Source organism: Robiginitalea myxolifaciens (assembly GCF_900115205.1).
GTDB lineage: Bacteria > Bacteroidota > Bacteroidia > Flavobacteriales > Flavobacteriaceae > Robiginitalea > Robiginitalea myxolifaciens.
This window is the reverse complement of sequence record NZ_FOYQ01000002.1, coordinates 919,644-977,314: the sequence shown is the minus strand read 5'-3', so window position 1 is coordinate 977,314 and position 57,671 is coordinate 919,644. Positions and strand designations below refer to the sequence as shown.

Annotated in this window: 47 protein-coding genes and 1 tRNA gene (2 of these 48 cut by a window edge); 22 read left to right on the top strand and 26 right to left on the bottom strand. The window is 47.2% G+C overall.

What is annotated here, in order from left to right:
• On the bottom strand, positions 1 to 1,288 hold the 5' end (the start) of the coding sequence (locus tag BM318_RS12370) for an AsmA-like C-terminal region-containing protein (protein WP_092982898.1). The gene continues 1,922 nt to the left of window position 1, outside the view; only the first 1,288 of its 3,210 coding nucleotides appear in the window; its start codon is at positions 1,286 to 1,288; its stop codon lies off the left edge, out of view.
• Positions 1,289 to 1,489: 201 nt separating this feature from the next.
• Here BM318_RS12370 and BM318_RS12365 point away from each other — a divergent pair, with 201 nt between their 5' ends.
• Both BM318_RS12365 and BM318_RS12360 read left to right on the top strand, forming a co-directional pair.
• The gene (locus BM318_RS12365) at positions 1,490 to 1,957 is read left to right on the top strand and encodes a (2Fe-2S)-binding protein (RefSeq protein ID WP_092982897.1); all 468 of its coding nucleotides are present in this window, start codon (positions 1,490 to 1,492) and stop codon (positions 1,955 to 1,957) included.
• Between the two features lie 10 nt (positions 1,958 to 1,967).
• On the top strand, positions 1,968 to 4,232 hold the full coding sequence (locus BM318_RS12360) for a xanthine dehydrogenase family protein molybdopterin-binding subunit (protein WP_092982896.1): 2,265 nt from the start codon (positions 1,968 to 1,970) through the stop codon (positions 4,230 to 4,232).
• A 250-nt stretch (positions 4,233 to 4,482) separates the two neighbouring features.
• Here BM318_RS12360 and BM318_RS12355 read toward each other — a convergent pair whose 3' ends face one another.
• From BM318_RS12355 to BM318_RS12340, 4 genes are all read right to left on the bottom strand, one after another.
• Positions 4,483 to 6,456, bottom strand: coding sequence for a c-type cytochrome (locus BM318_RS12355; protein ID WP_092982895.1), 1,974 nt, complete (start codon positions 6,454 to 6,456; stop codon positions 4,483 to 4,485).
• Between the two features lie 20 nt (positions 6,457 to 6,476).
• Positions 6,477 to 8,378 carry a 3-keto-alpha-glucoside-1,2-lyase-like domain-containing protein gene (locus BM318_RS12350; RefSeq protein ID WP_092982894.1) on the bottom strand — a complete coding sequence of 634 codons (1,902 nt, stop codon included), beginning with the start codon at positions 8,376 to 8,378 and terminating at the stop codon, positions 6,477 to 6,479.
• A 132-nt stretch (positions 8,379 to 8,510) separates the two neighbouring features.
• On the bottom strand, positions 8,511 to 8,660 hold the full coding sequence (locus tag BM318_RS12345; RefSeq protein ID WP_092982893.1) for a PspC domain-containing protein: 150 nt from the start codon (positions 8,658 to 8,660) through the stop codon (positions 8,511 to 8,513).
• Between the two features lie 268 nt (positions 8,661 to 8,928).
• Positions 8,929 to 10,434 carry a SulP family inorganic anion transporter gene (locus tag BM318_RS12340; RefSeq protein WP_092982892.1) on the bottom strand — a complete coding sequence of 502 codons (1,506 nt, stop codon included), beginning with the start codon at positions 10,432 to 10,434 and terminating at the stop codon, positions 8,929 to 8,931.
• Between the two features lie 106 nt (positions 10,435 to 10,540).
• On the opposite strand from BM318_RS12340, the gene BM318_RS12335 reads away from it, so the two are divergent.
• Both BM318_RS12335 and BM318_RS12330 read left to right on the top strand, forming a co-directional pair.
• Positions 10,541 to 10,975, top strand: a complete 435-nt coding sequence (locus BM318_RS12335; protein WP_092982891.1) for a DUF2147 domain-containing protein — start codon at positions 10,541 to 10,543, stop codon at positions 10,973 to 10,975.
• 4 nt (positions 10,976 to 10,979) lie between these two features.
• Positions 10,980 to 12,041 carry a DUF6268 family outer membrane beta-barrel protein gene (locus BM318_RS12330; protein WP_143099975.1) on the top strand — a complete coding sequence of 354 codons (1,062 nt, stop codon included), beginning with the start codon at positions 10,980 to 10,982 and terminating at the stop codon, positions 12,039 to 12,041.
• Positions 12,042 to 12,071: 30 nt separating this feature from the next.
• On the opposite strand, the gene BM318_RS12325 is transcribed toward BM318_RS12330, so the two are convergent.
• Entirely contained in the window at positions 12,072 to 13,622 is a 1,551-nt protein-coding gene (locus tag BM318_RS12325; RefSeq protein ID WP_092982889.1) for an aryl-sulfate sulfotransferase, read from the bottom strand.
• A gap of 63 nt (positions 13,623 to 13,685) precedes the next feature.
• Positions 13,686 to 15,341, bottom strand: coding sequence for a cyclic nucleotide-binding domain-containing thioredoxin-disulfide reductase (locus BM318_RS12320; protein WP_092982888.1), 1,656 nt, complete (start codon positions 15,339 to 15,341; stop codon positions 13,686 to 13,688).
• A 194-nt stretch (positions 15,342 to 15,535) separates the two neighbouring features.
• Between BM318_RS12320 and BM318_RS12315 the strand changes: the two genes are divergently transcribed.
• Together BM318_RS12315 and BM318_RS12310 are read left to right on the top strand one after the other, a co-directional pair.
• Entirely contained in the window at positions 15,536 to 16,630 is a 1,095-nt protein-coding gene (locus tag BM318_RS12315; protein WP_092982887.1) for an alkene reductase, read from the top strand.
• A gap of 35 nt (positions 16,631 to 16,665) precedes the next feature.
• Complete coding sequence (locus tag BM318_RS12310) at positions 16,666 to 18,441, top strand: arylsulfatase (protein ID WP_092982886.1); 1,776 nt, start codon at positions 16,666 to 16,668, stop codon at positions 18,439 to 18,441.
• 28 nt (positions 18,442 to 18,469) lie between these two features.
• Here the strand turns inward: BM318_RS12310 and BM318_RS12305 are convergent, their stop codons facing one another.
• Positions 18,470 to 19,360, bottom strand: coding sequence for a DUF5694 domain-containing protein (locus BM318_RS12305; protein WP_245759830.1), 891 nt, complete (start codon positions 19,358 to 19,360; stop codon positions 18,470 to 18,472).
• A gap of 283 nt (positions 19,361 to 19,643) precedes the next feature.
• On the opposite strand from BM318_RS12305, the gene BM318_RS12300 reads away from it, so the two are divergent.
• Complete coding sequence (locus BM318_RS12300) at positions 19,644 to 19,997, top strand: hypothetical protein (RefSeq protein WP_092982885.1); 354 nt, start codon at positions 19,644 to 19,646, stop codon at positions 19,995 to 19,997.
• A gap of 93 nt (positions 19,998 to 20,090) precedes the next feature.
• Here the strand turns inward: BM318_RS12300 and BM318_RS12295 are convergent, their stop codons facing one another.
• Positions 20,091 to 20,441: a VOC family protein gene (locus BM318_RS12295; RefSeq protein ID WP_092982884.1), complete on the bottom strand. Its 351-nt coding sequence runs from the start codon at positions 20,439 to 20,441 to the stop codon at positions 20,091 to 20,093.
• 5 nt (positions 20,442 to 20,446) lie between these two features.
• Entirely contained in the window at positions 20,447 to 20,980 is a 534-nt protein-coding gene (locus BM318_RS12290) for a VOC family protein (RefSeq protein WP_245759829.1), read from the bottom strand.
• 200 nt (positions 20,981 to 21,180) lie between these two features.
• Here BM318_RS12290 and BM318_RS12285 point away from each other — a divergent pair, with 200 nt between their 5' ends.
• From BM318_RS12285 to BM318_RS12270, 4 genes are all read left to right on the top strand, one after another.
• Positions 21,181 to 23,298: a glycoside hydrolase family 97 protein gene (locus tag BM318_RS12285; RefSeq protein WP_092982882.1), complete on the top strand. Its 2,118-nt coding sequence runs from the start codon at positions 21,181 to 21,183 to the stop codon at positions 23,296 to 23,298.
• 23 nt (positions 23,299 to 23,321) lie between these two features.
• Positions 23,322 to 24,308 (top strand): AraC family transcriptional regulator, encoded by a 987-nt coding sequence (locus tag BM318_RS12280; RefSeq protein WP_092982881.1) that lies wholly within the window; start codon positions 23,322 to 23,324, stop codon positions 24,306 to 24,308.
• 102 nt (positions 24,309 to 24,410) lie between these two features.
• Positions 24,411 to 24,914 carry an anthrone oxygenase family protein gene (locus BM318_RS12275; protein ID WP_092982880.1) on the top strand — a complete coding sequence of 168 codons (504 nt, stop codon included), beginning with the start codon at positions 24,411 to 24,413 and terminating at the stop codon, positions 24,912 to 24,914.
• A gap of 33 nt (positions 24,915 to 24,947) precedes the next feature.
• Positions 24,948 to 25,790 (top strand): NmrA family NAD(P)-binding protein, encoded by an 843-nt coding sequence (locus tag BM318_RS12270; RefSeq protein WP_092982879.1) that lies wholly within the window; start codon positions 24,948 to 24,950, stop codon positions 25,788 to 25,790.
• Positions 25,791 to 25,912: 122 nt separating this feature from the next.
• On the opposite strand, the gene BM318_RS12265 is transcribed toward BM318_RS12270, so the two are convergent.
• The 6 genes from BM318_RS12265 to BM318_RS12240 are packed head-to-tail and all read right to left on the bottom strand — an operon-like array spanning position 25,913 to position 33,122.
• Entirely contained in the window at positions 25,913 to 27,463 is a 1,551-nt protein-coding gene (locus BM318_RS12265; RefSeq protein WP_143099974.1) for a formylglycine-generating enzyme family protein, read from the bottom strand.
• A complete protein-coding gene (locus BM318_RS12260) occupies positions 27,460 to 28,062 on the bottom strand; it encodes a toxin-antitoxin system YwqK family antitoxin (protein ID WP_092982878.1) in 603 nt (200 codons plus the stop codon). Before BM318_RS12260 ends, BM318_RS12265 begins: the two co-directional genes overlap by 4 nt.
• Before the next feature lie 48 nt (positions 28,063 to 28,110).
• Positions 28,111 to 30,813 (bottom strand): FtsX-like permease family protein, encoded by a 2,703-nt coding sequence (locus tag BM318_RS12255; protein ID WP_092982877.1) that lies wholly within the window; start codon positions 30,811 to 30,813, stop codon positions 28,111 to 28,113.
• On the bottom strand, positions 30,810 to 31,175 hold the full coding sequence (locus BM318_RS12250) for a PadR family transcriptional regulator (protein ID WP_092982876.1): 366 nt from the start codon (positions 31,173 to 31,175) through the stop codon (positions 30,810 to 30,812). Before BM318_RS12250 ends, BM318_RS12255 begins: the two co-directional genes overlap by 4 nt.
• Position 31,176: 1 nt before the next feature.
• A complete protein-coding gene (locus tag BM318_RS12245; protein WP_218155000.1) occupies positions 31,177 to 31,878 on the bottom strand; it encodes an ABC transporter ATP-binding protein in 702 nt (233 codons plus the stop codon).
• Positions 31,875 to 33,122 carry an efflux RND transporter periplasmic adaptor subunit gene (locus tag BM318_RS12240; RefSeq protein WP_092982875.1) on the bottom strand — a complete coding sequence of 416 codons (1,248 nt, stop codon included), beginning with the start codon at positions 33,120 to 33,122 and terminating at the stop codon, positions 31,875 to 31,877. The genes BM318_RS12245 and BM318_RS12240 overlap by 4 nt, the downstream gene beginning before the upstream one ends.
• A 295-nt stretch (positions 33,123 to 33,417) precedes the next feature.
• Between BM318_RS12240 and BM318_RS12235 the strand changes: the two genes are divergently transcribed.
• Both BM318_RS12235 and BM318_RS12230 read left to right on the top strand, forming a co-directional pair.
• Entirely contained in the window at positions 33,418 to 34,533 is a 1,116-nt protein-coding gene (locus tag BM318_RS12235) for a helix-turn-helix domain-containing protein (protein WP_092982874.1), read from the top strand.
• A 106-nt stretch (positions 34,534 to 34,639) separates the two neighbouring features.
• Positions 34,640 to 35,812 (top strand): serine hydrolase domain-containing protein, encoded by a 1,173-nt coding sequence (locus BM318_RS12230; RefSeq protein ID WP_092982873.1) that lies wholly within the window; start codon positions 34,640 to 34,642, stop codon positions 35,810 to 35,812.
• A 185-nt stretch (positions 35,813 to 35,997) separates the two neighbouring features.
• Here BM318_RS12230 and BM318_RS12225 read toward each other — a convergent pair.
• A tRNA-Arg gene (locus BM318_RS12225) sits at positions 35,998 to 36,071 on the bottom strand.
• A 75-nt stretch (positions 36,072 to 36,146) separates the two neighbouring features.
• Here BM318_RS12225 and BM318_RS12220 point away from each other — a divergent pair.
• On the top strand, positions 36,147 to 36,659 hold the full coding sequence (locus BM318_RS12220; RefSeq protein WP_092982872.1) for an adenine phosphoribosyltransferase: 513 nt from the start codon (positions 36,147 to 36,149) through the stop codon (positions 36,657 to 36,659).
• Here the strand turns inward: BM318_RS12220 and BM318_RS12215 are convergent.
• The 3 genes from BM318_RS12215 to BM318_RS12205 form a co-directional block, all read right to left on the bottom strand.
• Positions 36,656 to 36,811 carry an SsrA-binding protein gene (locus BM318_RS12215; RefSeq protein ID WP_092982871.1) on the bottom strand — a complete coding sequence of 52 codons (156 nt, stop codon included), beginning with the start codon at positions 36,809 to 36,811 and terminating at the stop codon, positions 36,656 to 36,658. The two genes, BM318_RS12220 and BM318_RS12215, sit on opposite strands and share 4 nt — an antisense overlap.
• Positions 36,812 to 37,283: 472 nt before the next feature.
• Positions 37,284 to 39,230: a M56 family metallopeptidase gene (locus tag BM318_RS12210; protein ID WP_092982870.1), complete on the bottom strand. Its 1,947-nt coding sequence runs from the start codon at positions 39,228 to 39,230 to the stop codon at positions 37,284 to 37,286.
• The gene (locus tag BM318_RS12205; protein ID WP_092982869.1) at positions 39,230 to 39,595 is read right to left on the bottom strand and encodes a BlaI/MecI/CopY family transcriptional regulator; all 366 of its coding nucleotides are present in this window, start codon (positions 39,593 to 39,595) and stop codon (positions 39,230 to 39,232) included. The genes BM318_RS12210 and BM318_RS12205 overlap by 1 nt, the downstream gene beginning before the upstream one ends.
• Before the next feature lie 279 nt (positions 39,596 to 39,874).
• Between BM318_RS12205 and BM318_RS12200 the strand changes: the two genes are divergently transcribed.
• Positions 39,875 to 40,843 carry a calcium/sodium antiporter gene (locus tag BM318_RS12200; protein ID WP_092982868.1) on the top strand — a complete coding sequence of 323 codons (969 nt, stop codon included), beginning with the start codon at positions 39,875 to 39,877 and terminating at the stop codon, positions 40,841 to 40,843.
• 107 nt (positions 40,844 to 40,950) lie between these two features.
• On the opposite strand, the gene BM318_RS12195 is transcribed toward BM318_RS12200, so the two are convergent.
• Entirely contained in the window at positions 40,951 to 41,964 is a 1,014-nt protein-coding gene (locus tag BM318_RS12195; protein WP_092982867.1) for a glutamine synthetase beta-grasp domain-containing protein, read from the bottom strand.
• Between the two features lie 215 nt (positions 41,965 to 42,179).
• Here BM318_RS12195 and BM318_RS12190 point away from each other — a divergent pair, with 215 nt between their 5' ends.
• The 6 genes from BM318_RS12190 to pyrF all read left to right on the top strand — a co-directional run bounded on the left by BM318_RS12190 (position 42,180) and on the right by pyrF (position 49,089).
• Positions 42,180 to 44,366, top strand: coding sequence for a glutamine synthetase III family protein (locus BM318_RS12190; RefSeq protein ID WP_092982866.1), 2,187 nt, complete (start codon positions 42,180 to 42,182; stop codon positions 44,364 to 44,366).
• Between the two features lie 83 nt (positions 44,367 to 44,449).
• The gene (locus tag BM318_RS12185; protein WP_092982865.1) at positions 44,450 to 45,628 is read left to right on the top strand and encodes an AIR synthase related protein; all 1,179 of its coding nucleotides are present in this window, start codon (positions 44,450 to 44,452) and stop codon (positions 45,626 to 45,628) included.
• Positions 45,629 to 45,710: 82 nt separating this feature from the next.
• A complete protein-coding gene (locus tag BM318_RS12180; RefSeq protein WP_092982864.1) occupies positions 45,711 to 46,139 on the top strand; it encodes a QcrA and Rieske domain-containing protein in 429 nt (142 codons plus the stop codon).
• Positions 46,140 to 46,256: 117 nt separating this feature from the next.
• Entirely contained in the window at positions 46,257 to 47,111 is an 855-nt protein-coding gene (locus BM318_RS12175) for an FAD:protein FMN transferase (protein WP_092982863.1), read from the top strand.
• A 69-nt stretch (positions 47,112 to 47,180) separates the two neighbouring features.
• A complete protein-coding gene (gene prfA, locus BM318_RS12170; protein WP_092982862.1) occupies positions 47,181 to 48,257 on the top strand; it encodes a peptide chain release factor 1 in 1,077 nt (358 codons plus the stop codon).
• A gap of 16 nt (positions 48,258 to 48,273) precedes the next feature.
• The gene (gene pyrF / locus BM318_RS12165) at positions 48,274 to 49,089 is read left to right on the top strand and encodes an orotidine-5'-phosphate decarboxylase (RefSeq protein ID WP_092982861.1); all 816 of its coding nucleotides are present in this window, start codon (positions 48,274 to 48,276) and stop codon (positions 49,087 to 49,089) included.
• 4 nt (positions 49,090 to 49,093) lie between these two features.
• Here the strand turns inward: pyrF and BM318_RS12160 are convergent, their stop codons facing one another.
• A complete protein-coding gene (locus tag BM318_RS12160) occupies positions 49,094 to 49,288 on the bottom strand; it encodes a hypothetical protein (protein ID WP_092982860.1) in 195 nt (64 codons plus the stop codon).
• Positions 49,289 to 49,486: 198 nt separating this feature from the next.
• Here BM318_RS12160 and BM318_RS12155 point away from each other — a divergent pair, with 198 nt between their 5' ends.
• Positions 49,487 to 50,020, top strand: a complete 534-nt coding sequence (locus tag BM318_RS12155; RefSeq protein WP_245759828.1) for a hypothetical protein — start codon at positions 49,487 to 49,489, stop codon at positions 50,018 to 50,020.
• A gap of 312 nt (positions 50,021 to 50,332) precedes the next feature.
• Here BM318_RS12155 and BM318_RS12150 read toward each other — a convergent pair whose 3' ends face one another.
• The 4 genes from BM318_RS12150 to purU all read right to left on the bottom strand — a co-directional run.
• Positions 50,333 to 51,742, bottom strand: a complete 1,410-nt coding sequence (locus BM318_RS12150; RefSeq protein ID WP_177218310.1) for a RagB/SusD family nutrient uptake outer membrane protein — start codon at positions 51,740 to 51,742, stop codon at positions 50,333 to 50,335.
• A 35-nt stretch (positions 51,743 to 51,777) separates the two neighbouring features.
• Positions 51,778 to 54,795, bottom strand: coding sequence for a SusC/RagA family TonB-linked outer membrane protein (locus BM318_RS12145; RefSeq protein WP_143099973.1), 3,018 nt, complete (start codon positions 54,793 to 54,795; stop codon positions 51,778 to 51,780).
• Between the two features lie 199 nt (positions 54,796 to 54,994).
• Positions 54,995 to 56,578, bottom strand: coding sequence for a helix-turn-helix domain-containing protein (locus BM318_RS12140; RefSeq protein ID WP_245759827.1), 1,584 nt, complete (start codon positions 56,576 to 56,578; stop codon positions 54,995 to 54,997).
• A 324-nt stretch (positions 56,579 to 56,902) separates the two neighbouring features.
• Positions 56,903 to 57,671 carry the 3' portion of a formyltetrahydrofolate deformylase gene (gene purU / locus BM318_RS12135; protein WP_092982856.1) on the bottom strand. The gene runs 104 nt beyond the window's last position, so the window shows 769 of its 873 coding nt (coding positions 105–873); its start codon lies beyond the right edge, outside the window — the gene reads right to left on this strand; its stop codon occupies positions 56,903 to 56,905.

The window sequence follows — 57,671 nt, the reverse complement described above, 5'->3', positions numbered from 1 at the left end:
AGGCTTTTTCAGGATGATCGATATCGACGATATCGTGAAAATTCATCTTCAGGGTTATTTGGCCCGTAACATCTTCAACCTGCTCTACCTCAAAAAACTCCGCGATAAAATCCAGGTTAAAGTTGGCGTTGACTTTCATGTCTACCTCAGGGGATTCAAAATTCTTGACAAACAGGGAGCCTGTGAATTCCCCATTTTCCAGAGATGCGGTCATGTCGGTGAGCGAGAATTCCATGGTGCTCATATCCCGGTTTTCGCCATTGCTGAAATGGCCCTTAAAGCCCATTTCATCAATTCTCTTGGCGCGTGCCGTATTTTCCAGGAAGGCTTCGGAAGCTCCAAATTCAGCATTGATGGCCGGGCTGTTTCCCTTATTCGAGGAGCCTACAATTTGGGCGTTGAAATAGATTTCTCCTGCATTACGGTATTTCTCCAGGAAGGGAATTACATCGGCAGGTGCAAAGGCCACCAGCATATCAAAATTGGGCTTGGTACCTTTTATGGCCAGGTCCAGATACATGTCTCGTTGGGTGTCCAGAAAGCCTTCTAATTCAAAATCCCCGTTTTCCAGTACAATTCCCGAGGGTTCAATGCTTAAAACCCCCGATGCTTCATTGAAAACCAGATCGGTGTGAATCTCAAAGTGCTTCTTGCGAAAGAAAGTAGTATCTCCCGCTTTGATAACGTTCAATTCCAGTTCGGTATCGATATGCCCAGAGATAATACTGTCGGTTTGGCGAAAACCGCCTTTGGCTGCGTAGATGAATTTTTCCACATCGGTTCCCGAGGCTTCATCCAGGGTATGGATATCCAGATTCCGCAATACAATCTTTTTCAAATGGATATTCGTTGTGGAAGAATCGGTTGAAGCGCCGCTGCTCAGGGCGTTCTGAATATTGGTGGTGTTGTTTTCATGGATAACGATATTGAGCACCCCATCCTCCACCAAAAGCGAGCGAATATCCATGGTTCCCCCAAGGACATCCCAGAGGTTGAAACCCACATAGATGTCTTTAACATCCATCAGAATCGCTGCATCCCTGGCCTTGGTTTCAAAGACCTGCACGTCGTAAATCTTAATAGAGAGATCCGGGAAGTTCCCGAAGAGGGATAAATCGCTATTCCCTACGGCGATGCGCCCCTGATATGTCTCATTGAGTTTCGCAACCTCTGCTTGAATAATTTCTGCTTGATTCCCCTGTATATAAAGCAAAGCACCACCCAGCAGAACCAGGGGAAGGGCAATGAGTATCCCTATGAATCGTTTCCAACGTTTTTGTATTCTCAAGGCGAGTGCTTATGAATTGGGAAATCCCGTATTAATGAGTAACGAATTGATGTTCGGTAGTATTGTTTGATTGCCAAATTCAAAGGGGTTTCCGCAGGTGGAATTTTCAGGCGCCCCGAAGCGTCTTTAGATCGATTCCAAATTAGTTCGGACCGCAATGACGGTTCCGTTATTTCGTAACTTGGAAAGAATCTTTTCATTATGGCCAATTACACTTTACGAATCAACGGAGAAAAGCATGAGGTAGATGTAGATCCGGCTACTCCGATGCTCTGGGTCCTGCGGGACTCCCTGAACATGGTAGGAACAAAATTCGGTTGCGGGATCGCCCAATGCGGCGCCTGTACCATTCACCTGGGCGAAAATGCCACAAGGTCCTGCCAACTTCCTGTATCAGCAGTAGGCGACCAGGAAATCACTACAATCGAAGGGCTTTCCGAGCACGGCGACCATCCGGTACAACAAGCCTGGTTGGAAGTAGATGTTCCCCAATGCGGCTATTGCCAGGCGGGGCAAATCATGAGCGCTTCCGCCTTATTGAAGAAAAATCCGAATCCCACGGATGCGGATATCGACCAGGCGATGAATGGCAATATTTGCCGCTGCGGAACTTATGTTCGTATTAAGCAAGCAATAAAGACTGCTGCCGAGACAGCTCAAAACGCATAAAACCACCACCATGACACTAGTAAAAACTCAAATTGGCCGGCGCGCCTTTATCCGCAATACCAGTTTAGCGGGGGGAGGGCTTGTACTTGGCTTCAGTTGGCTGAACTCCTGTAAGCCGGAGCAGGCCAAGACCATTGCCGTAATGGAAATGCCCAAGGAATGGTTCGAGATGAACGCATTCCTGAAAATTGGTGATAATGGGGTGGTAACCATCATGTCGCCGAACCCTGAAATTGGACAAAATGTGAAGACTTCCATGCCTATGATCGTGGCCGAAGAACTCGATGTAGACTGGAACGACGTGATTGTAGAGCAGGCAGCCCTGAATACCGAAAACTTTAGCTGGCAGGTTGCCGGGGGAAGCCGATCTATCGCCAACGGATGGCCTGCACTGCGCATGGCAGGCGCCACAGCCCGTGCCATGTTGGTAGGAGCTGCCGCTGAGGCCTGGCAGGTACCCGCTTTAGAAATCACAACCTCTGAAGGGGTAATCAGCCATGAGGCTTCTGGTAATTCCGCTGGTTATGGCGAAATGGCCGCCGCCGCCGCAAAGATGGAGGTCCCGGAAGAGGTGGCCCTGAAAGAGCCTTCGCAGTTCAAAATCATCGGAACGTCTCGTAAAAATGTAGACGGTAAGAATATCGTAACGGGTAAGCCGCTCTTTGGCATTGACGTACAACGCGAAGGAATGCTGATTGCAACTCCTGTACACCCGCCAGCATTTGGCATGAAGCTCAAATCCTTCGATGCCGAAGAAGTTAAGGCCATGCCGGGTATCCGGGATGTGTTTTCCATAAAGCTTTACGATGAGGATTATGCCCGTGGTCCTTTTGACCACACGGCTTTTAACGAACTGGTTATTGTGCTGGGGGAAAGTACCTGGCAGGTTTTCCAGGCCAAAAAGGCCCTTAAGGTAGAATGGGAGCCAACAGCGGACCAAAGTTATTCTATGAGCCTCTTTGGAAATCCCATGACCATTAACCATCCGGCAGGATCGGAGAACTCCGAAACCCATTGGGAAGAGATGGAAGCCCTGAATGCTAAAAAGGGCAATGTCGTTCGACGGGATGGAAATCCGGAAGCGGCCTTCGCCAAGGCAGCCAAGGTTATTGAAAGCACCTATAGTTGTCCGTTCCTGGCGCACAACACCATGGAACCCATGAATTTCTTCGCTAATGTTACGGAGAATCATGCGGAGCTTCTCGGACCGACTCAGACTCCGGAATGGATGGAAACTGCAGTGGCTGCGCGCCTTGGGCTGGACAAAGAAAATGTGGATATCATGATGACCCGAATGGGAGGTGGTTTTGGCCGTCGACTCTATGGTCACTTTATGGTGGAAGCAGCAGCCATTTCCCAGAAAGTAGGCGCACCGGTTAAATTGGTCTACACCCGGGAGGACGACATGTCCCAGGGTACCTACCGGCCGGCGTATCTCGCTACCTATCGCGCTGCTCTGGACGAAGAAGGAAACCTTACGGCTTTCCACATTCGGGCAGGGGGAATACCGGAAAGTCCACTATTTGCCAATCGCTTCCCCGCGGGAGCCATCGACAATTACCTGGCCGAAGACTGGACGGTGGAAACGAATATTACCACCGGAGCTTTCCGCGCCCCGCGCTCCAATTTTATCGCGGGCGCCGAGCAGGCCTTCCTCGATGAAATTGCTGAGGCCGCAGGAAAGGATCCGATTGAATTCCGCCTGGAATTACTCAAACGAGCCCAGGAGAATCCGGTTGGGGAGAACAACGACTACGAAGCGCTTCGCTATGCCGGGGTATTGGAATTGGTCCGAGAGAAGTCCGGATGGAATGGCGCCGAACACGAAGGCAAGCATCGCGGCGTAAGTGCCTATTTCTGCCACCAGAGTTATGTGGCCCAGGTCCTGGACCTCACTATGGATGGGGATAAACCTGTTGTGGATCGCGTATGTACCGCCATTGATTGTGGTATCGTGATTAACCCGGATGCAGCTACCAACCTGGCACAGGGTGGGGCAGTAGATGGAATTGGCCACGCGATGTACAGCCAGCTCACCTTCAAGGACGGGGCACCGGAGCAGACCAACTTTGATCGTTATCGCTTAATCCGACACAGTGAGGCTCCTAAGAAAATAGATGTCCACTTTGTGGAGAACGAAATCGATCCTACCGGAATGGGGGAACCTCCGTTTCCGCCTGTTATGGGAGCTTTGGCTAATGCCATTTACAAAGCTACTGGGCGCAGACGCTATCATCAGCCGTTTATTACCGACAGACCGGAGATAGTAGGATAATTCTAAACCCATGAACCCTGAATTTCTTAAGCTCAAACCTTTCGGTTAGTAGGCTTTTAAACTTCAGGGTTCATGGTTTTTCTTTATCCTTCCTAATAGCGTATGGGGCTCTTAGATAGTCTAGCTGACCTTTGCATATCAAAAAGGGATATTGAGATATTTTTTTAGACAAGTACCTCTGAAAAGTTTATGAACCTACAAAACATTTGTTTTGAGTTCGAAACTTCAGAGGTACTTGTTTAATCTAAATCTAATAGTCCCGTAAGGTATTGATCCAAGCTGCGATCTTAAGAGCTTCGTCCCTGGGGACGTTGGGCATAGGCGCCATAGGTGTAGCGTATTCCGGCCAGTTCTTGGGCTGCGGATTGTAGATGAGTTCCACAATCTTTTCATCGGTATAGCGCCGTTTGGCAATGTCTTTGTACGAGGGACCTACCAGCTTCTTTTCTGTGGTATGGCACGCAATACAGGTGTTCTTTTGCAGTAGGGGTTCTACCTCCGCAAAAGTCACCTTACCCGCCGTTCCCGAACTACTTTTTGCGCTGGAGGTCGCTGAACTGCTTCCGGATCCGGAGGAGCGCTTCCGAACAGTTGCGACTTTTCGTCGCTTCTTGGCGGTAAGCGCACTGGAAGGAAGCTTTTCCCCCTCAGGAATCTGATTCAGGGTGTAATAAAAAGTCGGGTGGAGGAGGGGGTGACCTTCCTCGGCATCCCGAATACCATTTAAGGTGATCTCATGTACATAATAAGGGCGCAGGCCATCGTAAACCAGGCGCAGCTTTAATCCGTCTGCACTCAGCTGAATTCCTTTGGGAGTTAGTTGTTCCACATTAGTCTGCGGGCTTCCGTAAACGGGATGGTATTTGTACACATAACTCTTTCCGCTGTAGGAATCCAGATATTCGGCCGGATCTACGGCTATGGGTTTTGTAAACTCCAATTCAAAACCATCGGGTCGTGCACTTACCGTCTTGATTTCAAATGGCAACTTGCCGGTCCAGGTTACATATTCCAAACCATCATTGGTGGTTCCTGCTGAACCCCATCCGCGATTCGTTTCCCCGACAAAAAGGTTTCCGGCTGCATCGAAATCCATTCGCATGACCCCGGATTGAAAGCCGCTGCGGAAGTCTATGGCAGCGCCCTGATATTCCCCTTTTACCTTTTCCAGGATAACCCGCATAATTTTGCTCTGTCCCTGGTCCCCAATTAGGAGCTGGCCGGTGAAGGGCCCGAATTTTCCGCCGGTCTTATCCTCCTTAATCTCGGAGTTTGAGATTCCCATAAGCCCGTGTGGTAAAACCACCGCCGGAATCTGTAGTTCGGTAAAATCCTCCTGCACCTCGTATTCAAAATCTGGATCTTCCTCATTCTCAATATTCTCCGGTTTAATGTAGCTGCCATTGATCTGTTCTTGTCGCTTGTCGATCCGGGCATAGAATTCCTCCTCGCTCAATTTCACAGGAGATTCCGGGAGATCGGTCCAGGCCAATCCTGCCGGATGGCCCGTGAAAGCACCCTTAGGGACGTGCCATAGCCCGCCGGAACCCTTCCAGTCGCCCTGGTTATCAGTGTAGAAGAATTCTCCGTCGTACATTCCATATCCGGCCGGAGATCGCATCCCCGTTGCCCAGGGTTCCATGGAGCCATCTTCAGAGATCTTTAGGGTCCACCCGCGCCAGGGCACTTCGCTTACCCCGCGCCACCATTCGGCATCCGTAAAGCTTACATTGGTAGTAACAAAGAAGTCTCCATTTTCATCGATTACCGGCCCGTACGAATATTCGTGATAATGGCTGGTAAGGGGCCAGTCACAAATGGTCTGGTATACGTCGGCAATTTCGTCTCCATCCGTATCCTGCAATTTGGTTAGTTCCCCGCGCTGTACCACATAGATGTCGTTATTTTTTCTGGCTATTCCCAAAGGCTCATGCAACCCGGAGGCGAACTTCTTGAAATTCGGATTGCGGTTACCGGCCATGGTCGGGTTTTCAATCAACCAGACATCACCCCGTCGGGTACATACCATCAGCTTTCCCGTAGGTAAGGCCAGGACACCTCCACCTTCAAGCTGAATACCCTCTGGGATAGGCACCGTAGTAATGCGATAGTACTCATCTTCCACCGGGGCTGGCTTCGTCAGCGACTCGGGAGCGCTTTGCTGAGCGTTTAGACTGCAAATTCCAAGCAGTAAAGCCCAAAGAAATCCCTGAAAATTTCCCATGTTTGGATTGTTTCTTCTGCTTACCATATCGTTTTGAATTTCAGGGTTTCACCGGTTACGGCTACCATTAGTTCTTGTTTACCATCGATTTCGCGGATGGTCGGTTGTTGGTTGGAATGCATTTCCAGATAAAAGTCGTCATTCACTTTAAAGCTGCCATCCGGCAACTCTTCAATACTTCCCTCAGCCAACTTATAGTAATACCCACTGAGGCCATTTTCAGAAAATTCAATGGTGCTCAGCAAACTTTTACCCTGATCGGCTGGCACTATGCTACGCTCCATACCCACACTGCCGTAAGTACTCAGGAACACGGGTAATTTGGTTTCGGGATCAATGCGGTACCCCTTTGATTTGAATCCTTCGGGCAGGGTATGCCCGGGGAAGGCAGTAGCCATATCCGAGAGCTCAGCCAGTGGCTGGTTCAGGAATGTCCACACTGTGGCGCCATTGGGCCGGAAAGAACCGTTACCACGGCTGTGCCACATTGGCGTAGCATCCAGGAATTCACCTCGCCACATACCAACCAGGTTTCCCGATTCCAGATCGTAGACATAGTGCACTCCTTGTGGGGTACCAACCCCAATGGTATGGGAAAGTTTTTCCCGGCTATTGTTGAAGAAAACAAATCCGCGAAGCAATCTGGGCTCGTTTTCGACATTCACATGTATAGGAGAAACCAGATTCCCAACGGTTGGATTGGAATCAAAGGTGTTGAAGATAGCGGCTCTGGTCGAAGCAGTTCCTACCTGGAAGCCCAGGATTGCCCGATGCCAGGGAGCACCTTTCATGTTATCTATTCGAATCTGGTGAGGACCGGCAGTAAGTTCCTTTCGGGCGTTCATCCAGCCCCTGCGATCTGTTGCATAGGCCTGTTCCACAACTTCTCCGTCTATTTCCAGGCGTGCCCCACCGGTATAAGGCACCATAAGCATATAATTGTCTTCCTCAGGGATTTCCAGCGTCCCGGTATAAACTGCCCAATAATCATTATCGGCTCCCACGGTCGTGATATCAATCTCACTGACGCTGACAGGGTCCGAAAGCTCATTTTCCGGCAATCCTGCAGCCAAATCCAGAGGACCCAGGTAGGTCTGGCGTTTGAGATTGGTAAGCGTTACCTCAGAGGGTTTTAGGCGCTGGATGCGCAGGTTCCGGAAGGCTACCGGCCCATGATCCCCCTGGATCATCAGCGGTCCCAGCGCAGCCTCTTCGTTCGAGATTGCTCCGCCGGTAGGCAGCGGAACTTCTACATTCTGGTGGATCAGGACCCCGTTCAAGGCTACCGTGGCAAATTTGGCATTGGAAATTTTGTTGCCGGCCTCGTCGAATTTGGGCGCTTCGAAATCAATATAGAGATCCTGCCACAGTCCGGGCGCTTTTGCCGGATTGGATATCGGGGCAATTCCCGCAAAGGCTTTAGAAGGTTCGGTTTCCCAGTTGCGATAGATCCCCCCGATATCGCCGAATTTAGGGGTCTCCACGCCCCAGCTATCCAGGAGCTGTAATTCGTATCGTCCCTGTAGGTATATGCCGGAGTTCGATCCTTTAGGCATCATAACCTGGAGGATAAGCCGGACGTCTCCATGCTCCCAGGTAGTGAGCAGATTGTCTTTCTGACTGTCGTTGGGATCGTTTAACAAGATGCCGGTTCCCGCTTCATAGCTTACTGCCTTGGGTGTGGGAGTCTGGTCTTTATTTCGGCGTCGCCGCTTTTTCTTGCTGCTTTCTGCTGAGGCTTGCTCCTGATGGATGTCGAGATTGCGGTCTACAAGCACTTCTCCAACGATCTTCCAGTTTCCTGCCTGCTCGGCGAAACCGGTCATATCGGTAAGGGGAAGTTCCTCTTGAGCCAGCGAAAGCAAAGGGAGGGTGAAGCAGGCCATCAAAAGGCCCAACTTTCGGATTCGTTTAGATGTCATGGATATGAGTAAAATGAATATCAACTACTAAATGTAGCGGTTTTTCGTATATCGCAGGTCCTTTTCAGAGGAATAAGGGTTTCGGCACCGTGTCAGTACCTATAGTTCCGAAAAAGGGCAGAATTTCCCGAACTAGTTGGAGAACATTTTTACCAACCAAAGGATCAGATAAAGCCCGAGACCGACGCCAAAAACAAGAACCCCGACCACAAAGGCTATACGTATCCCAGTTACATTCCAACCGAGTTTCTGGCTTAGCCATTCCGATACACCTAAAATCATAGCACTACTATTTGTATCCGAAAATACTAAAAAATTTGCAGCGCCATTGCCGTACCCAAGCGAGTCTAAATGAATCGATAAAGGCCTTAGTTTAGGTTATAGAGCTCGAAAATACCTGGGTAATTTGGTAATATGATTCTCGAATCGTCAGGGAATGACTTAAGACTGATTTCAGGCTTCGGCAAGTACAGGAAAACTCCGGATATTCCCTGTTACCCTTGAAGGATTTCTAACTACTCCCGGCTGCTTCTGTGGCCGGGATTTTGGCTTATTCCGATGCCGCTATCACGTTTACGTTGATCATTTTGTCGGCTTTAAGGAGTCGCTTGTGACTGCCGCTGGAGAGATTGGTGATATAGACTTTCTTGCCGGCATTCTGATAGCGTTCGGTAAGTTTATTTACCGCTTCAATGGCAGACATGTCTACGATCCGGCTTTCCCGAAAATCGATGATAACCTCCTCGGGATCGCCCTGGATGTCGAACTTCTCATTGAACATTTTTATGGATCCAAAGAAGAGCGGTCCGTATATCTCGTAGTGTTTAATCCCTTTTTCGTCTATGCGTTTGCGGGCACGGATGCGCTTGGCATTGTCCCAGGCAAATACCAGTGCGGCTACGATTACCCCGATGAGTACGGCCAGGGCCAGGTTGTGGAGAAAGATAGTTACCAGCATAACCACGACCATAACGATGATATCCGAAATGGGGTATTTATTCAGAATACGAACACTCACCCATTCAAAGGTCCCGATAGCTACCATAATCATAAGCCCGGTCAGGGCCGCCATGGGAAGCCGTTCAATCAGGGAAGCCCCGAACATAATAAACATCAGCAGTGCCACGGAGGCAACAATTCCCGAGAGGCGCGCCCGGGCCCCGTTGGAAATATTAATCAAGCTTTGTCCGATCATGGCACATCCTCCCATGCCGGAGAATAATCCCGACAGCAGGTTCGCAATACCCTGTGCCGTAGCCTCCTTGTTGGTGCGTCCCCGGGTCTCGGTAATCTCATCGATCAGTTCCAGGGTAAGCAAACTTTCAATTAAACCCACCGCAGCAATGATTGCCGCATAAGGGGCAATGAGTTGCAGGGTTTCCAATGTCCAGGGAATCTCTGGCAGGTGGAAAGGAGGAAATCCACCCTGTATTGAGGCCAGGTCGCCAACGGTTTTGGTATCAATCCCAAAGGCCACCACGATTCCGAAAATCGTCAGGATTGCCGCAAGGGAAGCGGGAAATGCTTTGGTTAGCCGGGGCAGTCCCCAGATGATGAACATGGTCAGCAGGGTAAGCCCGCCGAAAATATAGAGGGATTGTCCGGTAAGCCAGCTTCCTGCGTCGTCCTTAAAGTAGTCGAGTTGGGAAAGGAAGATGATAATTGCCAGTCCATTTACAAAACCATAGACTACGGGCAGGGGTACTAATCGCATCAGTTTTCCCAGTCGAAGTACACCAGCCAGGATTTGGATGAGCCCCGCCAGGATTACGGTAGCAAAAATATATTCCACCCCATGGCTTGCGGCAAGGGATACCAGGACTACGGCTACCGCACCGGTTGCTCCGGAGATCATTCCCGGTCTTCCCCCAAGGATCGAAGTCACCAACCCCATCATAAATGCGGCATAAAGGCCTGTTAAGGGCGAGAGGCCAGCAATAAGGGCAAAGGCTACCGCCTCAGGTACCAAGGCAATGGCAACGGTAAGTCCGGAGAGGATTTCCGTACGATAGTGTACGGTTTGTGAAAAGTCGAATAAACGTAGATACTGCTTCAACGGCTGCAATTAAAAAGGCGCGAAGGTAGGGGTAATTACCCGAACTCCAAACCTTTGGCAATATTCCGTAATTTAGGGGCAGCCCGAATCAAAAAAGAAATAAGCTATGAAAAGTTACAAGAAGTTATTCCTGTTGCTCGCCTTTGCATTGTTATCCTCTCCGGCTTTTTCCCAGAAGGCCGACGATATTCTGGGTATCTGGATGCCTAGCGAGGGCACATCCTATATCCAAATTTTCAAGGCTAAGGATTCCGGCAAGTACAATGGCCGGATTGTTTGGCTTAAAGAACCCAACGACGAAAGTGGCAATCCTAAAACGGATCCCAACGGGGATGAAATCCTTAGAATGGTCAATCTAAAGGACTTTGTTTTCGAGGAAGACGAATGGACGGACGGCACGATTTACGATCCGAAATCCGGAAATTTATACTACTGTACCATCGAGATGGTGAAAAAGGACAAACTCGAAGTACGCGGCTCCATTGATCCCTTTGGTTTGGTGGGCCGAACCGATGTTTGGGTACGTATGAAAACCAAGTAAGGCCATGCTCAGGAAATTGCTTTTATGCTCCTTGTTCTTATGGGCCTGTGGCTTTACGCTTAAGGCACAGGAGGAAGATTCGGAAGAGGAAATCATTGATTTTGACAACCTGGTACCCGCCGAAGAGGTTAAGGCATTCGCTTCTCCCCGCATTATAAACGGCGGTCCGCAAAACCTGTTTTCCATAGCTTATGATTTTCAAGGGGCTCACGATTTGCAGGCGGGAGGAATACCGGGATTTCCAGGTACACCTGCCCAGGATATCGAGGTCAGCGCCATTCAAGAATTTCGGATCGATGCCCAGTATCCGGTATTATCGAAAAACAGCATTACGGTAAATCTGCAATTCAATTACCTGCGCACCCGATTTGGATATGGGGAAGACGTACTGCTGACAAACCCGTTATTACAGACTTTAGACGAGAATGGCCTGACCAGCACCTCGCTGGCCGCTGTGGTATTTAAGCCTTTGGATATTGATAATTTCATGATTTTCCAGGCTGGGGCTTCCCTCAATGGGGATTACACCCTGGGCGATATGCAGTCCTTGTCGCATACCCGGTTCTTTGCGGCCGTAATTTATGGGTGGAAGCCCAATGATCGTAAAATGTGGGGATTGGGAATAACGCGTTCCTACATCGGGGGTCCCCTGAATTATTTTCCCGTAATCTATTACCAGTACAGCTCTGAGAATGGACGGTGGGGCCTGGACGTACTATTGCCTTCCCGCTTTAATTACAAGCGCAACTTTAGCCGAAAGAGCATTTTATCCCTGGGCTGGAATCTGCAGGGGAACAGCTACCGACTCAATGCCCTGGTCAATGAGGCTGAAAATCGGGAGCCTGAATTACGCCGGTCCGAATTGCGTTTCCGGGCAATTTTTGATCAGGCTATTACTAATACTATCTGGCTTTCGGCCCAGGCTGGAATGCGCTATGCCTGGGACTTCAATGTCGACAACGGGGATTTCTATCGAAGCATTTTCAATGACGATCCATACTTGTTCGAAAACGACATGAGCAGCGCGTTTTTTGCGCAGATTGGTTTGCGCTGGGTAAGCCCATAGCACTTCCAGAATTGGATTTCAGACCCAGTTTTAGAACACATCCACCCGAAGCACGTTGTGGAAACTGATATTAAAGATGGAATTGGGCGGAGTGATTGTTGCTTCAAAAATCACATTACGGCTATCGTAGTCGACCTCTATGACCTTTCCTCCTGGAGTACCGCCCTGAACGGCTGAGCCTGGAGTAAAGAGTACGGAATTCTTATCTTCCAGAAAACTCACTTTGGAGACGATACGCGCATAGGTTTCGGCACCGCGCTCCTTGCCGTAGCTCCAGACTTGCTTAATGGTTTTATTCACCTCATCAATTTCATATTCCACGGCACGGGAATAGGGCCCGGCATCTACGTAATTCCGATTGTCCCCATTGTCGAATACCATTAGGTTGCCATTGGGCAGCAGGATAGGGGAGTGCTGGTACCAGGACCATTCAAAATCGGGATGGTTTGTGGTGCCATCCAGTACATCGGGGTCCGTGATGGGATTGTCGTCTGCATCCAGGGGAGTCAGGAGGAATTGCGCCAAGGGAGTTCCGTCTCCACTGGTATTCCATTCCCGGTGCGGCGCCAAAATATAACTTACTTCATTATTCTGGTTGAGTTTTACGATTCCCTGCGTACGCCCGGATACGATGATTTCGTTATCTGTGCTGCTGTACTCGACCGAATTTGCATGGAACCAGTCAAAGTCAAGGTCGGCCAGATCCGTTGGCCATGCCCTTCGCGTATTATCGAGCGAATTATTCAAATCCCAGCGATTCAGGAACGATCCCGAATTGCGATCGATCTCCACGATAACGTCCTCGACGGTGGTTTTGGCCGCATCGTTAATGGTAACCAGCAGGTTTCCGTCGGGTTTTTCGATTACATGGTGGTGGAAACCATTGCCTTGTAATCCCCATGAATCCACAATTCTTCCAAAGAGGTCCGATTCAAAGATGCGACCAGAGGTCCCATCACCAAAAAGCAAATTGCCGTTTTGCAGTACGGTCATGCCATTGTCATAAAACAACTGGCTAATGCTGGGGTGGCTGGAAAAATCCAGGTACCAGCGAATATCTCCAAACTGATCAAAAATAAAGGGTCGTTGGGGTCGAAATTCGGTAGCAAAACCGAAGTAATTAACCAGGTTTAGCTCCAGCTCGTTCGCGCTGGAAGGCGTGTCGATATCAATATCCGGCATATCGCCAATCAGGGGTGCCGTTTGCACCGCAATGATCTGTGACTCCAGGGTATTTCCCGAATTATCCAGTAATGCTACTTCCAATTGATTTTCGTAATTCGCGTAGAGTCCAAAAATGTCCATGCTAATATCCGTTGCCGCTCCGGAGGAATTGAAGACCACGTTTGAGGCGCTACCCCGCCGTCCCTGAACGGTGACCTGCACCGAAACTGCACTTGTGGTTTCCAGGTTAAGGATTGCTGAGAGGGGCGCATAGCCGGATGGGTTGAGGTTTACCTCCACAGATTCGATCAGATCCGAATCGATTTCAGGTCCTGGAGGTGGGGGCGAATCATCCTCAGAACACGATACGATCAGGAAAAGACATAGCAGGGCAAGGGAAAGAATCCGTGATTTCATAGCATTTTTTTTACAAAATACACTTTAATAAGGGGAATTGAAAGTGTGGCCCAGAAAGCTGGTCTATTGTTCGGGCGCGACTGCCTCCATCCGTTTTTCTGCCAAATACTGGTGCACCTGGCTTATGGCCATTGATCCTTCTCCAACCGCTGAGGCAACCCGTTTTACGGAACCCTTACGCACATCTCCCACAGCAAAGAAACCAGGGACTGAGGTCTCCAGGGATTGTGGTTTCCGCATGTTGTAAATACTGCATTGGGTGAGGGATTGCTCCAGTACATCGGCCCCGGTGAAAATGAAACCCTTTTCGTCGGTGGCAACTACCCCGTTGAGCCAATCCGTACAAGGCTGGGCCCCGATGAAGGTAAACAAGTTCGAAATTCCAATTTCCTGTTCTTCCCCGTTGTGGTCCAATACAACGGATTCCAGGTGGTGGCTTCCTTTTAGGCCAACCACATGGGTTTCCTTGTGGAGAGTAATATTGGGACTAGCCAGAATGCGCTTCACCAAATATTCACTCATTTTAGCTCCGAGGTCGTCGCCGCGGATAATGATGTGGACTTCTTTGGCATGATTGGCTAGAAAAAGGGCTGCCTGCCCTGCGGAATTCCCGCCGCCTACCACGCCCACAAGCTCGTTTTTGCAAGAAGCTGCATTCATACCCGTTGCCGAGTAGTACACCCCACTGCCTTCGAAAGCTTCAATATTATCAATTGGAAGCTGCCGGTAATTCGCACCTGTTGCCGCAATTACAACACGGGCTTTGATTTGTTTTTCGTTGGTGGCGCAAAGGGTAAAAACGTCCCCATCGTATTCGATATACTTGGCCCGGTGCGGTATGGAAATGTGACAGCCAAATTTTTGTGCCTGGATGTAGGCTTTATTCGCCAGGTCATTGCCGGAGATTCCGGTTGGAAAGCCCAGGTAATTCTCAATTTTAGAACTCTTGCCAGCCTGCCCTCCCGGGGCATTCCCATCGATGGTGACCACTGATAATCCCTCTGAAGCAGCATAGACGCTTGCCGCCAGACCGGCCGGCCCTGCTCCGATTACCAGAACGTCATAATAGGAATCTTCGAAATCCATAAGTACACCTGCCTGTCTGGCCAATTCCGGCACACTGGGTTGACGGCAAATCTCTCCGGCTGGATTGAGCAGAATCGGTAATTCGTCCATGGCAACCCCAAAACTATCCAGCAGGTGTTGCGCCTCCTCGGAACGGTCAATATCCAGAAAGGTGTGCCAGATATGGTTCTTCTCCATGAAATCCCGAAGCTCATAGGTTGCCTTTGAGGAATCGGAACCGATGAGTTTTATCCCCCCGGTAAATTCCTGCAACATGGTCTCTTGCCGCTGCAGGAAGGCCCCGAGCAAGATATCGCTGAGGTCGCTGTGCACCGCGATTAATTCCCGAAGCTTTTCCGGACGAATGCGCAACAGGGTAGTTCCCTTTGAGGCATAGCCATTAAACTGGGCTCTGCGGGTAGAAAGCATGCTGTTGTCTCCCGAAAATTCGTGTACTCCATGTGTAACGATGATCTTTTCTCCAGCGGCCTCGTCCTTGACACAAATCTCCCCACTAAGGATTACAAAAAAATCGTAGTCGTCGTCCCCCACCGCAAAAACCCGGGTCTCTTCCTCAAAGGTTTCTGTTTGACCATAGTCTTTTAAAATATTGATTTGGCTCAGGGTAAGTACGGGAAATCGGGGATCGGTCATAGATCTTGTATTTGGGTTCCAAAAAAATGATGCTTCTCAGGTCTTGCGAGAATAGCCTTAAGATAGACATTAGTATAGTTTTATGCATGAAGCTTTCATCACTTTTGCTTCGCTCCTAAAAGTGGTATCTTTTAAGGAGTAATTCAAGTCTGTTCAGACACCCATTTATTAACCCAAAAAATTGTTATTCCCTGATGTCAGCAAACAAAACACTGTTTCAACCTTTTTCCAGTACGAACCTCGAACTCAAGAATAAAGTGGTTATGGCACCGATGACTCGCTGCCGGGCCACTCCGGATCATATTCCAACCGAAATTATGGCGACCTATTACGGGGAGCGTGCCGAAAGCGCAGGACTGATTATCACGGAGGGAACAGCACCTTCGCCGAATGGGGTCGGATATGCCCGGATCCCGGGTATTTACAATGCTGCCCAGACCGAAGCCTGGAAAGGAGTTCCCAAAGCCGTTCACGAGCAAGGCGGAAAAATATTCATGCAGCTCATGCATACCGGACGGATTTCCCACCCGGCCAATATGCCGGAATCGTCCCTGGTATTGGCGCCTTCTGCCATTCCTCCTGCAACGACCAAGATGTATGTAGACGGCGAGGGGGAGTTGGAGATTCCTGCTCCAAAGCAAATGACTCTGGAAGATATCCAAAATACCATCGCGGATTTCGTGCAATCGACCAAAAATGCTATTGAAGCAGGATTCGATGGGGTTGAAATCCACGGAGCCAATGGGTACCTGGTGGAGCAGTTCATCAATCCACAAGCCAACCAGCGTTCGGATGAATATGGGGGTAGCGCTGAAAACCGTTGCCGGTTCGTATTGGAATTAGCCGCAGCCTTAGTTGCCGCTGTCGGTGCTGAAAAAGTAGGCATCCGACTATCCCCTAATGGTGCATTTAACGATGTAGGCCCCTTTGACGGCCAGGAGGAAACCTACAGTTATCTCTCCAAAAAATTGAATGAGATAGGGGTGGTCTATATTCACCTGGTAAATCATGAGGCCCTGGGAGCGCTTCCATTACCAGATGGCATACGCAAGGATATACAAGGGCATTTTAACGGCGTACTCATCTTATCCGGCGGTTACGACGATGCGTCTGCTGAGAAGGATTTACAGGATGGAAAGGGCGATTTGGTTGCCTTTGGCAGACCCCTTATTTCGAATCCGGATTTGGTTTACCGTTGGAAAAATAACCTGGAGATGAATGATCCCCAAATGGATAAGTTTTACACCCCGGGCCCGGAAGGTTACATCGATTACCCGAAGGCAACCTAAAATGACCCATTCGCAAGAATGGGGTTTCTTTAGTTATGCGACCAATATATTATCTCGGACTTTTGTTATTGTGGCTCACGGCTTGTCAGGGTCATAAAACCGAATCGAGTTCGACCACTTCAGATGATAGACCGCCAAATGTGATCGTAATTCTTACGGACGACCAGGGCTGGGGTGACCTTAGTTTCAATGGCAATAGGAACTTTGAGACACCCAATCTGGATAGGCTGGCCCGGGAGAGTATTGTTTTTGACAATTTTTACGTGCAGCCGGTGTGTTCGCCAACCCGGGCCGAATTATTGACTGGCCGATACTTCACTAGTCTGGGAGTTTTTGATACTTCGGCGGGAGGAGAACGGATGGATTCGGAGGTGCCGACTATTGCGGATTATTTTAATAATGCGGGTTACGCTACCGCAGCTTTTGGAAAATGGCATAATGGCATGCAGGCCCCTTATCATCCAAATGCCCGGGGGTTTGAGGAATTCTATGGATTTGCTTCGGGACATTGGGGTAATTACTTCAGTCCCATTCTGGAGCACAACGGGGAGGTAGTGCGCGGGGAAGGCTACCTGGCCGATGATCTTACTACGCACGCCATATCCTATATCGAAAATCATCAGGAAGAGCCCTTCCTCCTGTATTTGGCTCTCAATACGCCTCACAGCCCCATGCAGGTTCCGGATTCTTATTGGGAGAAATTCAGGGACAGGGAGTTGCGCCAACGCTATGCAGGGGATGAGCCTGAGGATGAAAATTTTACCCGGGCGGCCCTGGCAATGGTGTCTAATATCGATGATAATGTAGGTAGGGTAGTCGCGCAGTTGGAAACACTCGAATTGGCAGAGAACACCATCGTGGTTTATCTCTCGGACAACGGTCCCAATGGATGGCGCTATAATGGAGGCATGCGTGGCAAAAAAGGATCTACTGATGAGGGAGGTGTGCGTTCTCCCTGCTTTATTCGATGGAAAGGGAACTTACCGGCCGGGAAACGCCTGGATCACATTGCGAGTGCGCTGGATTTGTTTCCTACCCTGGCCAACCTGACAGGGCTTGATACCGGTAGGCTAAGCGAGCTCGACGGAAGGAATATTGCTCCTTTACTCCATGGAGAATCTCAGGATTGGCAGGATCACTTAATATTCAACCATTGGAACGGGAAAACCAGTATCCGCTCACAGGATTTTCGCCTGGACGAGCAGGGGCGATTGTATGAAATAAGGAGCGATCGGGGTCAGTTGACAAAAGTGAACACCAGGTATCCTGAGATAGAAGCACAGTTACAAGCTGCCAGGGATTTGTGGACAGAAAATACCTTGGGTCAAGGCGTTAAGGATAGACCCTATACCCTGGGGCATCCGGACTATAGCTTCACACACCTTCCTGCTCGTGATGGCAGTGGCTTCGGTGCAATATCCAGAAGCAATAAATACCCGAATGATAGTTTTTTTATGGGTTGGGCTGGCCTAGGGGATTCCATTGTCTGGGATGTAAATGTATTGGAGGAAGGAGATTTTGAAGTGGATCTTTATGCTACGGTAAAGCCTGATGATGTAGGGGCAGTCATTCAACTTACTCATGGTGAAAATCAGGTTTCGGCGGTTTTGGATACGCCCCATGATCCGCCTCTACAAGGCATGAACAGGGATCGTGTACCAAGGATTGAATCCTACACTAAAGAATTTAAAGCCTTCCAATTAGGGACTATTCACCTGGAAGCCGGACGTGATTCGATGGTGCTCAAAGCACTTGAAGTACCCGGAAAAGGCGTTGCCGATGTGCGATTGTTGGTGTTTAGGCGGAAGTAATGATTACACCTCCTACAAATCCAATCGGCTAGAGACTATCGAATTCCACAAACTCGTACTGGGGAGAAGCCTCGAAGAACTGACGCAGCACTGCGGCGTGGCCATTGCCGAAAATGACGAGGATACGATCTTCCGGACCCTCGGTCATTGCGACGATTTTCGAGAAAATGCGCAGGTTTCTGTTGTACCACCACATGGAGAGATGGTCGGCGCTCTGCCCCTCGGCCTTCCCCATACTTCCGGTTAGATAGAGTCCGTAATTCGCCAGATGATTTTCCCGTGAATTCATGACTTTGAAGTAATCTAACAGGTTCATTTTGGGAATGATCTTATCGTCGTAATCCAGCCATTTTTTTGACAGTTCCCAGTACGGATCCGGGGCTTCCCAATCAATTTTACCTGTGAGGGATTTTACCAAATTCGAATCCCTGACAAAAAGCTCATTGATCAGGGCCTGGGCATCCAGGGAGTAAATGGTATCCAAATTCATATCCCGGGCCATGCGCATTCCGAGGGTATAGCGTTCGTCCCGCTTATCGGCGTGCTCCCCATTTTTATAAGCTTCAAACTTGCCCATCGTATTCCAGGAAGGGCGGGCTTCAATGGCTATTTTGTTCGGCTTAAATTTCGCAATGTGGGCAATAAGTTCTTCCAACTCGCTGCGTTTAGGTTCCTCGAGTACATCGATCTTGTCATCGTCCGAGGTTTTGTGTGCGTCCAGTCCGGGATACTCGAAGTGGAAGGTGCCCACAACTAGTACCTTGGTGCGCTCGCTTGGATAGAAATCCGATGGCCCTTTCAAGGTGTCCAAGACAGTATTAACAGGTTCAGCGGCCTGTGTAGTTTCCTTTTGATCCTTACAAGCGGAAAGAAAAAGAATAAGAAATAAGGTTAAAGCGGCTGGTATAGCGGTTCTCATGGGTTGTGTTTTTCCTAAAGACGTCTGACAGAAAAAATTGTTACGGTTTGGCAACGGGAGGGCAAGGCTTTAAAATGTATCTGCATTATATCGAAAAGTCTTACATAAAAAGAAGAAATTACCCTATATTTTACATTCGAATTCGAAACAGTTGAAATTAGGGTGCTAACGGAATTGGCCATCTAAAGAACATCCTTTGACATTTCAACATACCAAACCAATTGATCGACAACGCCTAGCTATTTCTGTTTTAATGTTTAAGTCTAATTTAAATTCAAGTGAAATGAAAAAGATTGTAGCGATTTTAGCTTTGGTAGTAGTTGGTTATTCCGCGAATGCTCAAAGTCCAACAAACGAAATCCAGCAGGCCCTGGTAAACGGTTGCAATGATGGAACTAATGCCCGGGGAAAGCAACCTTTTGGAAATGCTTACTACAGCATTATGAATAATGGGTCGATAAGTGCCGAATATAAAGATGCCTATAACGAGGCGTATACACGTTGTTTCGGAGGGGGAAAGTACTATTGGAAAAAGGATGTGCTCGTCTATGAACCCCCAAAAGACATAAAAGACAGTTCAATTAAACCGGGAATCTACACTTTCAAAACTTATCTCGGCGCGCTTAAAAAGCAATGAGGTTAGTTCCTGGGATAGGCGATTCCTATGTCTTCCTTTATGTAACAGACCCCGCTCACAGTAGCGGGGTTCTTTGTACATCCTACAATACGCTTACTTTGGAGTAATAAGCCCTAAGATATTTCCGGAGATATCCTGAAACCAGGCGAATTTCCTTCCATCCGGAAGCTGCACAGGGGCAACTATGATTTCACCACCCTTTTCTTTAATCACTCGAAGATCTTTTTCCAGGGAATCGGTTTCTATGTAAATCGTTATGTAGCGCTGTAAATCCTCAGGACCGAGCTGATTGATATGCCCGCTAAGGGAATGTTCCGCTTCGGTTTTGATTACAGCCGAATTTCCATGACGCTCTAATTCCCAATTAAATACCGTCTTGTAGAATTCGCTGGCTTTTTCAATATCCTGACACCCTATTTCAAAGTGGACTATTCTTCTTTTCATTTCTCTTACTTATTCGTTGGACTTCCCAATGCCGACAGGACACTGTCTACAGGTTCCCATAATTCAATCTTGTTGTTTTCGGGATCCAGGATATGTACAAATTTCCCGTAAGGGTACTCCACAATACTATCCAGAACAACCGCCCCATTTCGCTCGAGTTTTTCGACCAGCGCTTCGATATGTTGCACCCGATAATTAATTACGAACCCCTTATTGGAAGGCTCGAAATAATCGTTGGGGTTGGAGAGACTCCACCTCAGATAATTCTTTTGCGTGGAATCCCTGGCATTTCTTGTTTCAAAGACAGCTCCGTACTGATCCATAGCTATCCCGAGATTTTCCGCATACCAAGAGGTTGTTGAATCAGGGGAATCGGCCATTAAAAATATTCCGCCAATTCCTGTTACCCTTGGTGTGGTGTCAATAGCCTGGGTGGTTGCGGAATGGGCATTTTCAGGTTTGGGGGAATTGTCCATATTGTCCTGACAACTCCATATAAAAAAGCCAAGGAAGCAGAATGACAGTATAAATTTTCGCATGCTGGTTGGATTTAAATTGAATTTTGTGAGGTAAAAGCGTTCAAAAGGAAACGTTGATTTAAAATTCGGGTTTCTTCGGGAAAACGCGATAGTACTTTAGTGCCAATTGCTTGATGTCTCTATCATTTATTCGTATTTTTTGTGGCTTAATCAATCTATCCAAATTTGGCATTGATTGCTAATCTATCAACCGAATTATAATGAAACAGTTTAAAAATCTACTTCTTTTAATCGCTATTTCAACGACGTTCTGGCAATGTTCGGAGCTTAATGAGGCAACGGTTGCCTCACCGGACGGACAGATTTCCATAAAGTTTGAGCTGGACGAATCAGGGAGCCCGAGTTACACAGTGACTCGTGGTGAGACGGCCATCATCAACCCTTCAAAAATGGGCTTTGAATTAGAGGGTCAGGAGGATATGATGGGTGGATTTGAAATCCTTAATGTTGCGAACAGTTCATTTTCTGAAGAATGGGAAATGCAGTGGGGGGAACAGCGTATTGTCCAGAATACGTACAACCAGCTAACTATAAGACTGGCAGAAAAAGGTGGGGCCCAGCGCCCGCTCACCATCTATTTCAAAGCCTATGACGATGGGATAGGGTTTCGCTATGAATTCCCTGAACAAGAAGGCGTCGATTCATTGTTCATCAGCGAGGAAAGAACTGAGTTTGCCCTTAACGGGGATCATACCACATATTGGTTGCCTGGGGATTGGGATATCTACGAGCTCTTATATTCCAAGTCGCGGTTTAGTGAAATTGATGCCACCCAAATGAGGAATCATCCAGATCTGGCTGCCACCTACATCCCGGTGAACGCGGTCAATACACCGGTAACGATGAAAACCGATGACGGCATGTACCTCAGTTTTCACGAGGCCAACCTAACCGACTATTCTGGAATGACCTTGCAGGTAGATCCGGAAAACCTAGCCATGGTCAGTAATTTGGTAGGATCAGAGCGCAATAACTATAAAGTAAAACGAGCCTTGCCCTTTCAAACACCCTGGAGAACGATTCAGATCAGTGAAACTGCTGGAGGCTTGATAGATTCTAAACTCATAGTAAACCTTAATGATCCCAACAAACTGGGCGATATCAGCTGGTTTGAACCTATGAAATACATGGGGATCTGGTGGGAAATGCACCTGGGACTTTCTACTTGGGATTTAGAGGGCTCGCAAAGCATGAATACTTTTGAGACCGGGAATCAGGAGGTTGTAGGAACTCACGGTGCCAATACAGAAAATGCGAAGCGTTATATCGATTTTGCAGCTGCCAATGGGATTAAAGGCTTGCTGGTGGAAGGCTGGTATACCGGCTGGGACCACTGGACCGGATTCGAAGAGCGCGAAGGGATTTTCGATTTTGTGACGGAGTATCCGGATTATGACATCGAGGAAGTGGTACGCTATGGCCGGGAAAAAGGGGTCGAGCTTATCATGCACCACGAAACTTCGGCTGCCCCTAGGACGTACGAACAGCAATTAGATACGGCATATAGCTTAATGAGTTCCCTGGGGATCCACGCGGTTAAAACAGGTTATGTTGGTAAAATTATTCCCAAAGGCGAATACCACCACGGGCAGTGGATGGTAAACCACTATCGCAAAGTCCTGGAGCATGCGGCCGCAAACCAGGTGGCTGTTAATGCCCACGAACCAATAAAGGCTACAGGTATCCGAAGGACGTATCCCAACGCCATTGCCCGGGAAGGGCTTCGTGGGCAGGAATTTAATGCCTGGGCAACGGATGGAGGTAATCCCCCGGAACACCTTTCCATGGTAGCCTTTACAAGGATGTTGGGAGGCCCCATTGATTTTACACCAGGTATTTTTGAATTGAGCCTGGAGCCTAAACCAGACAACCAGATCAATACCACCTTAGCCCATCAGCTGGCGCTCTATGTTGTGATTTACGGCCCAGTACAAATGGCTGCGGACCTGCCTGAGAATTATGAAGGACATCCGGCCTTTCAGTTTATTCGGGATGTTGGGGTAAACTGGGAGCAATCCATGACCCTGGATGGGGAACCTGGCGATTTTGTAGTAATAGCCAGGGAAGAGCGGGAAACCGCCAATTGGTTTGTCGGGGCTATTACGGACGAAAACGAGCGCGAAATCACTATCGATTTTGATTTCCTCCCGGAAGGAACCTCCTTCAAGGCAACTGTTTATAAGGATGGGGATGAAGCCCATTATAAAGACAACCCCGGAGACTATGCCATCGAATCGGCCTCAATTAGTAAGGGAGACACACTCAGCTTTAAGCTCGCAGCCGGTGGTGGGGTAGCGATTAGTCTGATGAAGGAGTAAACCCCCAAGTAGTAAATTGTGCCTTGAAGTACATCTCGATTCACCTGTACCGGAAAATGGTCAACTGTGCATTAGCAGAGGGGGTGAAATTGAGTGTGCTGAAACAATTGCCTACTCCCCATGATGCGCTGGAGGGCATTCAGGCAGTCCCGGCAGATCATTTTTTTGAACTCCACGAAATACTCGACCAGGCTTTAGGGCCTGGATTTGCCATCCGGGTAGGACAGCAAATGAAGATAGAGGATTATGGAGTTCTCGGACTATCCTGGCGTACCTGTTCTTGGGCAGGGGAAATATTCGAACGCAGTGAGCGCTATTTTAAGTTGCTCTCAGACACCTATGCCTTTAAGGTTCAGAAACTGGGGACCTCATCGGTGATCCATTTACTTCGGGAACCCCACCGCAGAGGCCTTGAGCTTTCCAATGAAGCGACACTTTCGGCTACTGTGGTCGTATTACAGGCCATGACCGAAACTAAAATTTCTCCTATCGAGGTTACTTTTAAACACGATCCTCCTTGTGATTTAAGCAGTTATACCACAGCCTTCGGCTGTCCGGTTCTTTTTAACCAGCCTGCGTATTCGATAACCTACCATACCAGTGACCTGGAAACCCGAACGGCGAAGGCGGATGCCAGTATAAACCGTTTCCTGGTAGAGCGGGTGGAAGAAGAAAGGCTTGGGTTGGTGGTTTCGGCCAATAAGGTAGCTTTGGATGTTGAAGGCCTTATCCGGGATGCCTTGCCCAGTGGGATTCCGAGTATCCGGCAAGTAAGCGAACATATGGGGATGAGCAACCGTACACTCGCCCGGAGGCTGCAGGAGAATGACCTTACCTTTCGGGATCTTATACGCAAGACCCAGGAAAATGTAGCCCGGGATTTATTGCTCAATACAGGACGCACAGTCTCTGAAATTGCCTTTGAAACTGGCTTTGCAGAACAAAGCACGTTTAGTCGCGCATTCAAGCGTTGGACGGGTTATTCTCCACTTCACTTTCGAAATCTTTAGGAATTTCTGCTACTTGGCAGAAACTGTCATAACAATGGCATGAATGGCCAAGCACGACCTTTGTGTTGCCCGTAGTTTTACATCGTTAAAATTTCGGACACCATGGAATTCACTTTCAAAACCCTAGTATTTTTTTCGGCTGTAACCCTGACCGGTCTTTCAGCAGGCTTCTTTTCCGCCTGGTCTGTATCGGTTATCCCGGGTACTTTAAAAGTTCCGGATTTGACTTATCTGCAAACCATGCAGTCCATAAACCGGGCCATTTTAAACCCGGCCTTTTTCCTCATTTTTTTTGGAAGCCTGATTCTTCTTGGTATTACCAGTGTAACCGAGTTCCATTCGAGCCGGCTGGTTTTTTGGTTGGTGTTAGGATCCGCGATCACCTATTTCGGAGGGACTTTCGGTGTTACCGCAATGGGTAACGTCCCTTTGAATAACCAATTAGATGTTCTGGACCTTGCCAATATGAGTGCGGAGCAAATAATGACTTTCAGGGAGTATTATGAAATGCGCTGGAATCGACTGCACGCGATACGTACCGCTTTTGCGGTTATCGCCTTTCTGGCTGCACTCCTCGGACTTTTATTCAAATCAAAAATTCAATAAGCAATTAATTAGAAACCCAAAATAAGTAGTGAAATGAAACACAATGTATTAGTTATCGGCGGCACAGGTAAAACAGGTAGCCGCGTAGTTGAAAGGCTGAACGAAGCAGGTCATATTATTCAAATTGGATCGAGAAATAGCCAACCTGCATTTAACTGGGACGATCCCGCAACCTATGCCCCTGCCTTAAAAGGGATGGACCGGGCGTATATCGTTTACTATCCGGATCTGGCTGTGCCCGGGTCCAGAGAAGCTATTGAGAAACTAACAGAAGTGGCTTTAAAACAAGGCCTTGAAAAAGTGGTTTTGCTTTCTGGTAAAGGAGAACGGGAAGCTGAGGTCTGTGAGCAAATCGTTGCGGATTCAGGTTTGAACTACACCCTGGTGCGAGCCTCATGGTTCAATCAGAATTTCAGCGAGGGGGCGTTTCTTGAGTCGGTCCTTGCTGGAACGGTTGCCCTGCCGATGCCTGAAGCGGAGATTCCATTCGTAGATGCGGATGATATCGCGGATATCGTTGCAAAAGTTCTGGTGGATGATTCGTATAACGGACAGACGATTACCGTGACCGGCCCTCGCAAAATGACCTGGGGTGAAGTGGTTGCAGCTATGTCAGCAGGAATCGGCCGGGAAATCAAGTACGTTCCCATTACCCTTGATGAATTCAAAGGAGGCATGCAGGCTGCCGGATTGCCGGAGTCCTACATTTGGTTATTCGGTTACCTGTTCGAAGAGGTGTTGGGCAATCCTGAGAACCAGGATGTTTCTCACGATATAGAAAGGGTTCTGGGACGAATGGCTACTGATTTCAAAGAATTTGTAGCAAAAACAAAGGCCACTGGAATTTGGAATCAGCAGGTGTCGCAGGCGTTGTGAAGCAAAGCATTTGAAACAATTGAGAATAGATAAGTGCATCCCTCGCAACTCCAGTTGCGGGGGATTTTATTATGGCGCTATCTCCAGATGCGGTCGCAGTGCTCAATTTTCCTTTGAGCTAGTTAGTCTTTAACACCTCTGAATCCTGAGTAAGGCGTTCGTATATCCACTCCTTTTCTATATACACAAAACCTGTCTGCAATTCTGCCGTGATTCTCGTGATACGACCAGGAACCTCCTCTGTAGCCGAATACTAAATCAGTTCCTGAGGCGTAGTGCCAATCCACACTGTTAGACTTACCTTCTTCTGATAGAATTCCATCTCCAACAGTGCCTTCATATTGTCTGCTATAGCTATTTCCAACAGGAATTACAGGTTCTCGTACATTACCACTTAAATCCAAGGTGCCGTAGTATCCACTACCTGTTGTTACCCGATTGAGAACACTTTTCTCTTTGGCGTGTATACCCGTTTGCAGTGGGCCGCGATAGGTCATCTTTGAAGACAAATTTCTGCAACCCCCGTAGTCCGGATCGCTCCCCCGATCCCCGCAAACATCTTTATAATTATTAAAGCCCAAATAATTTACGTGAATGTTACCGTCGACATAAAAATCGCCTTCTCCCAGGGGAAATAAGTTTTTATCGAGAAAAAATTGGTTCTCAATTTCACTGCCGCCCCATGAATATTCTCTAAATTTTGGCTTTACTGGACCTCTGGAAGATTTTTCAAACTCTAACTCTGTCATAATGCGCAGTCCTGCCCAATCGGCATAAGCCAGGCAATCATTCCAAGAGATGAAACTGCAGGCCTGGTTGGGTCTTGTCGTTACGAATTTACCCTCATTAAACGTTATAAAATTGCCGTAGTCTCTCCTTGTACCCCCTTGAAAAGTATCATTGATATCTATCCTCCTGGCCGCCTGGGACGGAGATAATGAATTTAGGAAGTTGCAATATTGCTGTTCTGTAAGCTCATATCGCATTTGATAAAAGGAGGAAAAACCCTTGGGGAATTTTTTTGGCAGAACACCTTTTTTGTCTCCAGAGTAAGTATTCACCCCGGGGATTTCTGCATCCTGATAATTTAGACATCCATCGCATTCACCAATGAGGATTTCTTTCTCGGAATCGACTATATACGTACCATCAAAGGTCCCATTAATCCCCGATTTGAAAAAGGCGTTTAAAGGGGCTCCCAGCGATCCCCGACTTGTACTTTTAGAATTTCGATATTCAAATGATTTGGGATCACCCAGATAGAATTTTCCCTGGGGAATGTATACCATCTCTAAACAATGAGGCAAAATATCAGCTTCGCTGTCCTGAAAGGAAATCCGAAAGTCAATACAAGTTTGGGATTCTGTATTCTTATTGGGAACTACGAAAAATCCACTTTTATCGGAGGAGAGGACTGCTGAGAAGTTGAAATTCTCAAGGCTAATCGACACTATTGGTACGCTTCGACTCCCTTGTTTAAAGAATACATATAAGGCACTGGAGTTGGTTTGATCATTCCAATAATCGTAGTACTTGATTATTCCCGCTGTTCCAGACCTTGAGTTTGACAGTATTTCAATTTTGGCTCTGGATGAGCTTTCATATCTACTCTTAGAGAAGGAGGCACTGTGGAAAAGAAGGAACAGCAGTGACAAAAAGGTAACTGGCCTCATTCTAACACTTCATTAAATCGCTTCTTTTCCTTACCCATAGCCGTCGTGTGGTAATCCCATTTCCCGATACGTTTTCCATCTTTTAGTTCCCCCATCATTCTTCTTTTACCAGGTTGTGCAGCAAAATTCCATTCCCAGGTACCATTGGCAGGCTTACCATTTACATCAAAGAATTCCCACCCTTCAGTCATTCTTCCGTCTCTGTAGTTACCCCGCATGGCAAGTTGCCCATTCCGATGATAAAACTGAGCGGGTCCGTTTTCGATCTGCGCAATGAAATTGAGCTGCTCAGCGAGTTGGCCGTTTTCATACCAAATCTGATACTTGCCCTCAATCTTGTTGTCGATAATCGTCGCTTTAAAAAAGAGGTTTCCATTTTTATGATACCAGCGCCAGTCTTCTCGATTATCAGAATCATACCGCGCTGTCATCCAGGAATTTCCTGATTTATGGTAAACGGTTTCTTTGGTCTTTTTGCCATCTTCATATATTATTTCCCATCGCTGATTTGTCTCCGGGTAATTCTTCACGATTGTATCCTGTGAAGCCGCATAAGCTGAGCATAAAAGCAGGCATGGTAAAAGCTTTATCGATTTCATACTATTCTATTACGTGTTGGCAATGCAATGACTATCTAAAAAAATGCGTTACTGCTCCTCTCGGAGCGCTTCCACAGGTTCACTGCGTATCACACGAAGCGTAACCAAACTCACCGCTGCACTACTAATTGCCAGGGTTAATACAGTTGCTAAAAGAAATACCATCAAATTGATATCTATGCGATAGGCAAATGTGGACAACCACCTAGATACCCCCAGGTAGGTGACGGGTGCGGCGACAAAGAATGCAAAAACCAGCAGGGGCAAATACTCCTTGTTGAACAATTTGACAATTCCCAGCGTTGAAGCCCCCAGTATCTTTCGCATTCCGATTTCTTTGCGCTTGAGCGTGGTCAAATAAGCGGTCAAGGCAATTAGACCCAGGATTGCCACCAGAAAGGCAATCACGCTGAAATAGACACAAAGACGTCCAATTTTCTGCTCTTGCTCGTATAAAGCATTGACATTTTGAGTTAGGAATTCATACATGAAGGTATCGTTGGGTTTTACCTTTTTGAAAGCAGCTTCTACGCTTTGCAAGACCGTCTCTGATATGCTTTCGTCGTAGCTTATTGAGGCCAGATACGCGTAATCGGACTGACGATAGACCCGAACGAACATTGGGGTGATCTTTTCTTTTAGGGAAAACACATTGATATCGCTTGTGAACCCCCCTATTTGAAAAGGGAAGCCAACCTCACCCGTTTCTTCGTCCGTATATTCAGGTTCTTCAATAATAGTTCTTCCGATTAAGTCCTCTTTTGGGATATTAAACTGAGTGGACAGCTTCTGTGCGGCTGTTTCGTTGATCAATACAATATTCGAGGGTGCGTTTAAGGGATTGTCCAAGTAGTCGAGGATACTTGTTTCTATCCCTAATAGCTTCAGGGAGGCATAATCAAAATAAACATTGTACGCATCATCAAAGACTTGATCCGTGTCTTTTAAACGATAGGTAGTTTGATTGTAGGGAGTGGTGCCCATATCGCTCCCAGTGCCTACTCCAGTGATTCCTGAAATGCTGTTCAACTCATTCCTAAAGGCTGTAAAAGTCTCCCAGTTGGAATTAATATCCACATAGAGAATGTTCTCTTTTTGATAACCCAGATCTTTATCACTTATAAATTCAAGCTGGTTATTCACAAATAGTGTCAGACTACAAAGCCCGATTAGCAAACCAAACTGAAAAGTAATTATGGCCTTACGTACCGTAAAAGAGCTGCTTCGATCTTTGACCATGTTACCTTTAAAAAGACTAGTAATCTTTCGGTTGCTCAAGAAAATTGAAGGGTAAAGCCCAGAGAGCAATCCTACCAGGATCAATAAAGAAATCAAAAGAAGCCAGAAGCTACCCTGGGCCCAAAAATCGGTAGCAATTGCTACTCCCATAAAGGCATTGAGCCGGGGAATAATAAAAATTAAGAGCACGATTATCAGTGGAGTGGATAGTAGCGCAATGAGTAAGGCTTCTATCAGGAATTGTTTTGAAACGCTTACTTGGCTGGCCCCAAATATTTTTCGCATTCCTATTTCACGCATTCTACTGGCATTCATCGCAATGGATAGATTGGTGTAATTACTGATGGTCAGCAGTAGAATGATACTGGAAATGATACTGAATATGTACAGATACTGCTTATCGCCTGGTGGTTTTATTTCGTAAAGCTTGTCTGAGTTGAGGTGAATATCCTGAAGTCGGTCTAGCGTAAAACCACCGAAGAGCTCGCTTCTGGACAACCGGGGATTAATCTCCCCAATTTTTAGGTCCAAATTCCTTTTAATGGCTGTCCCATCTGTACCATTTGCCGCTTTGACATAAGTCCTTGCACCCCAGTAGTCAATTCGTCTCTGATGAATCACGACGTTAAAATCAAGATGGGAGTTAGACGGCACATCTTTCAATACACCTGCAATTGTAAAGGCTGTAGTATCAATGACAATGGATTGACCTATGACCTTATCGGCATTCCAGTCCATACCGTAAAATCGTTCTGCCTCACTTTCAGTAAATAAAACCGTTCTCGGATCATTGGTAAATTGTTCTTTTGATCCGACTATCCATTCCCACCCAAAAAGTTCCAGGAAGGAATTAGGCGTGTTGGTTTGAAGGATCTTCGTCGTTTCCAATCTGTCTTCACCTGTATTAATGTATTGTGGGTTGTCAAATATGAAAAATTGGCATGCTGCTTCGACACCTGTAGCTTTCCTTATGGCATCGATATGAATTTGCTGTTTTTCAGCAGTCGAGCTATTGTAATCTTCAAACCCGATCATGCTGTATTCCTGCGATCGTAAATTCTGTCCAACCCGATAAATCCTTTCTGATTCGGGTACAAAATCATCGAAACTGGTTTCATAGTCGATATAGAGGATTGCCAGGACTGCACAGACAATTCCTATGGTTAAACTAGTAAGGTTGATCAGGTTGTAAAAACTCTTCCTACCAAGATTCCGCCAACCGATTTTCAAGTAATTAGGCAATAAAAAGGCTAAATCACCTAAAAAACCAGTGCTACGGCTTTTGACGTCGCTCATTTCACGGGCGAGTTGATTCGGGTCAGCTATTGTTTTTTTCCGGGCACGTGCGAAAGCGTCCTCAGCCGCAATCCCGTCCTTCAGGAGTGCATCATATCTGTCGCGCAATCCAGAGGCAAGTTCTTCCGCGAATTCAGGATCGATGGAATGGTATTTGAGCAGGGCTTTTTGCCAGTCGCTAATCGCTTTGTCTACATTAAAAGGCTGAGTGCTCATTGTATCGGAATTTGAATTTCAGTCAAAGACAGACGATCCTGATTACCCCACAAGCTTTCAAAAATGGTATTTACGTTTAACCACTGTGTTTTTTCTTCGGTCAGTTTAGCCCTACCTGTATCCGTGATTTTATAGTATTTGCGCTTGCGTCCAGATTCTGTTTTTACCCATCTGGAAGAGATTAGTTTTTCTTTTTCCATCCGTTTAAGCACGGGATAGAGCATTGCGTCGGTCCACTGTAATTCTCCACCGGACATGCGTTCTACTTCCTGGATAATGTTGTAACCGTAATTCTCACCATAGGATAAGATGCTTAGAACCATGGGCTTGGTAGAGGCGGCTATGAGTGCTTTCGTGGCCATCTTATATTGCTTTTAAGTTTGATTCATTTTCTAAAATATTGCCATCAAAAAGCTGAATGGTACGCTCTGCATAGGCAGCATCCTTATGCGAGTGGGTAACCATCACGATACTTGAGCCGGCAGCATGTAATTCCTTAATAATATTCATGACTGCTTCTGAATTTTTTGAATCCAGATTACCTGTAGGCTCATCCGCTAAGATTAATTTGGGGCGTACTACTATTGCCCGTGCAATAGCGACTCGTTGCTGCTGCCCGCCTGACAATTGTTGTGGATAGTGATCTTTGCGGTGCATCATTTCGAGTGATTCCAAAGCTTTTTCTACGCGTTCCTTCCTTTCGGCTTTTGAAATTTTCAGATACAAAAGGGGTAGTTCTACATTTTCAAAAGTGGTTAGCTCATCAATTAGGTTGAAGCTTTGAAAAATGAAACCCATATTCCCTTTACGAATACTGGCTCTGTCTTTCTGTGAAAGCCCGTTTATCTGGTAATCTTCAAACTGATAAAGACCATCGTCCATCTTATCAATCATCCCGATAACATTGAGCAATGTGGACTTTCCACTTCCTGATGGACCCATGATCGATACAAATTCGCCATGCTTAATTTCGAGATCTATACCATTGAGTGCGGCAGTTTGCATACTTTCTGTATAATGGTATTTATATACATCTTCCATACGGATCAAAACATCCTTATTCATTGTTTGTCAATTTTAATTTTTTCGAATTCTTTATAGCGATCATAGCTTGAGATGATAACTCTATCACCTGCAGCAAGGCCATTGAGAACTTCGTGATAGTCTGCATTTTTGTTTCCCAACTGTATTTGAGTTTTTACAGCTTCCCCATTGTTGATTTTATATACCCAATTGCCACCAGTGCTGTTGTAGAACTGACCGACCGGTAATACGGTACTATTTTGAGCTTCACTTAAAAATAATTGTACGCGCGAGGTTTGTCCTTTTCGCAGATTTTCTGGGATAGCATCGACAAAAGAAAGCTCAATTTGAAAGTTACCAGAGGTAATAGTAGGAATGATTCTTTGTACGTTTATACTATAATCACTACCGTTAATGGTAGCTGTGCCTTGAGTTCCAGTTTCAATCGAATTGATATACAATTCATCGACCTGAGCCAGAATAATAGGTTGCGCCATCTCATAAATTTCGCCTATTCGATCCCCTTCGTTGATGGTTTGTCCCAGTTGGATTTCAAAATCGCCGAGGCGGCCATCCTGTTGTGCTTGTACAATCAGTCGATTCAGAATTTGATTGACAGCTTCCAGGTTTTGCTCTATTCGCTTTTCTGATAATCGAATTTGACCGAGTTCAATGCTTCGCGCGCGAGAATCGGCATTGTAGGCTTCTTTGAATAACTCTTTTCTATTTAAGAAGTATAAATACGATTTAGATATTTCCTCATATTCCTGTAATGAGATCACCCCCCTTGCATATAGTTTTTTATTTCGCTCATAGCGAGGTTTTTGTAGATCGATCTGGTAGTTAATTTCTGCGAGCTCTTCCTTTTGATTCAGGTCATTCTGATTGAGTAAAATCTTAGTTTGACGCTGCCCATTGAGTTGCTCGAGCAGTTGTGACTCGCGTTGCAGCACCTCGAGCTCGAGGTTTGAATTTTCCAAAATCAGGATTGTATCACCTGCCAACAAGGGGTCTCCTGCTTCTTTGTATATTCTTTTGACACTTCCGGATTGTTTAGCATCAATTACTATAAAATCTTTAGGAGTTATCACTCCCTGAAGGCTGATTGCAGAGGTGAATTCAGCAGTTGTTACCTCGGCTACTAATAATTCAGCAGGATCAATTTCAAAAGTGGATTTATAAGATGAAAAAAGCATTGAACTGGTTAGTGCAATCAGTACTAGTGCCCCAATTCCATACTTCCATTTTTTCTTAGTAGTAGCTGAACGCTTTATTCTCTTATCCATTTACCTAATAGTGTTAGGCAAATATACATAATAATATTAGGTATGCAAGAACAAGCTCAAAAATTTGGATTTTTATTATCAGTTATTGGTTAGTAGTCAGGTCTGAATTACAGCAATTTGGTTAATAGCTAAAGGCAAAAAAGTCCTGTGAAATCAGTTTTTGGCGCTTAAGATCACTTGGATCGCCCACCTTAGCGTTCCACTGAATTTATATACGCCACTTATAAGCGCGGGGTTTGTACTTTAGGAGATACGGAATATCTTCATGAAGCCTTTGATCAGAAACCATCTATAAATGGAATTGCTACTCGATTTCATAATTATTGCAGGTATTACTATAACCTTGATGTTATTGTTTAGGAGCCTGAAAAAGAAAGGTAAAGCAATGCATCATAAGATTCTGATTGTCTTTTTTTTCGTCATATTTCTAGTTTTCCTTCACGCCTATAGCGGTTTGCATCAGCTTACCGATATTTTCAAAGGAACTTTTCTTTTTCAGTTTAGTATCCTTTGGATCCTTGGTCCTTTGCTTATTCATTATTTGGATGCGCTTTTCAGGCATGCAAGGCCCTGGCCGCAGCGAATTGTGTGGCTCTATATTCCAGTGCTGGCAGTCGTATTATTTGTAGGAGTCCCGCTGACTATAGAAGTGTATGCGGAAAGAAGAATTTTTGCCTATTTAGATTTAATAGATAATAACCAGGTAGGTTTTGCTATCATCAGGGATGTTGTTTTTTTAATATTTCTGCTAACGGGGTCATATTATTTCAACCAATATCAACGGGCCATAAAAGCAACATACTCTTCCTTACTAAACACGGACATAACCTGGATACGTTATTTAATTGGATTGTGCATTGCGTTCACATCAATAGATTTAGCCTCACTTTTCTTAGAGATTTTTAGTTCTGAGGGCGCTTTCTATGGAGCATATTTCTCGGTTGTATCACTTTTTTTAGTTACTCTTTTCCTAGGTTATACTGGTGTGGAACAACCAAAGATCATTGTTGCAGATTTCTTATTAGAAGATATTAATAGCATTAGACAACCTCAGCAGATAGAAATCACCAAAGGAGATAAGGAATTAATCGGGGCCCTTGATTCCATGATGATAAAAGATAAACTCTTCCTTGCAGAGGAATTAACCCTGGGCGAGCTTGCCGACAATCTTGGTATTACCGACAAGGAATTATCGGCTTTGCTCAATCAAAAAAAGCAAATTTCTTTCTACGACTATGTAAATGGATTCAGGGTCGATGAATTTAAAAAGCGGGTTAAAGAGGAACAGTATAAACACCTGACCTTATTGGGAATTGCTTTTGATTGCGGGTTTAATTCCAAGGCGAGTTTTAATAGGATCTTTAAAAGGCATACCGGACAATCTCCTTCAGAATTTAGAAAGAGCTCATAAAACAGGACTCAATTCTTCGCATGAGACGTATTGTAATAGTCAAAGCTGTTCTTTTGATCAGAATTCGACATTAGGTCGGCCTTCAATATCAAAAGAATCAACAATCATGAAAAGAGTACTTTCCTTCTGCGTTACTGGGATTTTGTTTACTTCATTAAACCTGGCTGGTCAGGATATCAATGAACAAATTACGACCGAACTACAAGTACATTTCGAAAATTCAGATTTGCCGGGTTTCTGTGTTGCTATTGTAAATGAAAATGAAGTCTTATATCAAGAAGGATTTGGATATAGCAATCGGGAAACAGGTTCTCCCTTCACTTCGAAAACGGTGCTTAATATCGGCTCAACTTCTAAGGTAGTCTTAGGTGCTGTTTTAGTAAAGGTCATTCAAAACAAACAACTCACCTATACCTCATCCATTAATGAGTACTTGCCGTTTAAAGTGATCAACCCTCACTCAAAAGAAACCCCAATTCTTATTAAGCACTTAGCCACACATACTTCAGGTATCACAGATACAAAAAACTACGGTAAATCATATGTGTCTGCCGACACCAAAATGAGCCAGACGAATGTTCATCAGGATTTTGAGAAGTTTATTAAATCCCATCATAAAATGAGCCTGGAGGAGTTTTTAAATAATATTCTTCATCCAGATGGAGAATGGTATAAAAAAAAGAACTTTTTAAAAGCTGAACCGGGTCAGGTAAAAGAGTATGCAAATATTAATGCAGCTTTGACAGGATTAATTATTGAATATGCAACGGGTAATTCACTTGAGGCTTCTTCGATAGAATATCTCTTCACTCCACTCCAAATGAGCTCGACCACATGGTCATTGGAATCAGTAGCAAAGCAGCAGATGGCAACAAGATATTTTCCACTCGGTCAAATTGTTCCCGATTATAGCTTGATTACTTATCCAGATGGTGGACTTTATTCCAGTGTAGAAGACTTAAGTCGTTTTTTGCAGGAACTCATTAATGCTTTTATGGGGAAAAGCGAGATTTTACCACCACCGTTCTCCAATATAATGCTGCCTGGAGATAATGACGACCAAAGGATCTTTATTGGCATGAATCCAAAAAGTAAGAATATCGGGCACTCCGGAAGCGATCCCGGGGTTCAAACCGATTTGCAGTTTAATGCTGACAGTAAAGTGGGCCGAATCGTTGTTTGTAATGTCAACGCCGAGGACAACGAAAAACGCTACCAAGAATATCTAAAGATTCATGAGATAGTAGCAAAATATGAAAACCTGTTTTCTAAGGAATAGTTGATACGATTTCGGCAGGATTACCTGCGCTTCGCTTGGTTTTCCTGCCGGTGCCGTAGTCTACATCGAAAGCTACAAACCTTCGGTTTGCGCATTTTACTTTTCTCACTTCGGATTGTGAGCAAGCTCCCACCTCGTCAGAAAAGAAAAAAGCTCGCCAAAATGGCGAGCTTTCGATGCTTAAGTGACCTCGGCAGGATTCAAACCTGCAACCTTCTGAGCCGTAATCAGATGCGCTATTCAGTTGCGCCACGAGGCCGTTGGGTTCCCTTAAAAAGGGATGCAAATATATTTCTTTTTACATTTAAGGCCAAATAAGCTGCCGACGAAATCCATGAATTTTAAAGACTATATCCGGGAAGTACCGGATTTCCCGACACCCGGAATTTCTTTCAAAGATATTACCCCGTTATTAGAAGATGCGGAAGCTTTCAGAAAAGCGGGGGAGGCCCTGATGGATTTTGTAAAAGACCTGCGAGTCGACAAAGTGGTGGGTATTGAAAGCCGGGGTTTCTTCTATGCCCCGATCCTGGCCGAAAAACTGGGAGTTGGCTTTGTTCCCGCTCGTAAGCCGGGGAAACTCCCGCGAAAAACCCAACGGCAGACGTATGATCTGGAATATGGGTCAGATGCTTTGGAGATACATGCCGAAAGTATTACCCCCGGTGATCGTGTACTCATCCATGACGACGTCCTGGCAACAGGCGGTACTGCACGAGCCATTTGCGATTTGGTCACTTCCCTGGGTGGAGAAGTGGTGCAATGTAATTTTCTGATTGAATTGGAATTTTTGGGAGGCCGACAGAAGCTCGGCGATGTCCCGCTACGCGCACTGGTATCCTATTAATCCCCCAGCGCCCTGGTAGTAACATAGTAGCGCCAGCCCACAAGGGCCAGTTGCCACTTAGAGGCTTTGGCCAGGTCTAGCCTGCGTTTGCTCAAGGAGGGCAATACGGCTTTGTTGATTTGTGCCAACAGACGAAAGAGCGATTTTTTCACGCCTTAAATATAGGAAACGCATCGGGAATCAGATTAAAATGGTAACGAGGGCTACAGCGAAGTATAAAAGATATTTGGCGATGGCGAACATGGTTGTTGTTTTAAAGATTGTGATACTTGGATTTCTTTGATGTTTCGAATATAACGGGGCAGTTCAGGTTCTACCAAGGATTTGGAGCATTATTATTGAAATTGAATATAGAAATGTAATTGAAATAACGATTAATATTAAAATAAGAAACTATTATTCCTTATTTAAAGTTCTATATTGAAACTTCAATTCGCTCTAAAGTTCAAATAGTGTAAGAATTGAAGGGGGTATTTTGGGGAATGCTCGTCTTATCAAGGGAAAAATTCGCTGATTTTGGCTGTTTTTTGGCCAATTCATCTTTTTTCCGGCGGATGTAATGGGTAGCGGAAATAAAAAAACCGCCCGGAATTTCAGGCGGTTTTCTCGTTTGGTTAGCTTGATTTAGCCTTTTTTGGTCGTAATTTCTACAACCCCGTTCCGGGCTTTCTTGCCATAAGCTTCTTCGGCTTTATCGCCTTTGAGAACCTCGATCTTTTCGATATCGTCCGGGTCTAACTTTTCCATGGCCTTTTTATTGGCCTTCTTCCCATCAATATATATAAGGGGATCTTTGCCGCTTGTCTTTAGTTTGACTTTACCGCTACTGGCCATTCCTGAGATCTTAACGGTCTCACCTTCCTGATCCTTGTCGGTAATTATTACGGTGCTGGTGGAATTCCCACCGTCTCCGGCAATGACTTCAGTGTGTACATCGCCGTCTCGAATTATTTTATAGGAACCTTTCGATTTCATTGGGCGAACCTTGATAATCTCTTCGGCTTCTCCGTCTTCACCCTTAATCTTAATCTCGTGGATGATCACTTCGGCGTCGGAGTCCTCTTCGACGTCCATAACCTCGACAATGACGTTTTTGAGCTTACTACCTTCGGTGAATTCCGATTCTTCGACTTCTTCTCCATTGATGAAATAGGCCTTTTTTCCCTTGACCTCCCTAATCTCAATGACCTCATTCTCGTCGGAATCTCCTTTGCGGTGCACCCAAACATTGGCGTGGGATCGATCACTGCTATTGCGGTAGCGGTACATTTCAGTACCACTCATACTTTTAGCCGTACCTACGAATAACCCGCCCTCGTCGTCGACGCGAATAACCATGGGATCAATGCCATCCTCTTCCTCTGCAGCATAATTGCCACTGAAATTAGGGCCTTTAATATCTACTTCTATGGAGGTGATATCTCCAGCGTCGTTGCGAACGGTAGTGTAGGAGAAATCGATGTCATCGGCGGCAAATTTATCTTTCATCTCGCGCAATTGGGCATCGGTTGTTCCTTTGTCAATGGTCATTTCAATGACCTTGTTGAATTCGCTTTCCTGCTGCGCAATAGCGACCGCCGCAGTATTGTCTTTCTGAGCCTTGGATTCGACTACAGTAGTTTTAGGAGTTGCGGCTTTGAGCGGTACTGAAGATGTCGGTTCCTCCAGAATTACAGCTTCCGGCACATCGGTATCCAGGTATTCGGGGATGTATATGTCTTCCCGCGAGAAAGCCATTAAAAAGAGGGCCAGTAACGGAAGGATTAGCAAGTGTTTAAAAACACGATACGGTTTTGAAGGGTTTGTGTTTAACATAAGGATTCGATTTTTGATTAATGAACTATAGAATGGCGTTGCGAGGGCAGGGGTGAGGGGATTTCCCGAAACCCGCAGCAGCGTATACTGATAGGCTTTGGGCGATGGAATCTTCCTCAACGCCTCGGCGTCGGCCAGGTATTCTAAATTTTGTTGAATGCTGCGCTGGTACAACCAGCTAACCGGACTTATCCAAAGAATAGCAGTGGTAAGGCGTCCCATAAGGATATCCAGACTGTGATACTGGGCGCCATGAGCTTTTTCGTGTTCCAGGATCATATCTAATTCCTCCTGGCTATGCCGGCTGGGATTGTAAAAAATGTACCGAAAGAAGGAAAAGGGCCCTTCAGTAATATGTGTAGGAATGAGTTTGAATCCGTCGGATTGTCGCGCAGGGGTTTGTTGAATCAGGCGGAATAGTTTCCAGAGTTCCCGGGCTACCTTCAAGAGGAAAAAAGCAGCGATTGCACCGTAAAGAAATAAGGGTAGTTCTTCAGGGATCATCGGAGCCGGTGATTGCATCTCCACAATCTGAGTGGGCAATGCGGTCAAGGTATATTCCGTGCGCTGCATTGGAATGATAACTTCTCTTGGAATACTGACCAGAGGGAGCAACAGGGAGGTTATCAGACCGGTGAGCAGATAACCCCGGTTCAGGCGGAAAAGGGTTTCCTTTTTGAGCCACAAATGGTAGGTGCCCAGAAATAAGGCCATTATAGCTGTTGCTTTTAGCAGATAGATTCCCAGGGTTTCCATTAGCTTTTATTTTTTTCGATAAGTTGGATGATTTCCCGGAGGTCTTCGGTTGAAATTTTTTCCTCCTTGGCGAAATAGGAAACCAGGTTTTTATAATTACTGTCAAAGAAGTCGGCTACGGTTTCTCCAATGAATTTGCGTCGGTAGGCTTCTTTGGTGATTACCGGAAAGTAGCGATGGGAATTTCCGAAGGCCTCGTGGCTTACATAGCCCTTTTCCTCCAGGTGACGCACGATAGTCGACAGGGTATTGTAATGGGGTTTATCCCCTTCCGGAAATGCTGCGAGCAATTCGCGTACGAAGGCCTTTTCCTGCTGCCAGAGCAGCTTCATGACCTCTTCTTCTTTGTTTGTGAGCTTTTGCATAAATCGAGATTTACGGGAATTACCCTGGTTATTGGGTGGAAGCGGCCGCCGAAAATTCAGCCTTTACAGCGGCCACAACTGCCCGTTTTTTGATGATGATGGGTCAAATATAACTAAATCTATCGTTGGCTAACTATAAAAATAGTTAAAAAACTATAAAAATAGTGGACATGCTCCGGTTTTGCAGATTGGGCGTTTATTTTAGTCGGGTGGGAATGGGTGTTTAACCCACGGCATTTACAAGCCGCAGGAATACTATCTTTAGCAAAATTTCAAGCCGTGATTCACGCATTGTACGTCTTACTCGGTTTAGGATTATTAATCCTGGGCGGTAATTGGCTATTAAAAGGAGCCGTAGCCCTAAGCCTTCGTTTGGACATCCCTAAAATCGTAATTGGGATGACGGTGGTGTCGTTCGCCACCTCTGCTCCGGAACTCATAGTGAGTTTGCAGGCCGCTATGGATGGTTTCCCCGATCTTGCCTTGGGGAATGTACTCGGTTCAAATATTGCCAACCTGGGACTAGTCCTCGGGGTTACCATAAGTATTGGATACATCGACGTGCGCCGAAGTTTCTATTTTACGGATTGGCCCATGTTAATGCTGGCCTCCCTGATGTTCTATGGTTTTCTGGTAGTGGACAGTCAGATCAGCCGGTTGGAAGGGGGGATCATGGTTACCACACTATTTGCATTTTTGGTGTATCTGCTGCGCTATCAAAAACCCGCAGTAGTAGAAGAGCTACCGGTAAAGTCTCCAAATGCAGATGGAATTTTGGAGCCGGAGGGGCTAATGCCACTATATAAAACAGCTGCCTTCCTGGGACTCGGTGGACTCGCACTCTGGGGTGGGTCGGAACTGTTGGTCTCAGGTTCAGTAGGCCTTGCTCAATATTTTGGAGTAAGCGAACGCATTATAGGTATTACAGTGGTCTCCATAGGAACCAGCGTCCCGGAATTGGCAGCTTCTATTATCGCTATGATTCGCAAGGAAAAAGCGATTTCGGTTGGAAACCTGATCGGTTCCAATATCTTCAATTTGTTAGCAGTATTGGGGCTAACGGCACTGGTTCAGCCCATTCAACTGGTCGATGAGCGGCTGCTCACTCAGGATATTTATTGGATGTTGGGAATCTCCTTTTTGATGCTCCCGTTGGTATTTTTACCAAAAGGACTGCGTCTGGGATGGCGGGACGGTGTGGTGCTGTTGCTTTCCTATGGTGCTTTTTTGTATTGGACCCTGGGGTAAGGCTCCGGGCTTTATCCTAAATATTTATGAGCCAGTATTTATAGTAAGACCATCAGAAATAAAAAACCCCGGCTTTTGGGCCGGGGTTTATTTTTAGCAAGGAAGGCTTAAACGTCCGCGCTCTCCACTGTTTGGATGATACGGGCAGCTACTTTGTATGGGTCTGCGTTAGAAGCCGGACGACGATCTTCCAACCATCCTTTCCATCCTTTTTCTACGGTCATAATTGGAATACGAATAGAAGCTCCACGGTCAGAAACTCCAAAGCTGAAGTCCTTGATAGAAGCTGTTTCGTGCTTACCGGTCAGACGCTCATCGTTGTAAGCACCGTAAACGGCAATGTGTTCTTTAGTAACCGGGCGGAAGGCTTCACATACTTTCTCGTAAACCTCTTTGGATCCTGCGGTACGGAGCAGGGTATTGGAGAAGTTGGCGTGCATACCACTACCGTTCCAGTCACCCTTAACAGGTTTTGGGTGGTACTCAATATACCAGCCGTAGTCTTCTGTCAGTCGGTCTAAAAGATAGCGGGCAATCCAAATTTGGTCTCCGGCAGCCTTTGCTCCTTTGGCAAAAATCTGGAACTCCCACTGTCCGCATGCTACTTCTTGGTTGATTCCTTCGAAGTTCAGGCCAGCTGCCAGGCAGTAATCGGCGTGGCGCTCAACGAGCTCACGTCCGTGGGTGTTTTTCCCACCAACGGAACAGTAATACAGCCCTTGTGGTCCTGGATATCCTCCGGGAGGAAATCCAAGTGGAAGGTCAGTAGCGGTATCCATAATAAAGTATTCCTGCTCGAATCCGAACCAGAAGTCTTCGTCGACGTCTGAGGCAATCGTAGCCCGGGAATTGGACTCATGAGGCGTGCTGTCAGGGTTGAGAACCTCACACATTACGAGGTAACCGTTTTCGCGTCCCGGATCGGGATAGATGGCTACGGGTTTCAGCAGGCAGTCAGAAGATCCTCCTTCGGCTTGCTCGGTAGAACTTCCGTCGAAAGCCCATACTGAACAGTCTTCGAGTTTTCCGCTAAAGTCGCTTTCAATTTTAGTCTTACTTCTGAGGTTGGCTGTGGGGGTATATCCATCTAGCCAGATATACTCTAATTTTGCTTTGCTCATGATTCCAAATGGTTTTTTATGGTTTCTTTTTGTGACCGTCAAAAATATGATTTTCAATCACTCCTCTATACTAAGAGGGGGGTTAATTATTAAAAATCAAGTAATATTTATTAACACCCCTATTTTTTGAGGGGCATATTGCAAAAAATTAAATTTTTCGGGGGTATGATGTGAAATATGTAATTTTGCTGTCCTGCCTATTAATAGCAATTCGTATGTCTTTATTCAATACCCCGGAAAATTCTTCAATTCACGGTCAGTTTTCTCCTTCTCCGGAGGAAACTTCCCGCCGATCCAACTGGTTTGGAAACAAGGTTTTTAACCAGGATCGCATGCTTCAGAACCTTACGCGTGAAGCCTATGAAAGTGTGAATAATGCGATCCAAACCGGATCTAAAATCGATCGAAAAATTGCCGATCAGGTGGCCGAAGCCATGAAGACCTGGGCCATTTCCATGGGGGCTACACACTATACCCACTGGTTCCAGCCCCTGACAGGAGCCACGGCAGAAAAGCACGATGCCTTTTTGGACTTGCTGCCCGACGGGAAGGCTATTGAAAAATTTGGTGGAAGTCAACTGGTTCAACAGGAGCCTGACGCCAGTAGTTTCCCGAGTGGGGGTATTCGCAATACCTTCGAAGCAAGGGGGTATACCGCCTGGGACCCCACTTCCCCGGCATTTGTCTATGGAAGCACCCTGTGCATTCCGACGATATTTGTTTCCTATACCGGAGAAGCCCTGGACAATAAGGCTCCATTGCTGAGAGCCCTGCAGGCGGTGGACACAGCAGCTACTGCGGTAGCCCGATATTTTGATAAAAACGTCAATAAGGTAAACGCGACCCTGGGTTGGGAGCAAGAGTATTTTCTTGTAGATGCCGAACTGGCGGCGACCCGTCCGGACCTGGTATTGGCGGGCCGTACACTTTTGGGACAGGCGGCTGCAAAAGGCCAGCAGCTAGACGACCATTACTTTGGCGTTATCCCGTCCCGGGCATTGCAATTCATGCGGGAACTGGAGACCGAATGCATACTCCTGGGTATCCCGGTCAAAACCCGGCACAACGAAGTTGCCCCCAATCAATATGAGCTGGCCCCGGTGTTTGAGGAGGCCAACCTCGCGGTAGACCACAACCTGCTCCTGATGGATGTAATGGAAAAGGTTGCCGAAAAACACGGCTTAAAAGTACTTTTCCACGAGAAGCCCTTTGCGGGAATCAATGGATCGGGTAAGCACAATAACTGGTCGTTGAGTACGGATACCGGGACCAACCTGCTGAGCCCGGGAAGCACCCCCATGAAGAACCTGCAGTTCCTGACCTTTTTCGTCAATACCATCCGTGCCGTAGACCGTTTTGAAGCCTTGCTGCGAGCCTCAATAGCCTCGGCAAGCAATGATTATCGCCTGGGGGCCAATGAAGCCCCGCCGGCAATCATGTCCATCTTTATAGGAACACAACTCAGCCAGGTACTCGATGAGCTCGAAGGTGTAAGTCGCGGGAAATTGTCCCCGGAAGAAAAAACGGAACTCAAGCTCAATGTAGTGGGTAAGATCCCGGAAATCCTCCTGGATAATACGGATCGCAATCGCACATCCCCGTTTGCCTTTACCGGAAATAAATTTGAATTCCGGGCGGTGGGTAGCAAAACCAACTGCGCCAAACCCATGACGGTCCTCAATACCATTGTTGCCCTGCAGCTGCAGGAATTCAAAAGCGAGGTCGACACCCTGATCGAAAAGAAAAAGCTCAAAAAAGATGAGGCGATCTTTAATGTACTTCGGGAATACATCAAAGCCAGCAAGCGCATTCGTTTTGATGGGGACGGGTATAGCGACGCCTGGGCGGCTGAAGCCGGCCGCAGAAAGTTGAGCAATAACCGCGCAACACCCCAGGCCCTGGAAGTCCTTACTTCCCCCGAAACCCTTGAGGCCTTCAAGCGTATGGGGGTAATGACTGAGACGGAACTCAGGGCGCGTCGTGAGGTGGAATTGGAGACTTATATCCTGCAAACCCAGATCGAAGGGCGGGTCCTCCATGAATTGGTCTATGGAAGTGTAATCCCGGCTACCATAAAATATCAGAATCGTTTGCTGGAGAATATTCGCGGCATGAAAGAGGTATATGGCGCGGTTCACAAGGAGCTTGCCGAAGCACAGCTTACCCTGCTCGAAGATCTCGCCAGTCATCTGCAGGAAGTAAAGAAGCACACCGACGCGATGACCGAAGCCCGGAAACAGGCGAATAAACTCAAGGATGTGGCCGACAGGGCTGGAGCCTATTGCAATTCCGTACTGCCGTATTTTGAGCAGATTCGCCTGCACGCCGATAAGCTGGAACGATTGCTGGGACAGGAGGATTGGCCGCTGGCCCGGTATCGCGAACTCCTTTTTGTAAAGTAGTAACCGTATTGTAACGCAGAAGCTGTCGGGAACTGAAGTGAATTTCCAACCAAACCCTTACTTTTGCGCAAACCACTGAATCTATGGCATCCAACGCATCCGAACGCTACCAAAAACGCGGGGTTTCCGCTACCAAGGACGAGGTCCACAAGGCGATCGCCAAGGTAGACAAAGGCTTGTTTCCCAAGGCTTTTTGTAAGGTGGTGCCGGATACTTTGACCGGGGATCCGGAGTATTGCCTGGTCATGCATGCCGATGGTGCCGGAACAAAGTCCTCCCTTGCCTATATGTATTGGAAGCAAACCGGGGATCTTTCGGTTTGGAAAGGGATTGCCCAGGATGCATTGGTCATGAACCTTGACGATTTGTTGTGTGTTGGAATTACAGATGAAATCCTCCTGAGTTCTACTATTGGGCGTAATGCCAACAAAATTCCCGGGGAGGTAATCGGGGCGATTATCCAGGGCACCGAAGAACTTATTGAGGACCTTGCCTCCTGGGGGGTTCGCATTCGCAGTACAGGAGGAGAAACCGCAGACGTTGGGGATCTCGTGCGTACTGTAATTGTAGATTCTACGGTAACAGCCCGTATCCGCCGGGACGCGGTTATCGACAATGCCCGGATTCAGGCCGGGGATGTGATCGTGGGGCTGGCTTCCTATGGTCAGGCCAGTTACGAATCCTCCTATAACGGTGGAATGGGTAGCAACGGACTCACTTCCGCCAGGCACGATGTCTTCCACAAAACCTTAGCGGAGACATTCCCGGAGAGTTTTGATCCGGAAGTTCCTGCGGATTTGGTGTATTCTGGAAGCGTAGGGCTACAGGATCCGGTCGCCGGGACGCCCCTGGATGCCGGTAAACTGGTGCTTTCTCCAACCCGGACCTATGCCCCGGTAGTTAAAAAATTACTGGAGGAATTTAGTCCGGAACAAATTCACGGGATGGTGCACTGCAGTGGCGGGGCTCAAACCAAAGTCCTGCACTTTGTAGATGGGGTGCACGTGATCAAGGATAACCTTTTGCCCGTTCCCCCGCTTTTTGAATTGATTCAGCGCGAGTCAGGGACTGATTGGAAGGAAATGTATCAGGTATTTAATTGCGGACACCGCCTGGAAGTTTACCTGCCAGAATCCGTGGCGTCACGGGTGATCGAAATTTCAGAATCCTTTGATATCCCCGCGCAGGTTATTGGTTGTGTTGAGGCCAGTGATTCTACCCAATTGACTATCCGAAGCGAAAAAGGCGAATTTCACTACTAGAATACGAATTACCCGATAGTTCCGTTCTTTTTGTAAGGCCCTGCCATTTGGGAGCGGCCTCCCCAAAAAATTGCCAAATCTTATGGAACGTAAGGAGTTTTTAAAAAGCCTGGGAGCCGGGGCTGCTTTTGCATTGGTTTTTCCATGTACCCAGGGGTGTACCAAGGGTCCGGAATTCGAAACACAACCCGTACCGGAAGGAATCGATTTTACGATTGATTTAAGCGGAACGGATGGCGCTGCTCTGGAGAACCCCGGGGATTTCATACTCAGAAATTTTGTCGTTATCGCGCGTAATCTGGAAGGCAACTTTGTTGCAGCCAGCCAGGTGTGCAGCCACCAACAAACCGATGGGGTTACCTTTGTGGAGACCCAGGGAGGAATTTTTGAATGTTCCACTCACGGATCTCGTTTCTCGCAGAACGGTACCCCGATCAATAACATTACCCAGAATCCCCTGAAGATTTTTAACACCGAACTCAATGGGGACTCACTGCGGGTTTTTGAATAAGACCCGGACGTATTCCCGGTATCAGGCGACCTGATCTTAGACCGGGAGTAGGTAACCAACCAAACAAACCATAATCCAGGATCACCCCAAACGGGTGATCTGCAATTGTATCTGCCTATGAACCTCAGGCAAGGTTATTGGTTATGGCTGATTTTGGTATTCCAGGGACTCTGTGCCCAGGACAACCCCCATGTTGCCGTACATCGCAATGAAGTAATCCTCGGAACTTCAATTGGTATTACCCTGGTTTGTGAAAGCGAGGAGGAAGGCTATATGCTCCTGGAAGAGGCCTTTGCTACCTTCCGACGGATCGAAAACCTGACCTCAGCATCCATAGCAACCTCTGAAATTTCCCAGCTCAATAGTCGGGCGGGACAAAAACCTGTTGAGGTGGGCGATGAAGTGTATCAATTGCTGGAACGCGCGCTTCGTATCGCCGAAATCACTGATGGGGCTTATGATCCCGTGGCTACGCCCAGCCACAGTTATCGCGAACTGATTCTCGATCCCGAGAGCGGAAAAATTGGTCTCCCGCAAAAAACGATGCAGTTGGAAATCACCGGTATTGCCCGAGGTTACGGGATAGAGCAAGTTCGTAATATGATGCGCATGCGGCAGGTTCCCGGAGGTATGATCAACGCCGGGGGGCTGGTAGGGGTGTGGGGTCGGAAGGCTTCGGGAGAGCGTTGGCTTTTGGGGATTAGTGATCCCAATCATGTGGGGCAAATCCTGAAATGGATTCCTCTTATTGAATCCTCTGTGCTCCTGTGGCGGCCGGGAGGAAGCGTAGATCAGGTTACCGTATTTGCAAGTTCTGCCGAATTGGCCCAATGCCTGGGATTGGCTCTGGGTGTCCTTGGTCCCGAACAGGGAATCCCCCTGGTGGAATTACTTGGAGACACCGAGGCGATCCTCACTGATGCTACTGGAATAATGTATTGGTCCCGTGGGTTGGACCTTTCCCTGGAGTAATAGAAACACGCTGGAACGTTGCTCCCAGAGCGCTCAAAAAATTGTAACTTCGCCGGGAAGTTATTACCCATGCTCGACAAACTTAATATTGTTAAACAACGCTTCGACGAGGTTTCTGATCTAATCATTCAGCCCGATATTATATCGGATCAAAAACGTTATATCCAGCTCAACAAAGAGTATAAGGATCTCAAAGCGATTGTCGACAAGCGAGAGGAATATATCCGATTGCAAAATCGTATCGAAGAGGCCGAAGAAATCCTGCAGGACGGCTCGGATCCCGAAATGGTCGAAATGGCGCGTCAGCAGCTCGATGAGGCCAAATCTGCCCTTCCCCCGCTGGAGGAAGAGGTAAAAATGATGCTGATCCCTAAAGATCCTGAGGATGCCAAGGATGTCGTCATGGAAATCCGGGCAGGTACCGGAGGGGATGAGGCCAGTATTTTTGCCGGAGACTTATTCCGGATGTACACGAAGTATTGCGAATCCCGGGGATGGCGCACCAATGTCATTGACCTGAGCGAAGGAACCAGTGGTGGGTATAAAGAAATCCATTTTGAAGTAAGTGGGGAAGACGTTTATGGAACTTTGAAGTTTGAAGCCGGGGTACACCGCGTACAACGGGTCCCCCAAACCGAAACCCAGGGCCGGGTACACACCAGTGCGGCAACCGTGATGGTCTTGCCTGAGGCCGAAGACTTCGATGTGCAAATAGATCCTAAAGATGTGCGGATCGATTACTTCTGTTCCTCTGGTCCGGGAGGACAATCAGTGAATACCACCTATTCTGCTGTTCGGCTTACCCACCTGCCAACCGGGTTGGTGGCGCAATGTCAGGACGAGAAATCCCAGCATAAGAACAAAGACAAGGCCTTTAAGGTGTTGCGGTCGCGTTTGTATGACCTGGAACTGGCCAAAAAGCAGGAGGAAGACGCGGCTAAGCGGAATTCGCAGGTGAGCAGCGGAGACCGATCTGCTAAGATCCGCACCTATAACTATCCGCAGGGGCGGGTAACCGACCACCGGATTGGCCTTACCCTGTACGATTTACAGAATATCATTGACGGGGATATCCAAAAGATTATCGATGAGCTCATGCTTGTCGAGAATACCGAAAAACTAAAGGAAGCTTCCGAAATTCTTTGATGCTCATATTGCCTCAATGACACTAGACCAACTCGAAAATCAGATACGTTCCAAGGGGACATTTCTATGTGTAGGGCTGGATACTGATCTGGAAAAAATCCCCGGTCATTTATTACAACAGCCAGACCCAATCTTTGCCTTTAACAAGGCCATAATTGATGCCACCGCCCCGTATTGCGTGGCCTACAAGCCCAATACGGCCTTTTTTGAGGCATATGGGGTTAAGGGCTGGGAGGCCTTAGAGCGAACTGTTGTCTATTTGAACCAAAATTATCCGGATCATTTAATTATCGCAGATGCAAAGCGCGGGGATATCGGCAATACTTCTACCCGATATGCCAAGGCGTTCTTTGAAGAAATTCCGTGTGATGCCCTCACCATTGCCCCATATATGGGCCGGGATTCCGTAGAACCTTTTCTGGAGTTTGAGGGAAAGTATGCGGTACTGCTCGCATTGACCTCAAATCCGGGTGCTTTTGATTTTCAGACCCTGCCGATAGCGGGGCAGCAGCAATTGTACCTGGAAGTTTTGGAAAAAACGCAGCAATATAAAAATGCAGATCGCCTGATGTATGTGGTGGGAGCCACCAAGGCAGAATTTCTGACCGATATCCGGAAGGTAGTTCCGGAAGCATTTCTCTTAATACCCGGAGTTGGAGCCCAGGGGGGAAGCTTGGAGGAAGTATGCCGGTATGGGATGAATAAACGCGTGGGGTTATTGATCAACTCTTCCCGGGGCATTATATATGCTTCCCAGGGAGCAGATTTTGCTCAACGGGCAGGGCAGGAGGCTGCCACCTTGCAGGCTCAGATGAACAAAATGCTCAACTGATCCTTTAGGCGCATTCCTGGATCAGACGCTGCATAGAGCGCGCTTTACCTTCAAAAAAGTCTTTCAGAGGATTCTGGCTGGCAACCGCTTTTTCCGCTTTCATTTTGAATTCCCGATAGCGGTTTTCAAGAACTCGGACGCCTTCTACACCTTTGGCCGGAGGGGTACTTGCCCCAACTTTGCAATATTGATAATTCATAGCCTCACTTTTTATAACAAATATACGGCGCAAACGGCCCTATAGATTTCGGCCTTCATGTGGATTGGACTAAAAAACGTGTAATTTGTCGTTTTTTTAACATTATCGCCTGAATACCTGGCAATTCCCGTTCGGTTTTCACTTCATTTTAGCAGTTTCTGGCTACCTTATAATCACATCATTTAAACGAGAATTGTCATGAAAACTAAAGGCGTGAAATGGATGGGTCAGCCCCTTTTTTTTGTCGTTCTATTTACTGTACTATGGAGTAACCCAATGCAAGGCCAGCAGCAGCCTTGTGCGTGCTGTGATGAGAATCACAGGGCCTTTGATTTTTGGGTAGGAGAATGGAATGTTCGGGATGCTACCGGGAATCTTTTGGGAACAAATAGTATTGAGCGCTTACAGGATGGATGTCTGCTGAGGGAAAATTGGAAAGGTTCCGGAGGTACCACTGGAAATAGCATCAATTATTACAATACCGTAGCCGGGCAATGGGAACAGGTATGGGTAGATAATGCCGGTAATGTTTTGAAGCTCTATGGCAATGTAACTGAAGGCGCTATGATAATGTCTTCGGAGTCCTATGAGGACCCAAATGGGGATTCACGGCAGCACCGGATTACCTGGACCCTACAAAAAGACGGAAGCGTGCGTCAGACCTGGGATGTTTTGAATGAGGAAGGAGAAGTGATTCAGACGTTGTTCAATGGAATTTATTCCAGGGACTGAAATCAAAAAACAAGCAGCCCCAAAGTACAGATAGCTAATTCAAATACTACTCTAAAAAATGAGACGAAAGTCTTTTAGGGAAGTAGACCTCAGAGCTGCATCGCGTTTTTTGATTGATACCTCTAAATAACCACCTTCGGCAGGAAAAGGCGTAAAACCGGATAAACGTTTACGTATCCGAGGATTATTTACGCGTGGTTTACGCCATAGGTTTACCGGAAAAAAGAAATCCGCACCCAGGGGTGCGGATTTCACGGCCCACCTTCTCAAGGCGAGCCTGTTGGAATAACCGGAATCGAACCGAACAGGCAATTAGAAATTACCCGGGTTCTGTGTGATGTTCGGATTGTTTGTGGTTTCATCCTCAACAATCGGAAAGATCACCTTGTTAGCCCCGGGCTCGGACTCGGGACCGCCACCGGGACGAAGATTCCGGTTATTGCGCAACAGATCCATCCTGCGATGACCTTCAAAACACAGCTCCTTCCGCCGTTCATTCAGGATGGCATCTAAATCGACGCTTCCGAGTGGTGCCAAACCGGCCCGGTTGCGCAGTAAATTGATATCGTTGATCGGAGAATCCCCGACATTGCTTCCACCCCTTAAGTTGGCCTCGGCCCGGATCAGGTACATTTCAGTTATTCTCAGGACCATTCCGTCGGAGGCAACATTGACGATGTCCGGATACTTGGTGGTAAAAAACGTATTGTTTCCTCCTGCATCCGTAGCCGCAACAGAAAGCTCATCGAACCGTCGATCTCCCGGTTCTGCTGCGAAGGCATCGAGCAAGCTCTGGCTAAAAGGAGCGTCCCCGCGCCCGCCGGGAGCTGCATTGTAAAAGGTCACGTAAACTTCATCCGAGCCGGCAACCTCCTGAGGTCCGTCGGAAGGGGTATTTACCACCGTAAAGATGTGCTCCGAAGAACCCGGGTTGTCGTCATAGAAGTCGTAATCGGCTGCCAGGGAATAATTTCCGGAGCTGATTACCATATCGGCCTGGGCGGCCGCCTGCGCCCACTGCTCGCGATAGAGATATAGCCTTGCCAGCAAGGCTCTGGCCGATCCGGATTCTGCCCGAACGCCATTATCCGCAGGAAGGTCTGCAATGGCATCCATTAAATCCGATTCTATTTGAGCATGAACCTCATTGACCGTAGATCGCTCGAGTTGGAAGCTGCTGATGTCTCCCCCTTCGAATGGTTGTAATACCAGGGGTACTCCCAGGTTTCCACCCTGAGCGAACTGATAGGGTTGCGCAAACAGGTTAACAAGCTGAAAATAGGTTAGGGCTCTTAAGAATTTGGCTTCGGCTATAAACTGAGCCTTAACCGTTTCATCGACGCCCTGAACATCGAAAACCAACGGCAGGTTTTCAATGACATTGTTTGCAGCGCCGATTAGCTCGTAGCCGTCCAGCCAAATGTTGTCGACCGAGGTGTTCGTGGCCAGCGTTTCGAACTGATCAATTTCCTGCAGGGAGGTAAAGCTTCCTACAAAATTCACGTCGTCGGCCATAAAGTCGGACGTAAGCTGGGCCATCCCATTGAGGTCTCCACTCTGGTTTTTACTGTAAATCCCAACTACGGCCCCGTCGATTGTGGCCAGGCTATTGAATACCGTGTTAGAAGCTACCTGGTCCTCCGGGACCACATCCAAACGGTCCTCGCAGCCTACCAGCAGGAAAAGGCCTAACAGGGTTGCTAGTATATGATTTGTTTTCATGATTTCTTTTTTTAAATGAATTAGGAGCTGCATGATTAAAAGGTTATGCGTGCACCAAATAAATAGCTCTTTGCCTGCGGGGCGGTAAAGAAGGATTCTCCCTGGAAAAGCGGATCAATGTCATCCGTAACTTCAGGGTCAATCCCTTTCATTTCATCCCGCTTGATGGTAAACAAGTTGGTACCCGTTACGTAGAGCCGAAGCCCTTTGAATATCCCTCCCATTTGATCCAGGGCCCGCTGTGGCAGGTTGTATCCCAGGGTTACATTTTTAAGGCGGAGGTAAGAAGCGTCCAGCATCTGCAGGGTAGAGCGCTGGTTGAACAGGTTAAAGGTGCTGCTGGTTGGGGAAGGTAAAAAGGCCCTGTCCCCGGGTGCTTGCCAGTAATCCAGGTTCTGACGGCGGATATTTACAATACCTCCAATGGCATCATTACCGTCGGCAAAACGCAGCCCGTCAATGACCACATCGTTTCCGTAGGAGTAATTCATCAGAATACTCAAATCCAGATTTCCGTAGCGGAAGGTATTGGTGATACCCCCTGAGAAATCAGGGAGTGGACTTCCTGCTACCACCCGGTCCCCCGACCCGGGGTTCAGGGTAATGTTGCCATCCTTGTCGAGCCATTCGGCATCTCCGGTTTCCGGATTAACCCCGACATAGCGGATCAGGAAGAAGTTGTTCAGGCTTTCCCCTTCTATGGCACGTTGAATGGGGCCGTCAATGATTCGGCGTCCCTGTTCATCGGTAGCGGCATCTGCGTTTAGGCGGAGTACCTCATTGTCGATTGTCGTTAGGTTAAGGCTGGTGCGCCATTCGAACTTGTCCGTACGCACGTTTACCGAACTGATATCAAATTCCCATCCCCGGTTTTCCATTTCCCCGACATTTCGAGAGATGGAGGTAAACCCGGTTTGGGGAGGCAGCACCTGGTTCAGGAGCAGGTCGCTGGTAGTCTTCTTGAAATAGGCAATATTCGCGGTCAGACGCCCCTTAAAAAGGGTGGAACGAATCCCGATATCCAGGGTTTCGCTTTCTTCCCATTTCAGATCCGGATTGGCCGGTTGATTCGGGATAACCCCGGATTGTCCGTTATAGTCTGCGATGGCGCCCGCGTTGAATAACCCCAGCGAAGGAAAGGTACCCAGGCGATCGTTTCCTACAGTTCCCAAACTGGCCCGGAGCGATAAATAATCCAACCAGGTAGCATCTGCCAGGAAATTCTCTTCGGATAATACCCATCCCGCAGCTACAGACCAGAAATATCCGAAGCGGTTATTCCGCCCAAATCGGGAGGAACCATCCCTTCTCAGGGAACCTTCTACCAGATATTTGCCGGCATAATCATAGGAAGCCCGGCCAAAAAGCCCGTACAAACGGGAAGGGAAGCGATCTCCATTGAGAATCGTAGGGGTCGATCCGGACCCGAGGTTTCGCAAGTCATCGGTCAGGAAACCGGTTACACTCACGTTAGACCGGGTTCTAAGGGTTTCCTCGTAGTTCAGACCCGCCAAAGCGGTAAGACTGTGATCTCCCCATTGATTGGTGTAGGTAAGCGTCTGGTTCGTAAGCCAGCGATCTTCCGCGACGTTCAACTGTTGTGCAGCACCCCCCGGGGTATTGAAATCTGTAAAGCGGAGGAATTCCTCCAGTTCCAGTTTGTCAAACCCAAAATCGGCCCGGTAGGTAACATTCTTGAAAGGGGTAATTTCGGCGTAGAAATTCCCGATAGACCGGAAGGTCTTGAGTTCATCCGTATCCAGGGCCACAATGGCGAAGATGTTCGGAATAAATGATCCTGACTGAGCAAAATTGCCTTCGTCGTCGAATGCCGGGACAACCGGACTCTGAAGGAAGGCCGTGGTAAAGGGAGCGAATGTATTGTTTTCAACACCTACCCGATTCAGACGGGTATTCGTGACCCCGAGGTTCATCCCGGCGGTCAACCATGAATTCACTTCGGTCTCCAGATTGATACGGGCCCCGGAACGTTGCTGGTTATTACCTATGATGAAACCTTCGGTATCCTGGAAGTCTGCCCCGATAAAATAGGTGGTGTTTTCTGTACCCCCGCGAATCCCCAGGCTGTAGTTCTGCGAAATACCGGTCCGTTGCACGCCTGCCAGCCAATCGGTTCCTCCTGAACCCAAGGCACCCAGATTCAAATCTTCTGGGGTCACGGTAGTGCCCTGTTGAATGCTGGCCACTTCGGATTTAAAGGTTCGGAATTCATCGGCTGAAAGAATTTCCGGAACATCCGTGGCTGAGGTATATTGGGTACTCACATCGAGGGTTACGGTTGCCGCCTGATTTTTCCGTCCTTTTTTGGTCGTAATCAGAATTACTCCGTTAGCACCCCGGGAACCATAGATCGAAGTAGCCCCGGCATCCTTGAGCACCGTAAGGGATTCGATATCATTCGGGTTCACGTACGACAACGGATTTATCCCCGTATTCCCCCCACGGTTAAGCGTATTGGTTTCCGTATCTGTAATCGGCACCCCGTCGATAACAATCAGGGGTTGGCTCCCCGAGTTGATGGAGTTGACCCCGCGGACGCGGATTACAGAAGCCGACCCCAGGACACCTGAGGAATTTACAATCTGTGTTCCGGCTGTTTGCCCTTGAAGCAACTGATCAGCGGAAGTAACCACCAAATTATCAATAGCTTCTTCTTTTACGATCCCGACATTCTGGATGATTTTTCGTTGCTCCTGATTACCATAACCAATCACAACGACTTCCTCCAGGGCGGTGGCATCTTCCTGCATGGCAACGTCAATGCGATTACTGGCACCCACGGTAAGGCGCTGGGTCTCTTGCCCCAGGTAGGAAAAGACCAGGACTTCCCCGGCCGCAGCCTGAATGCTGTAATTCCCGTCAAAATCGGATTGTGTACCCCGTTGGGAATCTTCGACCAGAATGTTAACCCCCGGAAGCGGGATGCCGGCCTGGTCGGTAACGGTTCCGCTTACTGTTTTTTGTTCCTGTGCCTGCAAGGGGGCGAAGGTCAGCAATAGTGCCAGACACAGGGTCATTTTTAAATACTTCATAATGTTGCGCGTTTTGCCGTGGACTTGAAACAATGCGCACTTAGGAAAGCTGGGTAAATGGTGTGGTAAGCGTAGTAAGTAGGTTGGCTATTCCCGAGTGAAACAACAGTGCAGCAAGGCACGAAATTTCATTCAAGGTATCGGGATGTGGCAGGGGGAAGGGTAAGCCTTATCAACGTTTACGGACGCCGATTAATGTTTACGCCCGCTTTACTTCGAGTTTGGCAGCGCGTTCCTGGAAGGCACTGGGGGTAAGTCCCGTGTCCTTTTTGAAGGCCTTGTTGAAGGAGACCTTGTTGTTGTAACCAACCTCGTAAACGATGTCGATAATCTGAAGATTTCCCTGGGGATCGTTACGCAGTAATTCCTTGGCTTCCGCAATACGATAGGTATTGATCAACTCGTGAAAGCTCACTTTAAAGTGTTCGTTAATCACCTGGGAGGTATTGTGCCGGGTGGTGTCCAGCAAGTCTGCCAACCGGTCCAGGTTCAGGTCATTTTCCCGGTATATTTTTTCTTGTTCGAATAATTTGGTCAGTTGATCTCGCAACTCTTTTGAGAAACTGGGGGTCAGGCCTGATTTCTTGTACTTGGAAAAGAGTAAGGGTTGGAATGCCAGGGTAGATCCAAAAACTTCTGGTTTCAGACTGGCAAAGTACCCTACATAAAGTACCATCAATGCCATACTGATTACCTGGGCATGATAAAAGGGGCCGGAATTGATCCGGTAAATGATAAGTCCGCCGTAGATAGCATAACAAATAATGTAGGCAACATGGATGCGGTAGATGTTTTGCTCCCAATGGGTTCTGGGTGGCTGTTTGGCACTACCGACAATCTGCGGGAAATGCCGCCGGATCAACCATCCGTAAATAACCAGGGAGGTCAGTTTAAGGGAGACGATAAGTACCAGGTTAGCCGAGTCGGACGGGTTTAAGCCATCCCGGTACCGGCTGAGCATCAAATCCAGCTTTTCGGCTGCTGAAAGACCGTAAATCGGAATTAAATAGCCCAGGAGGATCAGGGTGGGAACCAAATGCAGCAGATCCCTTACTTTGAAAGTATATCCCTGGGCGGACCGCTTGAAATAAAAGTATAACAGGGGGCCGTACAGAAAAGAAAATACCGTTGAGCTCAGGTAGGAATGGGGGATTTCGTATTGATAGTTCGATACAGCCAGGGCTATATGCAGTATAAAAATAGAGTGGATAAAGACAAAGCCTCCGATAAGCAGGCGACCCCCTAATTCTGCTTTCCGCTGAAAACAGATTACCGACACAATGAAAATTCCGATTAGTCCTATATAGATGTACAAATAGGACCAGAAGGAGTGCTCGGGTAAATAGGCCTCCACTACTTCCTGAAATGCTGCTTCATTTCGGATAGGGTCAAAATTCCTATCGGCAAGGACCTCAGGGCGAAATTCCCAATTCAGGTACTGGGTCACAAAATTAGTAGCCGCTTCGGCTTTACCTTCCTGGGCCAGGAGAAAAGCCATTTGACGGGAAGCGTGAATCTTTTGAGAAGTTTCACCAAAATCCAGCATACGCTGATAATACGCCACTGCGTCGGCTGTGGGTTCTTGTAGTAAGGTATCTTTTAGGGATAGTTGCCCGGGGTTTTCCTGGATCGGTTGAAAGGCGAGATCGAGATCCGGAGTGTAAAATTCCGATTCTGTAATGCGCTCTGCAACAAGTGATTGAGGGCTTAGCAAAAGAAAGAGGCACCAGCTCCATAGGAACAAGACCGAACCAGGCCCCGATATGATATTGCTGCGCCTCATAGATTTGATTGATGAATTAGCTCCCTTGAAATTAAAGATAATTGCTATGTGATTTCTTAAAAAAGTCTTAAAGGAAGTAAGTCCCGATCAACTTTTACTCCGGGACAGTAGGGAATAAACGTAAAAAACCCCGCATCCTGGGGATGTGGGGTTTTTCAAACTAACTAACTCAAAAATACTAACTCAAATAATGCGGATACAAAAACTTTTAATTCCTGCCGCTTTGAATGGTAACGCAGCTTTACAATCGTTTAGTATCTAACAACTTAGATTTTTTCGAAATTATCCCTGCAGCCTGCAGGAAACATGCAAAATTCCCTGGTTTCAGGCAAAAACCACAGTGCGATTATCGTACACCAGGGTTTTGTGTTGTAAATGTAGGAGAACGGCCCGTGCCAGAACTATTTTTTCCAGATCCCGTCCTTTTGCAATAAAATCAGGAATGCTGTGGCTATGGGAAACCGGACTCACATCCTGGGCAATAATAGGACCTTCGTCCAGGTCTTCGGTAACGTAATGACTCGTAGCTCCGATAATTTTTACCCCGCGCCTGAAGGCCGCGTGATAGGGTTTTGCACCAGCAAAAGCGGGCAGGAACGAGTGGTGGATATTGATAATCTTATTGGTGAACTCCCCGATTAGACCCGGTCCGATAATTTGCATGTAGCGCGCAAGGACTACCAGGTCAATGTCGTGTTCTTTAAGCAGGCTCAGTTGCCTGGCCTCGGCTTCTGCTTTGTTCTCCTTATTTACGGGAATATGGTAATAGGGAATACCAAATTGTTCTGCAATGGGTCTGCAGTCGTCATGATTGCTAAGGATAAAGGGAATCTCGGTATGCAGTTCCCCGGTTTCGTACCTGCCAAGTAGGTCGTAGAGGCAGTGGTTGTATTTGGACACAAAAATCGCCATTCGGGTTTTGGAGGCCTCGCGATGTATGGTCCAGTCCATTCCAAATTGCCGGGCGCAGGTAGAAGTGAAATCTTCCTCCAGGGACTTCAGAAAAGATCCTTCCGTATCATCTCCATACTGATCGCGGGCAAATTCGGCCTGGAGTCTCATGAAGAAAACCCCGGCTTGTTTGTCTACATGC

What these genes read in the sequence shown, in the direction of transcription:
- BM318_RS12365 (WP_092982897.1), top strand. Translation starts at nt 1,490, where the DNA reads ATGGCCAATTACACTTTACGAATCAACGGAGAAAAGCATGAGGTAGAT.
- BM318_RS12360 (WP_092982896.1), top strand. Translation starts at nt 1,968, where the DNA reads ATGACACTAGTAAAAACTCAAATTGGCCGGCGCGCCTTTATCCGCAAT.
- BM318_RS12355 (WP_092982895.1), bottom strand. Translation starts at nt 6,456, where the DNA reads ATGGGAAATTTTCAGGGATTTCTTTGGGCTTTACTGCTTGGAATTTGC.
- BM318_RS12350 (WP_092982894.1), bottom strand. Translation starts at nt 8,378, where the DNA reads ATGACATCTAAACGAATCCGAAAGTTGGGCCTTTTGATGGCCTGCTTC.
- BM318_RS12345 (WP_092982893.1), bottom strand. Translation starts at nt 8,660, where the DNA reads ATGATTTTAGGTGTATCGGAATGGCTAAGCCAGAAACTCGGTTGGAAT.
- BM318_RS12335 (WP_092982891.1), top strand. Translation starts at nt 10,541, where the DNA reads ATGAAAAGTTACAAGAAGTTATTCCTGTTGCTCGCCTTTGCATTGTTA.
- BM318_RS12330 (WP_143099975.1), top strand. Translation starts at nt 10,980, where the DNA reads ATGCTCAGGAAATTGCTTTTATGCTCCTTGTTCTTATGGGCCTGTGGC.
- BM318_RS12325 (WP_092982889.1), bottom strand. Translation starts at nt 13,622, where the DNA reads ATGAAATCACGGATTCTTTCCCTTGCCCTGCTATGTCTTTTCCTGATC.
- BM318_RS12320 (WP_092982888.1), bottom strand. Translation starts at nt 15,341, where the DNA reads ATGACCGATCCCCGATTTCCCGTACTTACCCTGAGCCAAATCAATATT.
- BM318_RS12315 (WP_092982887.1), top strand. Translation starts at nt 15,536, where the DNA reads ATGTCAGCAAACAAAACACTGTTTCAACCTTTTTCCAGTACGAACCTC.
- BM318_RS12310 (WP_092982886.1), top strand. Translation starts at nt 16,666, where the DNA reads ATGCGACCAATATATTATCTCGGACTTTTGTTATTGTGGCTCACGGCT.
- BM318_RS12305 (WP_245759830.1), bottom strand. Translation starts at nt 19,360, where the DNA reads ATGAGAACCGCTATACCAGCCGCTTTAACCTTATTTCTTATTCTTTTT.
- BM318_RS12300 (WP_092982885.1), top strand. Translation starts at nt 19,644, where the DNA reads ATGAAAAAGATTGTAGCGATTTTAGCTTTGGTAGTAGTTGGTTATTCC.
- BM318_RS12295 (WP_092982884.1), bottom strand. Translation starts at nt 20,441, where the DNA reads ATGAAAAGAAGAATAGTCCACTTTGAAATAGGGTGTCAGGATATTGAA.
- BM318_RS12290 (WP_245759829.1), bottom strand. Translation starts at nt 20,980, where the DNA reads ATGCGAAAATTTATACTGTCATTCTGCTTCCTTGGCTTTTTTATATGG.
- BM318_RS12285 (WP_092982882.1), top strand. Translation starts at nt 21,181, where the DNA reads ATGAAACAGTTTAAAAATCTACTTCTTTTAATCGCTATTTCAACGACG.
- BM318_RS12275 (WP_092982880.1), top strand. Translation starts at nt 24,411, where the DNA reads ATGGAATTCACTTTCAAAACCCTAGTATTTTTTTCGGCTGTAACCCTG.
- BM318_RS12270 (WP_092982879.1), top strand. Translation starts at nt 24,948, where the DNA reads ATGAAACACAATGTATTAGTTATCGGCGGCACAGGTAAAACAGGTAGC.
- BM318_RS12265 (WP_143099974.1), bottom strand. Translation starts at nt 27,463, where the DNA reads ATGAGGCCAGTTACCTTTTTGTCACTGCTGTTCCTTCTTTTCCACAGT.
- BM318_RS12260 (WP_092982878.1), bottom strand. Translation starts at nt 28,062, where the DNA reads ATGAAATCGATAAAGCTTTTACCATGCCTGCTTTTATGCTCAGCTTAT.
- BM318_RS12255 (WP_092982877.1), bottom strand. Translation starts at nt 30,813, where the DNA reads ATGAGCACTCAGCCTTTTAATGTAGACAAAGCGATTAGCGACTGGCAA.
- BM318_RS12250 (WP_092982876.1), bottom strand. Translation starts at nt 31,175, where the DNA reads ATGGCCACGAAAGCACTCATAGCCGCCTCTACCAAGCCCATGGTTCTA.
- BM318_RS12245 (WP_218155000.1), bottom strand. Translation starts at nt 31,878, where the DNA reads ATGAATAAGGATGTTTTGATCCGTATGGAAGATGTATATAAATACCAT.
- BM318_RS12240 (WP_092982875.1), bottom strand. Translation starts at nt 33,122, where the DNA reads ATGGATAAGAGAATAAAGCGTTCAGCTACTACTAAGAAAAAATGGAAG.
- BM318_RS12235 (WP_092982874.1), top strand. Translation starts at nt 33,418, where the DNA reads ATGGAATTGCTACTCGATTTCATAATTATTGCAGGTATTACTATAACC.
- BM318_RS12230 (WP_092982873.1), top strand. Translation starts at nt 34,640, where the DNA reads ATGAAAAGAGTACTTTCCTTCTGCGTTACTGGGATTTTGTTTACTTCA.
- BM318_RS12220 (WP_092982872.1), top strand. Translation starts at nt 36,147, where the DNA reads ATGAATTTTAAAGACTATATCCGGGAAGTACCGGATTTCCCGACACCC.
- BM318_RS12210 (WP_092982870.1), bottom strand. Translation starts at nt 39,230, where the DNA reads ATGGAAACCCTGGGAATCTATCTGCTAAAAGCAACAGCTATAATGGCC.
- BM318_RS12205 (WP_092982869.1), bottom strand. Translation starts at nt 39,595, where the DNA reads ATGCAAAAGCTCACAAACAAAGAAGAAGAGGTCATGAAGCTGCTCTGG.
- BM318_RS12195 (WP_092982867.1), bottom strand. Translation starts at nt 41,964, where the DNA reads ATGAGCAAAGCAAAATTAGAGTATATCTGGCTAGATGGATATACCCCC.
- BM318_RS12190 (WP_092982866.1), top strand. Translation starts at nt 42,180, where the DNA reads ATGTCTTTATTCAATACCCCGGAAAATTCTTCAATTCACGGTCAGTTT.
- BM318_RS12185 (WP_092982865.1), top strand. Translation starts at nt 44,450, where the DNA reads ATGGCATCCAACGCATCCGAACGCTACCAAAAACGCGGGGTTTCCGCT.
- BM318_RS12180 (WP_092982864.1), top strand. Translation starts at nt 45,711, where the DNA reads ATGGAACGTAAGGAGTTTTTAAAAAGCCTGGGAGCCGGGGCTGCTTTT.
- BM318_RS12175 (WP_092982863.1), top strand. Translation starts at nt 46,257, where the DNA reads ATGAACCTCAGGCAAGGTTATTGGTTATGGCTGATTTTGGTATTCCAG.
- prfA (WP_092982862.1), top strand. Translation starts at nt 47,181, where the DNA reads ATGCTCGACAAACTTAATATTGTTAAACAACGCTTCGACGAGGTTTCT.
- pyrF (WP_092982861.1), top strand. Translation starts at nt 48,274, where the DNA reads ATGACACTAGACCAACTCGAAAATCAGATACGTTCCAAGGGGACATTT.
- BM318_RS12160 (WP_092982860.1), bottom strand. Translation starts at nt 49,288, where the DNA reads ATGAATTATCAATATTGCAAAGTTGGGGCAAGTACCCCTCCGGCCAAA.
- BM318_RS12155 (WP_245759828.1), top strand. Translation starts at nt 49,487, where the DNA reads ATGAAAACTAAAGGCGTGAAATGGATGGGTCAGCCCCTTTTTTTTGTC.
- BM318_RS12150 (WP_177218310.1), bottom strand. Translation starts at nt 51,742, where the DNA reads ATGAAAACAAATCATATACTAGCAACCCTGTTAGGCCTTTTCCTGCTG.
- BM318_RS12145 (WP_143099973.1), bottom strand. Translation starts at nt 54,795, where the DNA reads ATGAAGTATTTAAAAATGACCCTGTGTCTGGCACTATTGCTGACCTTC.
- BM318_RS12140 (WP_245759827.1), bottom strand. Translation starts at nt 56,578, where the DNA reads ATGAGGCGCAGCAATATCATATCGGGGCCTGGTTCGGTCTTGTTCCTA.